This window comes from Oryzihumus sp., assembly GCF_054325275.1.
Genome location: NZ_JBTCWL010000015.1, coordinates 1 through 55,738, shown reverse-complemented (window position 1 = coordinate 55,738; position 55,738 = coordinate 1). Strand labels below are relative to the sequence as shown.

Annotated in this window: 53 protein-coding genes and 1 tRNA gene (1 of these 54 cut by a window edge); 36 read left to right on the top strand and 18 right to left on the bottom strand. The window is 72.5% G+C overall.

Annotated features, from left to right (window positions below; translation table 11 throughout):
• Nucleotides 1-989: the 5' end (the start) of a penicillin-binding protein gene (locus ACXVGS_RS05885; protein WP_458536734.1), read on the bottom strand. It extends 1,405 nt beyond the left edge of the window; only the first 989 of its 2,394 coding nucleotides appear in the window; its start codon is at nt 987-989; its stop codon lies beyond the left edge, outside the window.
• Nucleotides 990-1,160: 171 nt separating this feature from the next.
• Here ACXVGS_RS05885 and ACXVGS_RS05880 point away from each other — a divergent pair, with 171 nt between their 5' ends.
• A complete protein-coding gene (locus ACXVGS_RS05880; protein WP_141790522.1) occupies nt 1,161-1,484 on the top strand; it encodes a WhiB family transcriptional regulator in 324 nt (107 codons plus the stop codon).
• A gap of 168 nt (nt 1,485-1,652) precedes the next feature.
• Here ACXVGS_RS05880 and ACXVGS_RS05875 read toward each other — a convergent pair whose 3' ends face one another.
• From ACXVGS_RS05875 to ACXVGS_RS05865, 3 genes are read right to left on the bottom strand one after another with little or no spacing between them, the layout of a single operon-like run.
• The gene (locus tag ACXVGS_RS05875; RefSeq protein ID WP_458530334.1) at nt 1,653-2,813 is read right to left on the bottom strand and encodes an ArsA family ATPase; all 1,161 of its coding nucleotides are present in this window, start codon (nt 2,811-2,813) and stop codon (nt 1,653-1,655) included.
• On the bottom strand, nt 2,813-3,835 hold the full coding sequence (locus tag ACXVGS_RS05870; RefSeq protein ID WP_458531472.1) for an ArsA-related P-loop ATPase: 1,023 nt from the start codon (nt 3,833-3,835) through the stop codon (nt 2,813-2,815). The genes ACXVGS_RS05875 and ACXVGS_RS05870 overlap by 1 nt, the downstream gene beginning before the upstream one ends.
• Before the next feature lie 10 nt (nt 3,836-3,845).
• Nucleotides 3,846-4,640 carry an alpha/beta hydrolase family protein gene (locus ACXVGS_RS05865; RefSeq protein WP_458533714.1) on the bottom strand — a complete coding sequence of 265 codons (795 nt, stop codon included), beginning with the start codon at nt 4,638-4,640 and terminating at the stop codon, nt 3,846-3,848.
• Nucleotides 4,641-4,676: 36 nt separating this feature from the next.
• Between ACXVGS_RS05865 and ACXVGS_RS05860 the strand changes: the two genes are divergently transcribed.
• Both ACXVGS_RS05860 and ACXVGS_RS05855 read left to right on the top strand, forming a co-directional pair.
• Nucleotides 4,677-4,832 (top strand): DUF4177 domain-containing protein, encoded by a 156-nt coding sequence (locus tag ACXVGS_RS05860; RefSeq protein ID WP_141790440.1) that lies wholly within the window; start codon nt 4,677-4,679, stop codon nt 4,830-4,832.
• 1 nt (nt 4,833) lies between these two features.
• Nucleotides 4,834-5,307: a RidA family protein gene (locus ACXVGS_RS05855; protein WP_458531471.1), complete on the top strand. Its 474-nt coding sequence runs from the start codon at nt 4,834-4,836 to the stop codon at nt 5,305-5,307.
• Here ACXVGS_RS05855 and ACXVGS_RS05850 read toward each other — a convergent pair.
• Nucleotides 5,285-5,926, bottom strand: coding sequence for a MerR family transcriptional regulator (locus ACXVGS_RS05850; protein ID WP_458536733.1), 642 nt, complete (start codon nt 5,924-5,926; stop codon nt 5,285-5,287). The genes ACXVGS_RS05855 and ACXVGS_RS05850 overlap by 23 nt on opposite strands.
• A 62-nt stretch (nt 5,927-5,988) precedes the next feature.
• Here ACXVGS_RS05850 and ACXVGS_RS05845 point away from each other — a divergent pair, with 62 nt between their 5' ends.
• Nucleotides 5,989-6,828: an NUDIX hydrolase gene (locus tag ACXVGS_RS05845; protein ID WP_458530339.1), complete on the top strand. Its 840-nt coding sequence runs from the start codon at nt 5,989-5,991 to the stop codon at nt 6,826-6,828.
• Complete coding sequence (locus tag ACXVGS_RS05840; RefSeq protein WP_458530340.1) at nt 6,825-7,616, top strand: MBL fold metallo-hydrolase; 792 nt, start codon at nt 6,825-6,827, stop codon at nt 7,614-7,616. Before ACXVGS_RS05845 ends, ACXVGS_RS05840 begins: the two co-directional genes overlap by 4 nt.
• Nucleotides 7,617-7,622: 6 nt before the next feature.
• Here the strand turns inward: ACXVGS_RS05840 and ACXVGS_RS05835 are convergent, their stop codons facing one another.
• Nucleotides 7,623-8,300, bottom strand: a complete 678-nt coding sequence (locus ACXVGS_RS05835; protein WP_141790445.1) for a Crp/Fnr family transcriptional regulator — start codon at nt 8,298-8,300, stop codon at nt 7,623-7,625.
• A 68-nt stretch (nt 8,301-8,368) separates the two neighbouring features.
• Between ACXVGS_RS05835 and nth the strand changes: the two genes are divergently transcribed.
• Genes nth through ACXVGS_RS05820 form a run of 3 tightly spaced genes read left to right on the top strand, consistent with a single transcriptional unit; the run spans nt 8,369 to nt 10,991 of the window.
• Nucleotides 8,369-9,091 (top strand): endonuclease III, encoded by a 723-nt coding sequence (gene nth / locus ACXVGS_RS05830; protein WP_458536732.1) that lies wholly within the window; start codon nt 8,369-8,371, stop codon nt 9,089-9,091.
• Nucleotides 9,088-9,783 carry an NUDIX hydrolase gene (locus ACXVGS_RS05825; RefSeq protein WP_246092632.1) on the top strand — a complete coding sequence of 232 codons (696 nt, stop codon included), beginning with the start codon at nt 9,088-9,090 and terminating at the stop codon, nt 9,781-9,783. The genes nth and ACXVGS_RS05825 overlap by 4 nt, the downstream gene beginning before the upstream one ends.
• On the top strand, nt 9,780-10,991 hold the full coding sequence (locus ACXVGS_RS05820; protein ID WP_458530342.1) for a MarP family serine protease: 1,212 nt from the start codon (nt 9,780-9,782) through the stop codon (nt 10,989-10,991). Before ACXVGS_RS05825 ends, ACXVGS_RS05820 begins: the two co-directional genes overlap by 4 nt.
• A 19-nt stretch (nt 10,992-11,010) precedes the next feature.
• On the opposite strand, the gene ACXVGS_RS05815 is transcribed toward ACXVGS_RS05820, so the two are convergent.
• Genes ACXVGS_RS05815 through nhaA form a run of 3 tightly spaced genes read right to left on the bottom strand, consistent with a single transcriptional unit; the run spans nt 11,011 to nt 13,821 of the window.
• Complete coding sequence (locus ACXVGS_RS05815) at nt 11,011-11,943, bottom strand: alpha/beta fold hydrolase (protein ID WP_458533715.1); 933 nt, start codon at nt 11,941-11,943, stop codon at nt 11,011-11,013.
• A gap of 45 nt (nt 11,944-11,988) precedes the next feature.
• A complete protein-coding gene (locus tag ACXVGS_RS05810) occupies nt 11,989-12,432 on the bottom strand; it encodes a phage holin family protein (protein WP_458530344.1) in 444 nt (147 codons plus the stop codon).
• A 54-nt stretch (nt 12,433-12,486) separates the two neighbouring features.
• Nucleotides 12,487-13,821, bottom strand: coding sequence for a Na+/H+ antiporter NhaA (gene nhaA, locus ACXVGS_RS05805; protein WP_458530345.1), 1,335 nt, complete (start codon nt 13,819-13,821; stop codon nt 12,487-12,489).
• A gap of 97 nt (nt 13,822-13,918) precedes the next feature.
• On the opposite strand from nhaA, the gene ACXVGS_RS05800 reads away from it, so the two are divergent.
• On the top strand, nt 13,919-14,893 hold the full coding sequence (locus ACXVGS_RS05800) for a pirin family protein (protein WP_458530346.1): 975 nt from the start codon (nt 13,919-13,921) through the stop codon (nt 14,891-14,893).
• 101 nt (nt 14,894-14,994) lie between these two features.
• Entirely contained in the window at nt 14,995-15,834 is an 840-nt protein-coding gene (locus ACXVGS_RS05795; RefSeq protein WP_458530347.1) for a glycerophosphodiester phosphodiesterase family protein, read from the top strand.
• Here ACXVGS_RS05795 and acs read toward each other — a convergent pair.
• Nucleotides 15,814-17,778: an acetate--CoA ligase gene (gene acs / locus ACXVGS_RS05790; protein WP_458530348.1), complete on the bottom strand. Its 1,965-nt coding sequence runs from the start codon at nt 17,776-17,778 to the stop codon at nt 15,814-15,816. The genes ACXVGS_RS05795 and acs overlap by 21 nt on opposite strands.
• A gap of 153 nt (nt 17,779-17,931) precedes the next feature.
• Here acs and ACXVGS_RS05785 point away from each other — a divergent pair, with 153 nt between their 5' ends.
• A complete protein-coding gene (locus tag ACXVGS_RS05785; protein WP_458536731.1) occupies nt 17,932-18,864 on the top strand; it encodes a hypothetical protein in 933 nt (310 codons plus the stop codon).
• Nucleotides 18,865-18,937: 73 nt separating this feature from the next.
• Here ACXVGS_RS05785 and ACXVGS_RS05780 read toward each other — a convergent pair whose 3' ends face one another.
• Nucleotides 18,938-20,422, bottom strand: coding sequence for a S8 family peptidase (locus ACXVGS_RS05780; protein WP_458535003.1), 1,485 nt, complete (start codon nt 20,420-20,422; stop codon nt 18,938-18,940).
• A 269-nt stretch (nt 20,423-20,691) separates the two neighbouring features.
• Here ACXVGS_RS05780 and ACXVGS_RS05775 point away from each other — a divergent pair, with 269 nt between their 5' ends.
• The 8 genes from ACXVGS_RS05775 to ACXVGS_RS05740 all read left to right on the top strand — a co-directional run bounded on the left by ACXVGS_RS05775 (nt 20,692) and on the right by ACXVGS_RS05740 (nt 26,440).
• Nucleotides 20,692-21,534 carry a Fic family protein gene (locus ACXVGS_RS05775; protein ID WP_458536730.1) on the top strand — a complete coding sequence of 281 codons (843 nt, stop codon included), beginning with the start codon at nt 20,692-20,694 and terminating at the stop codon, nt 21,532-21,534.
• Between the two features lie 723 nt (nt 21,535-22,257).
• Nucleotides 22,258-22,986 carry a septum site-determining protein Ssd gene (gene ssd / locus ACXVGS_RS05770; protein WP_458527787.1) on the top strand — a complete coding sequence of 243 codons (729 nt, stop codon included), beginning with the start codon at nt 22,258-22,260 and terminating at the stop codon, nt 22,984-22,986.
• Nucleotides 22,983-24,149, top strand: coding sequence for a TadA family conjugal transfer-associated ATPase (locus ACXVGS_RS05765; RefSeq protein WP_458527786.1), 1,167 nt, complete (start codon nt 22,983-22,985; stop codon nt 24,147-24,149). The genes ssd and ACXVGS_RS05765 overlap by 4 nt, the downstream gene beginning before the upstream one ends.
• Nucleotides 24,146-24,895, top strand: a complete 750-nt coding sequence (locus ACXVGS_RS05760; protein ID WP_458527785.1) for a type II secretion system F family protein — start codon at nt 24,146-24,148, stop codon at nt 24,893-24,895. Before ACXVGS_RS05765 ends, ACXVGS_RS05760 begins: the two co-directional genes overlap by 4 nt.
• Nucleotides 24,892-25,443, top strand: coding sequence for a type II secretion system F family protein (locus tag ACXVGS_RS05755; protein ID WP_458536729.1), 552 nt, complete (start codon nt 24,892-24,894; stop codon nt 25,441-25,443). The genes ACXVGS_RS05760 and ACXVGS_RS05755 overlap by 4 nt, the downstream gene beginning before the upstream one ends.
• A 48-nt stretch (nt 25,444-25,491) precedes the next feature.
• Nucleotides 25,492-25,698 carry a DUF4244 domain-containing protein gene (locus ACXVGS_RS05750; RefSeq protein WP_458527783.1) on the top strand — a complete coding sequence of 69 codons (207 nt, stop codon included), beginning with the start codon at nt 25,492-25,494 and terminating at the stop codon, nt 25,696-25,698.
• On the top strand, nt 25,695-26,063 hold the full coding sequence (locus ACXVGS_RS05745) for a TadE family type IV pilus minor pilin (RefSeq protein ID WP_458536728.1): 369 nt from the start codon (nt 25,695-25,697) through the stop codon (nt 26,061-26,063). The genes ACXVGS_RS05750 and ACXVGS_RS05745 overlap by 4 nt, the downstream gene beginning before the upstream one ends.
• On the top strand, nt 26,060-26,440 hold the full coding sequence (locus ACXVGS_RS05740; RefSeq protein WP_458527781.1) for an Rv3654c family TadE-like protein: 381 nt from the start codon (nt 26,060-26,062) through the stop codon (nt 26,438-26,440). Before ACXVGS_RS05745 ends, ACXVGS_RS05740 begins: the two co-directional genes overlap by 4 nt.
• Before the next feature lie 40 nt (nt 26,441-26,480).
• Here the strand turns inward: ACXVGS_RS05740 and ACXVGS_RS05735 are convergent, their stop codons facing one another.
• Both ACXVGS_RS05735 and ACXVGS_RS05730 read right to left on the bottom strand, forming a co-directional pair.
• On the bottom strand, nt 26,481-26,915 hold the full coding sequence (locus ACXVGS_RS05735; protein WP_458527780.1) for a hypothetical protein: 435 nt from the start codon (nt 26,913-26,915) through the stop codon (nt 26,481-26,483).
• Between the two features lie 16 nt (nt 26,916-26,931).
• Nucleotides 26,932-29,319 (bottom strand): DEAD/DEAH box helicase, encoded by a 2,388-nt coding sequence (locus tag ACXVGS_RS05730; RefSeq protein ID WP_458536727.1) that lies wholly within the window; start codon nt 29,317-29,319, stop codon nt 26,932-26,934.
• 140 nt (nt 29,320-29,459) lie between these two features.
• On the opposite strand from ACXVGS_RS05730, the gene ACXVGS_RS05725 reads away from it, so the two are divergent.
• The gene (locus ACXVGS_RS05725) at nt 29,460-29,816 is read left to right on the top strand and encodes an STAS domain-containing protein (RefSeq protein ID WP_425465321.1); all 357 of its coding nucleotides are present in this window, start codon (nt 29,460-29,462) and stop codon (nt 29,814-29,816) included.
• Between the two features lie 249 nt (nt 29,817-30,065).
• Entirely contained in the window at nt 30,066-32,417 is a 2,352-nt protein-coding gene (locus ACXVGS_RS05720) for a sodium-translocating pyrophosphatase (RefSeq protein ID WP_458527778.1), read from the top strand.
• Between the two features lie 73 nt (nt 32,418-32,490).
• On the opposite strand, the gene ACXVGS_RS05715 is transcribed toward ACXVGS_RS05720, so the two are convergent.
• Nucleotides 32,491-32,979, bottom strand: a complete 489-nt coding sequence (locus ACXVGS_RS05715) for a DUF6328 family protein (RefSeq protein ID WP_458527777.1) — start codon at nt 32,977-32,979, stop codon at nt 32,491-32,493.
• 226 nt (nt 32,980-33,205) lie between these two features.
• On the opposite strand from ACXVGS_RS05715, the gene ACXVGS_RS05710 reads away from it, so the two are divergent.
• From ACXVGS_RS05710 to ACXVGS_RS05690, 5 genes are all read left to right on the top strand, one after another.
• Nucleotides 33,206-34,051 carry a sigma-70 family RNA polymerase sigma factor gene (locus tag ACXVGS_RS05710; RefSeq protein ID WP_458527776.1) on the top strand — a complete coding sequence of 282 codons (846 nt, stop codon included), beginning with the start codon at nt 33,206-33,208 and terminating at the stop codon, nt 34,049-34,051.
• 127 nt (nt 34,052-34,178) lie between these two features.
• The gene (locus ACXVGS_RS05705; protein ID WP_458527775.1) at nt 34,179-34,856 is read left to right on the top strand and encodes an ANTAR domain-containing protein; all 678 of its coding nucleotides are present in this window, start codon (nt 34,179-34,181) and stop codon (nt 34,854-34,856) included.
• A gap of 102 nt (nt 34,857-34,958) precedes the next feature.
• A complete protein-coding gene (locus tag ACXVGS_RS05700) occupies nt 34,959-35,975 on the top strand; it encodes a DNA topoisomerase IB (RefSeq protein ID WP_458536726.1) in 1,017 nt (338 codons plus the stop codon).
• Between the two features lie 88 nt (nt 35,976-36,063).
• Nucleotides 36,064-36,564, top strand: a complete 501-nt coding sequence (locus tag ACXVGS_RS05695) for a hemerythrin domain-containing protein (RefSeq protein ID WP_458527773.1) — start codon at nt 36,064-36,066, stop codon at nt 36,562-36,564.
• 119 nt (nt 36,565-36,683) lie between these two features.
• Complete coding sequence (locus tag ACXVGS_RS05690; protein ID WP_458536725.1) at nt 36,684-38,195, top strand: DUF7059 domain-containing protein; 1,512 nt, start codon at nt 36,684-36,686, stop codon at nt 38,193-38,195.
• 46 nt (nt 38,196-38,241) lie between these two features.
• Here the strand turns inward: ACXVGS_RS05690 and ACXVGS_RS05685 are convergent, their stop codons facing one another.
• Nucleotides 38,242-39,015, bottom strand: coding sequence for a dioxygenase family protein (locus ACXVGS_RS05685; protein WP_141790528.1), 774 nt, complete (start codon nt 39,013-39,015; stop codon nt 38,242-38,244).
• A gap of 240 nt (nt 39,016-39,255) precedes the next feature.
• Here ACXVGS_RS05685 and topA point away from each other — a divergent pair, with 240 nt between their 5' ends.
• From topA to ACXVGS_RS05650, 7 genes are all read left to right on the top strand, one after another.
• Nucleotides 39,256-42,012 carry a type I DNA topoisomerase gene (gene topA / locus ACXVGS_RS05680; protein WP_458536724.1) on the top strand — a complete coding sequence of 919 codons (2,757 nt, stop codon included), beginning with the start codon at nt 39,256-39,258 and terminating at the stop codon, nt 42,010-42,012.
• A gap of 118 nt (nt 42,013-42,130) precedes the next feature.
• Nucleotides 42,131-42,853, top strand: coding sequence for a SprT-like domain-containing protein (locus ACXVGS_RS05675; RefSeq protein ID WP_458527770.1), 723 nt, complete (start codon nt 42,131-42,133; stop codon nt 42,851-42,853).
• Between the two features lie 117 nt (nt 42,854-42,970).
• Nucleotides 42,971-43,768, top strand: a complete 798-nt coding sequence (locus tag ACXVGS_RS05670) for a MerR family transcriptional regulator (protein WP_458527769.1) — start codon at nt 42,971-42,973, stop codon at nt 43,766-43,768.
• Between the two features lie 35 nt (nt 43,769-43,803).
• Nucleotides 43,804-45,906 carry a dTMP kinase gene (gene tmk, locus ACXVGS_RS05665; RefSeq protein ID WP_458527768.1) on the top strand — a complete coding sequence of 701 codons (2,103 nt, stop codon included), beginning with the start codon at nt 43,804-43,806 and terminating at the stop codon, nt 45,904-45,906.
• Complete coding sequence (locus tag ACXVGS_RS05660) at nt 45,903-47,042, top strand: DNA polymerase III subunit delta' (RefSeq protein ID WP_141786781.1); 1,140 nt, start codon at nt 45,903-45,905, stop codon at nt 47,040-47,042. The genes tmk and ACXVGS_RS05660 overlap by 4 nt, the downstream gene beginning before the upstream one ends.
• A gap of 95 nt (nt 47,043-47,137) precedes the next feature.
• On the top strand, nt 47,138-48,682 hold the full coding sequence (locus tag ACXVGS_RS05655; protein WP_458533629.1) for an alpha/beta hydrolase: 1,545 nt from the start codon (nt 47,138-47,140) through the stop codon (nt 48,680-48,682).
• A gap of 93 nt (nt 48,683-48,775) precedes the next feature.
• A tRNA-Thr gene (locus ACXVGS_RS05650) sits at nt 48,776-48,852 on the top strand.
• A gap of 1,075 nt (nt 48,853-49,927) precedes the next feature.
• Here ACXVGS_RS05650 and ACXVGS_RS05645 read toward each other — a convergent pair.
• Both ACXVGS_RS05645 and ACXVGS_RS05640 read right to left on the bottom strand, forming a co-directional pair.
• Complete coding sequence (locus tag ACXVGS_RS05645; RefSeq protein ID WP_458527766.1) at nt 49,928-50,308, bottom strand: YciI family protein; 381 nt, start codon at nt 50,306-50,308, stop codon at nt 49,928-49,930.
• A gap of 163 nt (nt 50,309-50,471) precedes the next feature.
• The gene (locus ACXVGS_RS05640) at nt 50,472-51,557 is read right to left on the bottom strand and encodes a medium chain dehydrogenase/reductase family protein (protein ID WP_458531456.1); all 1,086 of its coding nucleotides are present in this window, start codon (nt 51,555-51,557) and stop codon (nt 50,472-50,474) included.
• A 203-nt stretch (nt 51,558-51,760) separates the two neighbouring features.
• Between ACXVGS_RS05640 and ACXVGS_RS05635 the strand changes: the two genes are divergently transcribed.
• On the top strand, nt 51,761-52,999 hold the full coding sequence (locus tag ACXVGS_RS05635) for a DUF4232 domain-containing protein (protein WP_458538171.1): 1,239 nt from the start codon (nt 51,761-51,763) through the stop codon (nt 52,997-52,999).
• A 36-nt stretch (nt 53,000-53,035) separates the two neighbouring features.
• Here ACXVGS_RS05635 and ACXVGS_RS05630 read toward each other — a convergent pair whose 3' ends face one another.
• Nucleotides 53,036-53,809: a methyltransferase gene (locus ACXVGS_RS05630; RefSeq protein ID WP_458527763.1), complete on the bottom strand. Its 774-nt coding sequence runs from the start codon at nt 53,807-53,809 to the stop codon at nt 53,036-53,038.
• A gap of 289 nt (nt 53,810-54,098) precedes the next feature.
• Between ACXVGS_RS05630 and ACXVGS_RS05625 the strand changes: the two genes are divergently transcribed.
• On the top strand, nt 54,099-54,803 hold the full coding sequence (locus tag ACXVGS_RS05625) for a hypothetical protein (RefSeq protein ID WP_458531454.1): 705 nt from the start codon (nt 54,099-54,101) through the stop codon (nt 54,801-54,803).
• A 210-nt stretch (nt 54,804-55,013) separates the two neighbouring features.
• A complete protein-coding gene (locus tag ACXVGS_RS05620; protein WP_458527761.1) occupies nt 55,014-55,646 on the top strand; it encodes a hypothetical protein in 633 nt (210 codons plus the stop codon).
• Nucleotides 55,647-55,738: the final 92 nt, after the last annotated feature.

Genomic DNA, 55,738 nt, shown 5'->3' with positions numbered 1-55,738 from the left:
GTCAGGCCGCCGGTGGTCAGGAGGTTCTTGCGCTCCTTGACGGTCCGGCCCAGCGCCGGCTGGTCCAGGAGCCAGTTGAGGGTGTACGAGCAGAAGTAGGGGTAGGGCGAGGCGGCGCACGAGCTCTGGCCCGGGGTGAGGTTGAGCTTGAGCTTCGTCGCGCGGGCGTCCTGCCACTGCTTGTCGTTGATCAGGCCGAGTTCATGCATGCGGTCCAGCACCACGTTGCGGCGCGCGATGGCGCGGTCGGGGTGGTGCACCGGGTCGGTGGAGGAGGGCAGCTGGACCAGGCCGGCCAGCAGGGCCGCCTGCGGCAGGTTGAGCTTGCTGGCGGGGATGCCGAAGTAGTGGTGCGACGCGGCCTCGACGCCGTAGGCCAGGTCGCCGTAGTAGACCAGGTTGAGGTAGCCCTCGAGGATCTGGTCCTTGGACAGCGTCTTCTCGAGGGTGACGGCGTACTTGAGCTCCTGCAGCTTGCGCCCGTAGCTCTTGGCCGTCGCGGCCTGGGCCGCCTCCTTGTCGTTGTTGCGCAGGGCGTTCTCCTGCAGCGTGATCTTGACGTACTGCTGCGTGAGGGTGGACGCGCCCTGGGTGCTGCCGCCGTTGGCGTTGGAGATGAACGCGCGGGCGATGCCGTGCAGGTCGACCCCGCCGTGCTCGTAGAAGCGGCTGTCCTCGATCGCCACCTGGGCCTGCCGCATGACCGGGGCCACCTTGGACAGCGGCACGATGATGCGGTTCTCGTCGGACGGGGTCACGATGAGCGACCCGTCGGCGGCGAGCACCCGCGACTGCTGCGACAGCGGCGTCTGCTTGAACTCTCCCGGCAGCGAGTCGAAGGCCTGCACCCCTGACCGGGCGGCGGCGCCGGTGGCGCCGGCAAGCGACATGACCAGCCCCGCTCCGAGCAGCCCCATGACCACCGAAGTGGCCACGAGGGCGCCGAGCAGGCTGGTGATGCTGGCGAGGTTGGTGGCGCGTCCCTGCATGCCGGCCAGCATACGTGCGGACCCCCTCCTGATCAGTGACTAGTCATTTTGGGGGTGTCCTGAACTATCCCTCCTAGTCATGGTCCTGACCTGTGCTTGCTCCCTATCGTCGAAGCATCGAGAACGGACGATCTGTCCGTTTTGAGAGCAGGGAGGCCAACCGTGACCGTCATGACTTCGCGCAGCACGAGCGCTGGAGCCGGTCGTCGCGTGTGGGTCGAGGACTGGGCTCAGCAGGGGGCTTGCGGCAAGGCCGATCCGGACGCGTTGTTCGTCCAGGGCGCCGCACAGCAGATCGCCAAGCAGATTTGCATGGGCTGCCCTGTCATCGCCGAGTGCCTCGCCGACGCGCTCGACAACCGCACCGAGTTCGGGGTGTGGGGTGGGATGACCGAGCGTGAGCGTCGCGCCCTGCTCAAGCGCCGCCCGAACGTGCCTTCCTGGCGGGCCGTCCTCGAGACCGCCCGTCTCAACGCCGACCGTCCGGCCTCCTGACCCACCGACCCCGCGCCGCCCCGGCTCGCCGCCGCGGGCGGCGCTGTCGTGTGTATCCCGCGCCGCTCGCCTGAGCGAGTGCCTCACCCGGGCGTGTCGCCCGCCTGAGCGCCCCGGTCTCCTGAGCGCCCCGGTCGCCCGGTCGCCCGGTCGCCCGAGTGCCCGGCGTCAGCCGCCGGCCAGCGAGTCGCCGACCGCCCGAAGCCCCTCGACGTCGTGGATGTCCTCGGCGGCCGCCGCCACCTGCACCACGGGGATGCCGGGGTGCCCGGCGCTGAACCGGCGGGCCAGCCCCTGGTGGCGGGTGGCGACCTCGGCCCGGGCGGCGTGCACCCGCAGCAGTCCCTCGGTGATCTTTGCCGACGGCGAGCCCTCCTCGGCGAGCTGCTCGGCCGCGGCGAGGGCGCGGCCGCTGGAGAGCCCGGGCGCCTCCACGGCATACATGCGGTTGATGACCACCCCGGTGAGCGGCATCTGCTCCTCGGCGAGGCGGTCGACGAAGAAGGAGGCCTCGCGCAGGGCGTCGCGCTCCGGCGCGGCGACCACGAGGAAGGCGGTGCCGCCCTCCTGGAGCAGGGAGTAGGTGGCCTCGGCGCGCTCGCGGAACCCGCCGAACATCGTGTCCAGGGCCGCCACGAAGGTCTGCACGTCGGTGAGCACCTGGGCGCCGAGGATCTTGTTCATCGTCTGGGTGACCACGCCGACCCCGGCGCTGAAGACCTTGAGGTAGGCCCGCCCGCCGGCCTTGGCCGGGGCGCTGAGCAGCCGGATGAACCGGCCGTCGAGGAACGAGCCGAGCCGCTTGGGTGCGTCGAGGAAGTCCAGCGCCGAGCGCGAGGGCGGGGTGTCGACGATGATCAGGTCCCAGCTGCCGTCCTTGTCGGCCCGGGCACGCAGCTGGCCGAGCTTCTCCATCGCCATGTACTCCTGCGTGCCGGCGAAGGAGCTGGAGACCGCCTGGTAGAACGGGTTGGCCAGGATCTGCTCGGCCTTCTCGGGGGTGGAGTGCAGCTGCACCACCTCGTCGAAGGTGCGCTTCATGTCGAGCATCATGGCGTCGAGGGAGCCGCCCGCGGAGTCGTCGATGCCCTTGACCGGGCGCGGGGTGTTGTCCAGCGAGGTCAGCCCCAGGGACTGGGCCAGCCGGCGGGCCGGGTCGATGGTCAGCACCACGACGTGCCGACCCTGCTCGGCGGCCCGCAGGCCCAGGGCGGCAGCGGTGGTCGTCTTGCCGACCCCGCCGGCGCCGCAGCACACGATGATCCGGGTGGCCGGGTCGGTCAGCAGCCGGTCCATGTCCAGGGGTACGGGCTTGTCCTTGGCCGCCATCACGCCATCCCCTGCGCGGCCAGCGCGTCGGCAAGCACCCGCACCCCGGCCGGCTCGACGCCCTCGGGCAGGGCCGGCAGCCGGTAGGTGGGCCGCTTCAAGGCCAGCACGCTCTGGGCCTCCTGCCGCTCCAGGGCGACCCGGGCGGCGTGGTCGGCGGCCTCGACGAGGAGACCGTCGACCAGGGCGTCGGTGACCTTGACCCCGGCGCGGGCCAGCTCGGCGGCGACCTCGTCGCGGGGCAGCCCGCCGTTGGCCGCCGGCACCAGCGCCTTCTCCGGCAGCGCCTCGTCGCGGACCTGGTTGATGACCACGCCCCCGACCGGCAGCCTGGCCGCGCGCAGGTCGTGCACCGCGTCGACCGTCTCCTGCACCGGCATCTCCTCCAGCAGGGTCACCACGTGCACCACGGTCTGCGGTGAGCGCAGCAGCGTGGTGATCGAGTCGGCCTGCGAGCGGATCGGGCCCACCCGCGCCAGGTCGGCGACCTCGTGGTTGACGTTGAGGAAGCGCACCACCCGGCCGGTCGGCGGGGCGTCGAGCACCACCGCGTCGTAGTGCGGCGGCTCCTTGTGGGCTCGGCCCCGGGGCTCGCGCCGGCGTCGGACCGCCTCGTAGACCTTGCCGATGAGCAGCACGTCGCGCACCCCAGGCGCGATCGTCGTGGCGAAGTCGATGGCGCCGAAGCGCTCGAGCACGCTCCCGGCCCGGCCCAGCTTGTAGAAGATCTGGAGGTACTCCAGCAGCGCCGCCTTGGCATCGACGGCCAGGCCGAAGACCTCACCGCCGTTCTCCGCGTGGGCGATCCGCGCCTCGGTGGCCGCCAGCGGGGCCACGTCGAAGGTCTGGCTGATGCCCTGCCGCCCCTCGACCTCGGCGAGCAGCACCCGCTGCCCCTGGTCCGCCAGCGCCAGCGCCAGCGCCGCGGCCACCGTCGTCTTGCCGGTGCCACCCTTGCCGGTGACGATGTGCAGCCGCACACCCTCCCAGTCGGTGTCCCGTGCGGACGCGTTGCCAGCCATGCCAGCGAGCCTAGCGAGCGCCGGCGAGCCCGCGTACGGCGTCCCGCACCTCGGCGAACGCCGGGTGCCCGGGGTCGATCAGCCCGAAGTGCTCACAGGCCGGTATGACGGTCAGCCGCACCTCCGCGTGCTGCTGCGGGCCGCCCGCGGGCTGGCGCATCCGCTGCTCGTAGGACCGGGACACCTCCACCGGCACGGTCTCGTCGTCGGCGCCGTGCAGCAGCACCACCGGGACCGCTGGGCTGAGCCGGGCCGGGTCGGCGGCGGCCCAGGTGGCGTCGGTGGCGGCGGCCGGCTCCCCGCCCATGAGGCTCTGGGCCGCGTCCTCGCCCAGGTGCAGCCGGGCGGTCAGCGCCAGGTCGACGCAGCCGGCCAGCGACACCACCCCGGCGATGCCGTGCGCCCAGGGCTGGCCGGCCGCCCACGCGACGAGGTGTCCCCCGGCGGAGTGGCCCACGAGGACGACCGGGGAGGGGAGCCCGGCGTCGGCCCGGACGGCCGCGACGGCCGCGGCGACGTCCTCGACGGTGCCCGGCCAGCCGCCACCCGGCATACCGACCCGGCGGTACTCCAGGACCGCCACGTGGAACCCGTCGTCGGCGAACGCCTGCGCCTCGCTGGCCGCGTGCGCCCGGTCGAACTCCGCCTGCCAGAAGCCGCCGTGGACCACGACGACGGTGGCACCGCGGGCCGTCCCGGAGGGCAGCCGGACGTCATACACCTGGGCCGGGTCGGGTCCGTAGGGCTCGGTGCGGGCCGGCGGGGGAGCGGTCCTGGACAGCACCGCGCGCGGGTCGTTGGTCACGGAAGGCATCGTGCCAGTGGCCGCTAGAGTGCGCCCATGCGCAAATGGGAGTACGCCACGGTGCCGTTGATCGTGCACGCCACCAAGCAGATCCTCGACCAGTGGGGCGAGGACGGCTGGGAGCTGGTGCAGGTCCTCACGGGCCCCGACGGCAATGGTCTGGTGGCTTACCTGAAGCGGGAGAAGGCCTGAGATGAGTGAAGTCGAGAAGCGCCTGGCCGAGCTGGGCCTGGACGTCCCCGACGTGCCCGCCCCGGTGGCGGCCTACGTCCCCGCGGTGCGCGACGGCAACTACATCTACACCTCCGGCCAGCTGCCGATGGTCTCCGGCCAGCTGGTCCAGACCGGCAAGGTCGGCGACGGCCACGGCCTGGTCCCGGCCGACGACGCCAAGAAGCTCGCCGAGATCTGCGCGCTCAACGCCATCGCCGCGGTGAAGTCCCAGGTCGGCGACCTCGACAAGGTCACCCGTGTGGTCAAGGTCGTCGGCTTCGTCGCCAGCGATCCCTCGTTCACCGGCCAGCCCGGCGTCGTCAACGGCGCCAGCGAGCTGCTCGGCAAGGCCTTCGGCGACGCCGGCGTCCACGCCCGCTCCGCCGTGGGCGTCGCGGTGCTCCCCCTCGACGCTCCCGTCGAGGTCGAGATCACCGTCGCAGTGCGTGACTGAGCGCCTCGCGGAACGCTGAGGTCGCCAGCTCCACCAGCAGCCGGAGCGCGTCCTCGTTGGCGAGGTCGATGACCGGGTCCTGCCGCTGGCCGTCCGCGAACTCGTGCGCGAGACGGCCGGCGGTGACCCCCAGCCCGCCCAGGCTGCCCGCCCTGGCGTCGTGCAGGTAGAGCGCGTTGACCAGGGCCACGAGCACGGCGTCGGCGTGGACGTTGCCCGCCTCGTCGCGGATCATCACGCCGAGCGTCACCAGCTCCTCGAGGCTGCCCGGGCGCTGCCGGTCCATCACCGAGATCATCATCGGGTCGATGGTGACGGCGCTGTCGAGCCGGCGGCCGCTCGCGGGGGTCTCGCGCTCGACTATCGCCCGCAGCAACCTGGCGATCTCGACCTGCACGAGGTCGCGGCTGGCCAGCGAGGAGATGAGCGCCAGCGGGAAGCCGTGGTCGACGAACGCCTTGACCATGCGCAGCTGGGCCATGTGGCGCTGGTCGTAGTAGCCGGTGCGGCCGCGCACGGTGGGGGCGTCGAGCAGGCCCTTGGTGCGGTAGAGGCGCAGCGTGCGCTCGGTCAGGCCCGTGGCCTCGGCCAGCTCCTCGATGGTGTACTCCCGCCCCATACGTCGATCGTGCCACCCGGGCGCCCCTGCCGGATGACGATTGCCGCCCTAGGATCGAGGGCGTGAGGCGAGACTTCCCGCTCGGCAGCGCCCCGGCGCTCGTCGAGCGTGCCCAGAACTGGCTCGGCCGTGACGCCGCGGCCCACGACCCGGTCGCCCCGCGTAGTGCCGCGACGGTGCTGCTCGTGCGGGACGGCCAGCACGGGGTCGAGGTGTTCATGCTGCGGCGGGTGGCGACGATGGAGTTCGCCCCGCGGATGATGGTCTTCCCCGGCGGTGGCGTCGACCCCCGTGACGCCGACCCGGCGCTGCCGTGGGCCGGGCCGTCCGCGCAGGAGTGGGGCCGCGTGCTCGGCGCCGACGAGACCACCGCCCGCGAGCTGGTCGCCGCGGCCGTGCGCGAGGTGTTCGAGGAGTGCGGGGTGCTGCTGGCCGGCCCCGACACCGACAGTGTGGTCGACGACGTCAGCGGCACGGACTGGCAGGCTGACCGGGCCGCCCTGCTCTCCCGCGAGGTGTCGCTGTCCGAGCTGCTCGTGCGGCGGGGGCTGGTGCTGCGCTCGGACCTCCTGCGCGCCCGGGCCCACTGGATCACCCCGGAGTTCGAGAGCCGGCGCTACGACACCCGCTTCTTCGCCGCCGAGCTGCCCGAGGGGCAGGTGCCCGACGACGCGACCAGCGAGGCCGACCACGCGGCGTGGGTCGACCCCGCCGAGCTGCTGCGCGACTACCACCGCGGCGAGGCGCTCATGCTCCCGCCGACCGTGGTCAACGTGGAGGAGGTCGCCGCCGCCCGCTCCGCCGACGAGTTCCTGCGCGAGGAGCTGCCGATCGCCCCAGTCATGCCGGTCCTGACGCCCACCGAGGAGGGCGTCATGTTGCGCTGCGAGCTGCCGGTATGACGGGCGGCTGGCAGGGCGGCCCGGTCACCCCCCGCGCCACGTGCGTGCTCGCCGGCAACCCCGGGCCGATGACGCTGGACGGCACCAACACCTGGGTGCTCTCCGAGCCGGGCTCGAACGGCTGCGCCGTGGTCGACCCCGGCCCGCTGGACGAGGCGCACCTGCGCCGGGTGCTGGACGTGGTGGCCGCCCGCGGGACCCGGGTCGAGCTGGTGCTGCTGACCCACCACCACCTCGACCACGCCGAGTCCGCCGCGCACTTCGCCGAGCTGACCGGTGCGCCGGTGCGCGCCCTGGGCGACGGGCTGGCTGACGGCGACCGCCTCCAGGTGGGTGGGCTCGAGCTGACCGTCGTGGCCACCCCCGGCCACACCGCCGACTCGCTGTCCTTCCTGCTGCCGGAGGACAACGCGCTGCTCACCGGCGACACCGTGCTCGGCCGGGGGACCACCGTGGTGAGCCACCCCGAGGGGCGGCTCGCGGCATACCTGGACTCGCTGGAGCGGATCGCGGCCATGACCAACTCGGGGCAGGTGGAGACGATCCTGCCCGGACACGGCCCGACGGTGCAGCACGCGGCGCAGGCGGTCTGGTACTACCTCGAGCACCGGCGTGAGCGGCTCGGCCAGGTGCGGGCGGCGCTGGCCGACGGGGCCGGCGACGCCGACGCCGTCGTTGCCCGGGTCTACGCCGACGTGCCGGAGGAGCTGCGGCCGGCAGCCCGGCTGAGCGTGCTCGCCCAGCTGGACTACCTGCGCGCGAAGGGCCTCAGCGGCCGCGGCGCCTGAGGCCGGTCAGCGCGCGCGGCGCTTGAGCCGCTCGACGTCGATGAGGATGACGGCACGGGCCTCGAGCTTGATCCAGCCGCGCGTCGCGAAGTCGGCCAGCGCCTTGTTGACCGTCTCGCGGGAGGCGCCGACGAGCTGGGCGAGCTCCTCCTGGGTGAGGTCGTGCGCGACGAGGATGCCCTCCTCGGCCGGGCGGCCGAAGCGGCTGGACAGGTCGAGCAGCGCCTTGGCGACGCGGCCGGGCACGTCGGTGAAGACCAGGTCGGCCAGGGTCTCGTTGGTGCGGCGCAGGCGGCGGGCCAGCGCGGCCAACAGGGTGGCGGCGACCTCGGGACGGTCAGTCAGGAAGGCCTGGAGGTTGTCGTGGCCGAGCCCGATGAGCTGGGTCTCGGCGACCGCGGTGGCCGTGGCGGTGCGCGGGCCGGGGTCGAACAGGCTCAGCTCGCCGAACATCTCGCCCGGGCCGAGGATCGCCAGGAGGTTCTCCCGGCCGTCACTGCTGGTGCGGCCGAGCTTGATCTTGCCCTCGCGGATCACGTAGAGGCGATCTCCCTGGTCACCCTCGTGGAAGAGGATGTCGCCGCGCTCGAGGCGCGAGGAGGTCATCGACTGCTGCAGGGCGGTCGCGGCCTCGTCATCGAGGGCTGCGAAAAGGGGCGCCTTCTTCACGACATCGTTGTCCACGGCCGACAGTGTGCCATGCGGGCCACCGCGGGGAAGCCCGCGTCACCGCGGCCCTCTAGGCTGGGTCCGTGTCCGTGAACCCCCGCGTCGAGACCCCCGTGGCCCTGACCAGACGGGCACGGAAGATCTACCGCGCCCTGCTGGAGCGCTACCCCTATGCCCACTGCGAGCTGGACTTCACCACCCCGCTCGAGCTGCTGGTCGCGACCGTGCTGTCGGCCCAGACCACCGATGTGCGGGTCAACCTGGTCACGCCGACCCTGTTCGCGAAGTACCGCTCGGCCGCCGACTACGCCGGGGCCGACCGGGCCGAGCTGGAGACGATGATCCAGTCGACCGGCTTCTACCGCGCCAAGACCGACGCGCTGATCAAGCTCGGCCAGGCCCTGGTCGAGCGGTTCGACGGCGAGGTGCCCGGCAGGCTGGAGTCCCTCGTGACCCTGCCGGGTGTGGGGCGCAAGACCGCCAACGTGGTGCTGGGCAACGCCTTCGGGGTGCCGGGCATCACCGTCGACACCCACTTCGCGCGGCTCTCGCGCCGGTTCGGCTGGACCGCCGAGGAGGACCCGGTCAAGATCGAGCACGCCGCTGGCGCGCTCATCCCGCGCAAGGACTGGACGATGCTGTCCCACGTCGTGATCTTCCACGGCCGGCGCACCTGCCACGCCCGCAAGCCCGCGTGCGGTGCCTGCCCGATCGCGCGCTGGTGCCCCTCCTACGGTGAGGGCGAGACCGACCCGGTCAAGGCCGCCAAGCTGCTGAAGTACGAGCTCGCCCCGGACGCCTCGTGACCGTTCCCGTCGCCGGCTCCCCGCGGCCGGCCTGGATGACCCACCTCGTCCGGACGCTGGCCGAGACCCCCGCCGAGCGCTTCAGCCGGTTCCTGCCCCCGGACGAGGGTGGACGTCAGTCCGCGGTGCTCATCCTGTTCGGCCCCTCGCCCTTCGGTGGCGAGGACGTGCTGCTCACCGAGCGGCACCACGGCATGCGCTCCCACGCCGGACAGGTGTCCTTCCCCGGCGGCTCGCTCGACCCCGACGACGAGGGCCCGGTGAGCGCGGCGCTGCGGGAGGCCCGCGAGGAGGTCGGCCTCGACCCCTCGGGAGTCGACGTGGTCGCCGAGCTGCCGGCGCTCTACCTGCCCCCGAGCGACTTCGTCGTGACCCCCGTCCTGGCGTGGTGGTCCGACCCGCACGACATCGACACGGTGAGCGACCTCGAGGTGGCCCGGGTGGTGCGTGCCCCGCTCGCTGAGCTCACCGACCCCGCCCGCCGCTTCACCGTCACCCACCCCAGCGGCTTCGTCGGGCCGGCGTTCGACGTCGACGGCCTGCTCGTGTGGGGGTTCACCGCCAACCTACTGGCCACGGTCCTCGAGCTCGCCGGGCTGGAGCAGGACTGGGACCGTGACCGGCGACGACCGCTGCCCGAGCGCTTCACCCGAGAGTGGCGGCGCCGAAACTCCGAGGAAAGCACGACGTGATCGGTTTCCTGCCCGTGGTCGACCTGGTGCTGGCGGTGGTGCTGGTCAGCTACGCCATCACCGGCTACCGCCAGGGCTTCGTCATCAGCGTCATGTCGCTGGTCGGCTTCCTCACCGGAGGGGCCGTCGGCATGTGGCTGCTGCCGCTGCTCATCCAGAACTGGGACGCCGTGGCCCGGGTCGCCGTGCTGCGCACCGGCCTGCTCGTCTTCGGCGTCTTCGTGCTGGCTTCGGTCGGTCAGGCCATCGCGGTCAACCTCGGCTCGCGGATGCGTTCCCAGGTGCACGGCGATCAGGCACGCAAGGTCGACTCGGTGCTCGGGTCGGTCGCCGTGCTCGTCGCCGTCTCGGTGCTGGTGTGGTTCATCGCGGGCGCCGTCCGCGGCGGTGCTCCGGCCCCCATCGCGCGCGCCATCGGCGAGTCCCGCATCCTGCGGGTCATCGACGGGGTCGTGCCGCCGCAGACCTCCAGGCTGTTCGCGGGGTTCCGAGGCGTGCTCGACCGCGAGGGCTTCCCTCGGGTGTTCGAGGGCGTCGGCGCCGAGCCGATCATCCCCATCGCCCCGCCGGACGACGGCGTCGCCAAGGGCCGGGCCATCTCCGAGGTGTCCGGCTCGATCGTCAAGATCACCGGTGTCGCTGAGGCGTGCAACCGCGGCCAGGAGGGCAGCGGCTTCGTCTACGCCCCCCAGCACGTGGTCACCAACGCCCACGTCGTCGCCGGCGTCGACGAGCCGCACGTGCGCATCGGCGGGTCGGGCCGCTCCTACGTCGCGCACATCGTGGTGCTCGACCCCAAGCGCGACCTCGCCGTCCTCGACGTGCCGGGCCTGCCGGCCGCCCCGCTGCGGACCGGCGCGGCACTCGGCCGGGGCGAGGGCGCTGCGGTCGCCGGCTTCCCCCTCGACGGGCCCTACCGCGTCGACGCCGCCCGCATCCGTGACGTGCTCAGCGCCCGCGGTGCCGACATCTACGGCGACCCCGGCACGGTGCGTCAGGTCTACTCGCTGTTCGCCCGGGTCGAGCCCGGCAACTCCGGCGGCCCGCTGCTCGACCCGTCGGGCAAGCTCGTGGGCGTGGTCTTCGCCAAGTCCCTCGACGACGACGTCACCGGCTACGCCCTGACCCTGGCCGAGGCCAAGCCGGTCTTCGACGCGGGCCGGACGGCCACGAAGACGGTCTCCAGCGGCGGGTGCGCGGCCGGCTGACGCAGGGGAGCAGCGGTGCTCAGGTGGCGGGGGTGCGCGGCGCCGCGGTGTGGGCCAGCCATCGCACCAGCAGCCGGTTGACCTCCTGCGGGGCCTCTTCGGGCAGGAAGTGCCCCGCGCCCTCGAGGAAGTGCTCCTCGAACGGTCCGCTGACGTGACGGCGTGACCCGGTGGCCGCGGACGCCACGACCGCGCCGTCGTCGACGCCGTGCAGGTGCAACACCGGCACCTCGACCGGGCGGCGCAGCCGCGCGGCGAACCGGCGCCCGTCCAGACGCAGCTGCGAGCGGACCACCCAGCGGTAGTACTCCGCCGCGGAGTGGGCCACGAACGGGATGGCCATCGCCTCGCCGTAGCGCGCGGCCTCCTCGTCGCCGGGCCAGGCGTTCTCGGGCGAGGACCAGTGCCGCAGCAGCCGCTCGACGTAGCCGGGGCCGCTGGTCATCTGCCGCTCCGGGACGAACGGGCGCTGAAGGCCGCCAAGGTAGGCGTTGGCGCGCATCTGACCCGGGTCGGTGAACGAGGCCCGGCGCAGCACCAGCGGGTGCGGCATGCCCAGCGCCGCGACGGCCCGTGTCACCGAGGGCTGCATGGTCGGCATGGACCAGGCGATCCACCCGCCCCAGCCGTGCCCGGCCACGACCGCCTCGGTCTCGCCGAGGGAGCGGATCACGCTGGCCACGTCGGCGGCCAGGGTGAAGGTGTCGTAGCCGCGCGGAGGCTTGTCCGAGCCGCCGTAGCCGCGCAGGTCCATCGCGGCCGCGCGGTAGCCGGCCTCGGCCAGCGCCGTCATCTGGTGCCGCCAGGCCCACCAGAACTGCGGGAACCCGTGCAGCAGCAGGACCAGCGGACCCTCGCCCATCTCCGCCACGTGGAACCGGGCGCCGTTGGCGGCGACGAGCCGGTGCTCCCACGGGCCGTCGACGAGCACGGTCGACGCGTCGTTGCTCATGGTGCGGTCAGGCCTTCGGGTGGGTCGGAGGAGGAACGGGGGACGTCAGTGGCCGGGCTTGATCGCGGCGATGGTGTCCTGGGTGGACTTGATGGTGCGCTCGGGCTTGCCCTGGATCTTCTGGAACGCCGACCTGGCGACCAGCACGCAGATGGCGCCGATGACCAGCAGCGCGACGGCGACGATGAGGAACGCCAGCCACGGCGACAGGCCGGCCGCGACCAGGCCGTAGGCCGCCGAGATGAGCAGCAGGATCAGCGCGAGGAAGGCGAACACCCCGGCGATGGCCACGAGCGCCCCGCCGGAGGCGGCCTTCTTGGCGTCGGCGGTGATCTCGGCCTTGGCGAGGTCGATCTCGCTCTTCACGATGGCGGACATGTCCTGGGTCGCGCTCGCGACGAGCTGGCCCAGCGTGCGCTCGGTGGCGCCGTTGCCGGTGGCCGCGGGACCGCTGCCGGTGGCGGTGGGGCCGTTGCTGGTGGCCGTCATCGATGTCACCTCCGTGGTCGGTGCCCTGGGGAGTCCCCCTGACACGCCACGACCCTATCGGCCCGGGGCTTCGTCGGCGCGGTCCGACGGGCTCGCGAAGACGTCGGGCACCCCGTCGTGGTCGGCGTCGACCTCCTCGGCCTCGCACAGCAGCCTGTAGTGCCGGTTGCGCAGGCGCAGCGCGACGGTGGCCACGAGGGCAGCGGCCAGCGACCCGGCCAGCACCGCCAGCTTGATGTGCTCGTCCCGGGGGGACCCCGGCCCGTAGGCGAGCTCGCCGATGAGCAGCGACACGGTGAAGCCGATCCCGGCCAGCAGGGACAGCCCGAAGACGTCGGCCCAGCCCAGGTCGCTGTCGAGCTCGGCCCGGGTGAACCTCGCGAACCCCCACGTGCCGCCGAACACCCCGAGCATCTTGCCCAGGACCAGCCCGACCACGACGCCGATGGCGGCCGGGTCACTCAGGGCCTCACCGAGCCCGCCGCCGACGACGGTCACCCCGGCGGCCATGAACGCGAACACCGGCACGGCGAACCCGGCCGAGAAGGGTCGCAGCCGGTGCTCGAACCGGTCCGCGAGGGTATGCCGGGCGGCCCCGTCCCGGGGGCCGGTCCGGACCGGGACGAGCAGCCCCATGACCACCCCGGCGACGGTGGCGTGGATGCCGCTGGCGTGCACCAGCGCCCACGCGAGGACCGCCACCGGCACCAGCAGCCACCACCGGTCAACTCGCCGGTGGACGAGGAAACCGAACAACGCCAACGGGACCAGCGCCAGCAGCAGGGCGGGCACGTTGAGGTGGTCGGTGTAGAAGAGGGCGATGATCGTGATGGCCACGAGGTCGTCGACGACGGCCAGGGTGAGCAGGAACGAGCGCAGCGCCGACGGCAGGTGGGTGTTGATCACCGCCAGGACCGCGAGGGCGAAGGCGATGTCGGTCGCGGTCGGCACCGCCCATCCGCGCAGCACGTCCCCGCCGACAGGGCCGACCGCCCGGGACGTGAGCGTGAAGAGCACCGCGGGCAGGGCGACGCCGCACAGCGCGGCCGCGATCGGCAGGGCCGCCTTGGCCGGGTCGGCGAGGTCGCCGACGACGAACTCGCGCTTGAGCTCGACCCCCGCGACGAAGAAGAACACCGCGAGCAGCCCGTCGGAGGCCCACTGCGCCAGGGTTAGGTCGAGGTGCAGGGACGCCGGGCCGACGCGCAGGTCCCGCAGCGCGGCATACGCCTCGCTCCACGGGCTGTTGGCCCAGACGATGGCGACCACCGCGGCGACGAGCAGCAGGATGCCGCCGACCGTCTCGGTGCGCAGGGCGCCGGTGACGCGCTGCACCTCGGGCCACGTCGAGCGGCGCAGGAGCCGGGGGCGGAGCGGGGGTGTGGTCACGGTGTGGCCTTCCGCATCAGGGGTCGGTGATCAATGCCGACCAGGCTTCCCGGCGCACCGCAGCCAGTTTATCGGTGGCGGGCATACCGTTGCTGTCATGAGCAACGTGGCCACCGCCGACCTGTATGCCGGGTGCCCCGACCGGGAGTCCAGCCCCGGCCTCGTGCTCCAGCGCTACGACGCCATCCACGCCATGATCAGCCCCCGCAACGAGGTGCTGCGGCTGCTGCCGCACCGGGAGCGGCGCATGGTCGGGGCGTGGTGCTTCGCCGACATCTACGGCCCCACCGACGTGCGCGGACAGGAGGGCATGTCGGTGCCGCCGCACCCGCACATGGGGCTGCAGACGGTCAGCTGGCTGGTCCGCGGCACCGTGCTGCACCGCGACAGCCTCGGCACCACCGCCCTGGTCGAGCCCGGGCGGGTGGCGGTGATGACCGCCGGGCACGGCATCGCCCACTCCGAGAACTCCCCGCCCGACCACGGCCCGGTGCTGCACGGTGCCCAGCTGTGGGTCGCCCTGCCCGAGCACGCCCGGCACGACGGGCGCGCGTTCACCCTGCACGAGCCGGCGCCGGTGCTCGAGGTCGACGGCCTGCGCGCCCAGGTGTTCATCGGCGCGCTGGGTGACGTGGTCGCCCCGGCGCAGGGCGTGACCCCGCTGCTCGGCGCGGAGCTGGAGCCGGCCGCCCCGGGGCGGCGGGCCGGGCGCCTGCCGCTGGACCCGGCATACGAGCACATGCTCATCCCGCTCGCGGGGGAGGCCCGGGTCGGGCGGGCGGTCGTCGAGGCCGGACAGGCGCTCTACCTCGGGCTGCAGCGGGACGAGCTCGACCTGGCGCTGTCGGCGGACGCGCGGGTGCTGCTGCTCGGCGGCGTGCCGTTCGAGGAGGAGATCGTCATGTGGTGGAACCTCGTGGGCCGCACCCACGAGGAGATCGAGCAGGCCCGCCGGCAGTGGAACGGCCACGAGGACCGCTTCGGCGAGGTGTCGCACTACCCCGGGCCGGAGCGGCTCGCCGCGCCGGAGCTGCCGCACGTGCGGCTGCGCCCCCGCGGCCGGGTGTCCTGACGGCGCCGCACCGGTGGCCGGAGGCTGAAGCCTGCGTGAACCTCCTTGCGCCGCAACCGTCCTGACGCCTGGAGGACACCTGCGCCGGTCACCGTGGAGGCATGTCCTACGGCGCAGAGACAGGCCCGCTGGCGATCGCGCACCGCGGGGGAGGGGGCCTGGCCCCGGAGAACACGCTTGCGGCGTTCGCCCGGGCGACCGCGCTGGGCGTGCGCTACCTGGAGACCGACCTGCGGCCGACCTCCGACGGGGCACTGGTCTGCTTCCACGACGAGACCCTGGACCGGGTGACCGCGGCCCGGGGCCGGGTGGCCAGCCGAACGGTGCGCGGCGTCCGCTCGCTGCGGGTGGCCGGGGTGGAGCAGGTGCCGACCCTGGTCGAGGCGCTGGAGGCCTTCCCCGAGGCGCGGTTCACCGTCGACCTCAAGGACGCCGCGGCGATCGCCCCGCTGGTGCAGGTCTTGCGCCGGCCCGGCGTGGCCGAGCGGGTCTGCGTCGCCGGCGCGTGGGACGGCTGGCTCGGGTTCGTCCAGCGCGAGGTGCCGGCGGTGAGCACGGCCCTGGGCTGGCGCTCGCTGGCCGCACTGGTCGCCTGCGCCCGGGCGGGGGTGCGCCCACCGCGCGCCGTGGCGACCGGGGCGTTCGCCCACGTGCCGGTGCGCCTCGGCCTGGTGCCGGTCTTCGTCGCGCGGCTGGTCCAGATGGCCCACGACATCGGGGTGCGGGTGGTGGTGTGGACGGTCGACGACCCGGCCGCCATGGGCCGCTTCCTCGATGTGGGCGTGGACGGGGTGATCACCGACCGGCCCGACCTGCTGCGGGAGGTCCTCATCGCGCGCGGCCAGTGGGCCCCGATGCCCCAGACACAGGTATGCCGCGTGCGGACGCCCGCACGCGGCATACCTGAGGGTGCTGCCGGGTCAGTCCTCGGAGGAGCCTGAGGAGAGGCCGGTCTTGATCAGGTCCATGACCGTCGAGTCGGCCAGCGTCGTGACGTCGCCGACCTCGCGGTTCTCGGCCACGTCGCGCAGCAGGCGGCGCATGATCTTGCCCGAGCGGGTCTTGGGCAGCTCGGCCACCACCATGATCTGGCGCGGCTTGGCGATCGGGCCGATCTCCTTGGCCACGTGGTTGCGCAGCTCCTGCACCGTGGCCTCGCCCTCGTCGCGGGCGTCGCTGCGCAGGATGACGAACGCGCAGACCGCCTGGCCGGTGGTCTCGTCGGTGGCGCCCACGACCGCGGCCTCGGCGACGCTGGGGTGGGACACCAGCGCAGACTCGATCTCGGCGGTGGACAGGCGGTGGCCCGAGACGTTCATGACGTCGTCGACGCGGCCGAGCAGCCAGATGTTGCCGTTGGCGTCGTACTTCGCGCCGTCGCCGGCGAAGTAGTACTTGTCGCCGAACCGGCTCCAGTAGGTCTCCTTGTAGCGCTCCTGGTCGCCCCAGATGCCGCGCAGCATCGACGGCCACGGCTTGGTGAGCACGAGGTAGCCGACGGCCTCGGGGTCGTGCAGCGGCTTGCCCTCGTCGTCGAGGATCTCGGCGCTGATGCCGGGGATCGGGCGCTGGGCCGAGCCGGGCTCGAGGTCGGTGACGCCGGGCAGCGGGCTGATCATGATCGCGCCGGTCTCGGTCTGCCACCACGTGTCGACGATGGGGGCGCGGTCACCGCCGATGTGCTTGCGGTACCAGAGCCACGCCTCGGGGTTGATCGGCTCGCCGACGGAGCCGAGCAGCCGCAGCGAGGACAGGTCGTACTCCGCGGGGATGTCCTCGCCCCACTTCATGAACGTGCGGATCGCGGTGGGCGCGGTGTAGAGGATGGAGACGCCGTACTTCTGCACGATCTCCCACCAGCGGCCCTGGTGCGGAGTGTCGGGGGTGCCCTCGTAGAGGACCTGCGTCGCGCCGTTGGCCAGCGGGCCGTAGACGATGTAGGAGTGGCCGGTCACCCAGCCCACGTCGGCGGTGCACCAGTAGACGTCGGTCTCGGGGTGGACGTCGTGCACGACCGCGTTGGTGTAGGCCGTCTGGGCCAGGTAGCCGCCGCTGGTGTGGAAGATGCCCTTGGGCTTCCCGGTGGTGCCGCTGGTGTAGAGGATGAACAACGGGTGCTCGCTGTCGTGCGGCTGCGCCTCGTGCTGGTCGCTGGCGCTGTCGACGACGTCGTGCCACCACACGTCGCGCGCGTCGTCCCAGGCGACCTCGCCCTCGGTGCGCCTGACGACGAGGACCTTCTCGACCGGGGAGTCGCCGCTGCTGACGGCCTCGTCCACGGCCGGCTTGAGCGGTGCCGGCCTGCCGCGCCGGAACTGCCCGTCGGTGGTGACCACGACCCGGGCCTGCGCGTCGGCGATGCGGGTGCGCAGGGCGTCGGCGGAGAACCCGCCGAAGACGACCGAGTGGGGTGCGCCGATGCGGGCGCAGGCCAGCATGGTGAAGACCGTCTCGGGGATCATCGGCATGTAGATCGCGACGCGGTCGCCCTTGCGCACGCCGAGGGACTCCAGGGCGTTGGCCGTCCTGCACACCTCGCGCAGCAGCTCGGCGTAGGTGATCGTGCGCGTGTCGCCGCCCTCTCCCTCGAAGTGGATCGCGACGCGGTCGCCGTTTCCGGCCTCGACGTGCCGGTCGACGCAGTTGCGGGCCACGTTGAGCTGCCCGCCGACGAACCACTTCGCGAACGGCGCGTCGCTCCAGTCCAGCGTGGTGTCGAACTCCTTGTCCCAGGTCACGTAGCGGTGGGCCTGCTCGGCCCAGAACGCCTCGTGGTCGGCGGCCTGGTCATAGAGGGAGGCGTCACCGTTGGCCTGCGCCGTGAACTCCGGGGTCGGGCTGAACGTGCGGCTCTGCGTCGGGGTCGATGGCGTCGGGTCGGTCACGGGGTCCTCCTGGGGATCAAGGCGCGTACGACGACACTCAACCCCGTTGCGCGTGAGGCTTCAACCGATGTCGCCGCGTGGCGCGTGGGGCTGGTGCGTCGCCCGGAGCATCGCGCGGTGCTGGCCGATCGCGCTGACCGGTACCCTCCCGCCATGACGGAGGGGACAAAGGGGACGGCCGCGACGCTGGTGGGACAGGTGCGCGAGCAGTTCTCGTGGCTGCCGCGGGTGCTCCTGGTCGCGGCGGTGCTCGTGCTGGCCTGGGGGTGGTGGGCGCTGGCGTTCCTGGCCTCGACGCGCTCGTCCCTGACCGGCAACACCGAGGTCTGGCCGCCGCACCTGCCGGTGCTGCTGGCCCAGTTCAGCCTCGCGGTGTTCGGTCCGGTCGGCGCCTCGATCGTGGTCATGGTCGTGTTGCGCCGGGCCGGGCTCGCGCTCCTCTCGGTGCTCCTGGGCTACGGCGCCGCGCTCTGGTTCACCCTGCGGGGCGCCGCCCCGGGCCTTGTCGCCGCTGACCCGACCGAACGCAAGATCATGCTCGTCACCGTCGGGCTGGCCGCGATCCTCGGCCTGGCGCTAGGGGTCGTCGCCACCCGCGGGCCGCAACGCCTGGGCTTCGTCGGGGTGCTGGCGCTCGCCCCGGTCACCAGCCTGCTGGTGACGCTGTTGCACCTGGGGGACGCCGGCACCTGGCTCGGCCGGGTGCTCGTGGCGGCGCTGCTGGTGCTCATCGCGTGGCGCCGGTGGACCGGCGTGCTGCTGTGGCCGCTGTTCGTGCTCTGGTTCTGGCTGGTCGAGGTCGCCCAGCAGACGCTGCGCTACGGCACCGAGACCCTGCGCCACCCGGGCGGCCACGGCGTCAGCCTGCAGATGGTGCTGGATGCCATGACCGACTTCCTGCGCAACGCGTGGGAAGTGCTGGCGTCCAACGCCTGGAGCTTCCTGTGGCCGGCGATCCTGCTCGCCACCGTGGCCCTCGCCTGGCGGCGCGTGTGGCCCGGCGTGATGGACCGGGCGGCCGGGCTGCCGCTGCCCGCGCGCAAGCCGGCGCCGGGCCAGGGCGAGCCGGCCTCCGGAGGCGACTGACCGGCATACCGCAGACATGACGCGGGCCGCGTCCCCACGAGGGGACGCGGCCCGCAGCCGTATGCCGGGTGGTTCAGCCCGCGTGCGCGGTCACCGCGTCGAGGGCGTCGGCGATGCCCTCGCCGTAGAACGCGTTGTCGTCGGTGCTGCCGGTGCAGCGGGTGTCCGTCGGGCATGCGTGGTCGTCGGCCTCGCCGCGCAGCATCGCGATGAGCTGGGCAGGGGTGGCCTCGGGGTGGGTGGTCTTCAGCAGCGCGAGGACCCCCGCCACGTGCGGGGAGGCCATCGAGGTGCCGCTGAGCAGGGCGTAGCCGCCACCGGGCCAGGTGGACAGGATCCGCGAGCCGGGGGCGGCGACGTCGATGACGCCCTCACCGAAGTTGGAGTAGCTCGCCTTGTCCGTCGTCTGGGTGAGGGCGGACACCGTGGCGACGCCGGGCAGCTCGGTGGGGATGTCGTGGCAGCCGTTGTTGATCGTCCGGGCCACCGGCGTGCTGTCGTCGGGGCTGGTGGTGTCGGTCGTCTTGTGGGCCAGGTCGTAGTTGCTGTTGCCCGCGGCGGCGGCGCTGACCACGCCCTGCTTCTCCGACCACGCGACGGCCCGGCGGACCGCTTCCATCGCGGCGGCCTGGTCGGGCTGGTCGTCGCAGTAGAACTGGAACGGGTCCACGTAGTAGCTGTTGTTGGTCACGTCCATGTGCTTCAGGCCGGCCCACATGAAGCCGCAGACGGCGTACTCGGGGTAGATGTAGCCGTCGTCGCTGACCACCTTGACCGAGGCGAGGCGCACGTTCGGCGCGACCCCGACGATGCCGATCCCGTTGCGGGCGGCGGCGATGGTGCCGGCCACGTGGGTGCCGTGGCCGCTGGTCGTGGGCAGCCAGCTGCTCGGGGTGGTGTCCGGCTTGCCGGCGTCGATGCAGCTGGCCGAGTCGGCGGCGTCGATGTTGGCCTTGAGGTCGGGGTGGCTGGCGTCGATGCCGCTGTCGAGCACGCCGACAAGGACGCGGCGGGAGCCGTCGGTGACCTGGTGGGCCCGGTCGGCCTTGATCATCGCCATGTCCCACTGCTCGGACTCGCGCGGGTCGGTCGCCAGGCCGGCGTCCTGGGCGTCGCCGGTGCTCATCTGGCCGGCCGACGCGTGCCGGGCCGCGGGTGCGCTGCTGCCGGGCGTGCCCTCCTTGACAGCGACGGTCCGGGTGGCGCCGACCGACTCCACGGCGTGGCCCTCGGCCAGGCGCACGACGTCGGCGCGGAACGCCGAGCGCGTGGAGTGGGCGACGACGACGCCGATCTCGGGCCAGGACTGGACCACGGTGCCGCCCGCGGCCCGCACGGCCCGCTCGACCAGCCGGGTCTGGCCGGGGTTGGCGTGCTTCGCGTTGAGCAGGTAGCTCATGAGCATGCCGTCAGGGGTGGCGATCGGCACGGGCGTCGAGGTGGGCTGGTCGGCGGCGGGCGAGGCCTGGGCCAGGCCGGCTCCGAGCAGGGACGTCGTCAGCGCGAGCGCCGCGGTGGCGGCCAGCGTCGCGGGGCGACGGGACAAGCGAGGTGACATGGGCGCTCCGGTCATCGTGGGGCTGGGTCGGGCCCGCATCCGGTATGTCCGCAAGGCCCGTTTCGGACCCTAGGTCGCCCGGGATGCGCAGGGGTGCCCACACATCGCTTCCTGACCAAGTCTTGAATGTCGGCTTTGCGCAAGACGAGGCCACTGACCGTCGCCGTTCCGGTCGGGTCGGCGACTCTGACGTGCGCAAAGCCGGTGTCCAGCCCGGCCCGCCCGGTCCCGACGGCCAGCCGTTCCGGCTGCTCTCTAGGCTGCTGACCGTGCCCGGACCTGCCGACTCCCTCGCCGCGCTCGCCGCCCTGCCCGGGGTGGACGAGGCCACCACCGCCGCCCGTGAGGCGTGCACCGAGCTGCGCTGGCACCAGGCGCTGCGCCGGCGGATCCCCGAGGCGGCGGCCGAATCCCGCGTCCGCGGTGCGCGGGCCAGTGCCGCCCTGGAGGGCGCCGAGGTCGACGTCGCCGTGGTGCGCGACCTGATGCGCGGTGCGTTGGCGTGGCCGACCGAGCCCGACCCGCTGGAGCAGGTGCTGCGCGGCGTGGTCCAGGCCACCGCCGAGACCGAGCACGTGCGCGGGCTGGTGGGGTCCGCGCCGCTGCAGGCGCTGGCCCGGCTGCACGTCGCGGCCGCCGCCGGCCTGGTCGCCCCCGAGCAGCTGGGCCGCCCCCGCCAGCCGGGGGAGGGCTGTGCCGAGCTGGTCGACCTCGGGGCCGCGCCGGACGCCGAGGTGGTCTCGGCCCGGCTGGCCGGGCTGGTCGAGCTGCTCACCGCCCTCGACTCGGCCCCGGCCGTCATCGTGGCGGCGCTCGTGCACGCCGAGATCGCCACGGTGCGGCCGTTCGTGCGGGGCAACGCCGTGGTGGCCCGGGCGCTGGAGCGGGCGCTGGTCCAGGCAAGTGGCCAGGACCCGACCGGTGTGGCGGTGCCCGAGGCCGGGCACGGCGCGCAGGGCGGAGCGGCCTACCTGGGCGCGCTCACGGCATACGGCACCGGCAGCCGCGAGGGGGTCGCGCTGTGGCTCAAGCACTGCGCCCAGGCGGTCGTCACCGGGGCGCGTGAGGGACAGCGGGTCGCCGACGCGGTGCTGGCCGGCCGACTGGGCTGACGCCACGCCCGCCGGGGAACTGCCTGCAAAGTCAAGTCTTTCGTTTGGCAGCGGGGACGAGTAGACAGGTCCTGAGCCGACGGGCGGGAGCCCGACGACCACCGCGAAAGGCGCGGGCACCCACGCGCGGGCAGTCCACTGGTGGACCGATCGTGGCGGGCTTGTCCCACTGCGACAAACGTGTGCACGCCTGGTAACCCGTGGCGTTCGCGGTCGATGGCACCTCGTTCGCGAGGTGCCATCACCTTTTCCTGTGACTTTTGGGGCAAGGGTTTGCGCTCGGGCCCTGAGTGCCCCACTATGGAACGTGCGCGCTCCCCTTAAGGGTCGAGCGCGCCAACGCACCAGCTCCTCCCCCCCGGAGCTTGGCGCGTTGACGGCCCCCGTTGTCCCCCCGACGGGGGCCGTCCCCTTTCTCCAGCCAGTTTCCTGGCGTCCGGAGGCACGTCAGGGCCGTTGACGGCGCCCTATCTGTTCTCCCCCCGACGGGGGCCGTCCCCTTTCTCCAGCCAGTTCCGTTCGGGTTATTGCCTATCCGAACACCTCCCAGCCCGCGTTGTGGTGCCGATTTCGCCCAGGAACGCGGGCCGAGACGTGTCCGGTGCGAGCTGCGGGTATGCCGTGAGCGGCCTTTGTCCACAAGCCCCCTCGCGTTCGTCCCACTGTCCACAGGCCCGTGGCGCCACCTGTCCTCACCGATCGCCCCGCCCGAGGCTGGGCGACATGACAGCAGCTCACGTGATCGGCGTCGTCGGCGGTTCCGGCGGGGTCGGCGCCACCGTCCTCGCCGCCGCGCTCGCCACCCGGGCCGCAGCCACCGGCCGCACCGTCGCCTGTGTCGACGGCGACGTGCTCGGTGGGGGCCTCGACGTCACCTTCGGCCTCGAGCAGGAGCCGGGTCTGCGCTGGCCCGACCTTGCCGCCGCGCTCGGCCGGGTCGATGGCCCCGAGCTGCTCCGCCGGCTGCCGGCCACCGACGGGGTGGCAGTCCTGTCCTTCGACCGCTCCAGACCGGGCGAGCCGGCCGACGAGGCGCGCGAGGAGGTGCTGCGCGCGCTGAGGTCCTGCATCGACGTCGTCGTGCTCGACCTGCCCCGTGCCGATGCGCCCTTCGGGCAGTCCCTGGCCGCCCTGGCCGACTCGCTGGTCCTGGTGTCCGGCGACGGGGTGCAGGCCCTGGCCGCCACCAGCGCCGCCGCGGGGTTCCTGAGCCAAGCGCATGACCAGCTGTGGCTGTGCGTGCGCTGCGCCGGGCACGACGACGGGGTCGCCGAGTCGCTCGCGGTCGCCGTCGACCTGCCGCTGCTCGCCACGGTGCGGCACGACCCACGCCTCGATGCGGACCTGCTGCACGGCATCCCCCCGGGGTCCCGCTCGCGCGGCCCGCTGGCCCGGGCCGCCGAGAGGGTGCTGGCCGCGCTGCTGCTGCCGGCCGAGCGGCGGGCCTCGTGACCGTCATCGACCCCGTCTGGGAGCAGATCAGCCAGGGCCGACCGCCGTCGGCGGCAGCCGTGGCCGATGTGCTCGCACCGGCACGGGTGACGCTGGGGGAGCGCGGGCTCGAACGTGCCCGGGACGACCTCGCCGCGAAGGTGCTTGGCACGGGCCCGTTGGAGCCGCTGCTGGCCGACTCCCGGGTCACCGATGTCCTGGTCAACGCCGCCTCTGGGGTGTGGGTCGAGCGCGACGGGCTCCTGGCCCGGGTAGGTGTCGACGTCGGGTCGGAGGCGCAGGTGCGCCGGCTCGCCGTCCGCCTTGCCGGTCTGGCCGGGCGACGGCTGGACGAGACCTGTCCATGGGTTGACGGGCTCCTGCCGGGGGGAGTGAGGCTCCACGCCGTGCTGCCCCCACTGGCGGCTGACGGCACGCACATCAGCCTGCGGGTGCCGCGCCGGGTCGCCCCGACCCTGACCGGGCTCGGCGAGCTGGGGACGTTCGGACCGGGTTGGTTGCCCGTCCTGCGTGCCTTGGTCCGCCGGCGCCGCGCGTTCGTCGTCACCGGTGGCACCGGCAGCGGCAAGACCACGCTCCTCGGGGCACTGCTCGGTGAGGTCGACGGGGGTGAGCGGCTCGTGGTCGTCGAGGACGTGCGCGAGCTGGCCGTCGACCACCCTCACGTCGTCCGCCTCCAGGCCCGGGCGGCCAACGTCGAGGGCCGCGGCGAAGTCACGCTCACCGCGCTGGTCCGGCAGTCCCTGCGGATGCGTCCCGACCGGGTCGTGGTCGGGGAGGTGCGTGGTGGAGAGGTGCGTGAGCTACTCACGGCGCTCAACACCGGACACGAGGGCGGCTGCGGCACCCTGCACGCCAACGCGTGCACCGACGTCGTCGCCCGGTTCGAGGCGCTCGGCGCGCTGGCCGGCATGAGCCCTGCCGCGGTGCACGCCCAGCTGCTCAGCGCGATCCAGGTCGTGCTGCACGTCAGCCGGCCGGATGGGCAGCGTCGCCTGGAGACGATCGGCGTCCTGCAGTGCGCCGAGGGCCGTGCTCCTGTGGTGGTTCCCGCTCTCGAGCGTGGGGCGGACGGGGAGCCGCGACGCTCGGAGGGCTGGCCCCGGCTGGCCGCTACGTGCGGGTTGTCCGACGACGGCGACGGACTCGGGGTGCTTCGGTGAACGCGCTGATCGCGCTCGCCCTGTGCATGGCCGTGCTGCTTGCCGGTCGGCCACCCGCGCCGACGCTCTCGGTGCTGACCTCGCGCGCTGGGGCGCCCGCCAACGATGCGGCCCGGCGGCTGACCGGGCGGGTCCGTGCCCTCCGGCACCGGAGGGCGGCGTGGCGGGACCGGGCGGTCGCCCGCACGGTCCTCGCCCTGGTCGACACCGTGGCGCCGGCGCTGGAGGCGGGGCTACCACCGGCAGCGGCGTTCGTGCTCGCCGCCGACTCGGTCGCGCCCCCGCAGGAGCCACGCCCTGGGTCCGCCACGGCTTGGGTCCGGGCGGCCGGCCGGGCCGTCGCCGAGGGCGCACCGGTGTCGTCGGTACTGCGCCGCGGCGATGACACCCTGGGCTCACGGGAGCTGGGAGTGCTGGCCGCCGCGTGGTCGCTCAGCGAGGAGACCGGCGGCCCGCTGGCCGATGCTGTCCGGACCGCGGGAGTGGTCGTGCGCGGCTCGATGGCCCAGCGCGAGCGCATGCTGGCCGCTGTCGCCGGGGCGCGCTCGACGATGAACATCCTGACGGTGCTGCCGATCGGTGGCCCGCTGATCGCCCTGGCCGTGGGGCTGGACCCGTCGAGGCTCTACCTCGGGTCCCCGCTCAACCAGGCCTGCCTCGTGATGGGCGTCGTACTGGCCGTGGCCGGACGGGCCTGGGTGCGCCGGCTCGTCGCCGGCGCCGTCCGCGGGCCGGTGCTCTCGTGACGGCGCTCGCAGCGGTGCTGGTGACCCTGGCCGTCCTGCTCGTCTCGGTGCCTGCGCCGACTCTGCCGCTGCGGACCGCGCTGCCAGAGCAGGCCCTCCGGCCCGCTCCGCCGCTGACGATGCCCGACGTGGCCGACACCCTCGACCTGCTGGCCCTGGCGCTGCGCGGGGGTGCGGGCATCGTCCAGGCCATCGATGCCGTGGCGGACCGGGTCGGCCCGCCCGCATCGGACCAGCTGCGCCAGGTCTCGGCGGCGCTGCGGTGGGGAGTGGAGGACTCCCGCGCCTGGTCGGCGGTCCCGGCCGCGTGGCAGCCGGCAGCCAGGGCGCTGCACATGGCTGCGACGGCCGGTGCCGCGCCGGCCGACCTGATGCACATGGCCGCCGGTGACCTGCGACGGGCCGAGGCTGCGCGGCTGGAGGTCGCGGCCTCCCGGCTCGGGGCACGGGTGGTGTTGCCGCTCGGCCTGGCGTTCCTGCCGGCGTTCGCCCTCACGACGGTCGCCCCGGTCGTCCTCGCCCTCACCCACCAGGTCCTGGGCCCGTGAGGCCCGGTTCACGCCGGATCCCGGCACTCACCACGAAGGAGAACACGCATGACACCTGCACTTACCCGCACCTACCGGGCCGTTCGCCGCAGGGTCCCCCTGACCGGCCAGGCCGGCATGACGACCGCAGAGTACGCCGTGGGGACCCTGGCCGCGTGCGCCTTCGCGGCCGTGCTCATCGCCGTCGTGCGCTCGGGGGCGATCAAGACGGCTCTCTCGCACCTGATCACCACCGCATTAGCGATCGCCTCGTGAGGTCCCGGCAGCGACGACAGGCGGGCATGGTCACGGCCGAGCTGGCGGTGGTCCTGCCTGTCGTCGTTGCCGTGCTCGCGCTGTCCCTGTGGGCGTTCGGGCTCGCGGTCGACCAGGTGCGGTGCGTCGACGCCGCCCGTGCGGGTGCCCGCGCGGCGGCACGAGGAGACCCGGTCGACGCAGTGTCCTCGCAGGTCCGGCGCGACGCGCCGGCTGGTGCCGCCGTGGCGATCTCGGCCGGAGGTAGGGACGTGACGGTGTCGGTCACCGCGCCGGTGCGCCGCCTCGGAGGGCTGGTGCCGGTCTGGTGGCGCCCGACCGCCGCCGCCACGGCCTCGCGCGAGGTCGAGGGTGGTCAGCCGTGACCGTCGCGGGCCGGCGGCAAGGGCCCGGGTGCGGCGAGCGCGGGTCCGCCACCGTGCTGGCGCTGGGACTCTGCCTCGCTCTGGGGCTGCTCACCCTCGCCGGCTGCGCGTTGCAGTCGGCCGTCGTCGCCAGCCACCGGGCGCGGGCGGCGGCCGACCTCTCCGCCCTGGCCGCGGCCCAGCAGTGGCTGGACGGGGCTCCTGCCGACCTGGCCTGCGCCGAGGCGAGACGGGTCGCCGGGGCCAATGGGGCGACAGTGCAGGCCTGCGCACCGGTGGCCGACTCGGTCACCGTCATCGTGGTGGTGCCGGCCGGACGACTGGGACCCGCCCTGGCCACGGCACGGGCTGGCCCCGTTCCGGGAACCGCCGGCTGACTGCCCGACCGGTCAGCCGGGTCGGCGGGTCAGGCGAGAGTCAGTCAACGTGGCGGTCGGCCCGACGCTCCGCCCGGGTCTCCTCGGGCAGGACCGTCGTCTGGCCAGCGGCGTCGTCGACAGGGCGGGTCGCGTCGTGGTGGGCCGGGCGCAGCGGGGTGGTCTCCGCGGCCTCGGCGGCCCGCGCGCGGGCTGCCTCCTCCTCGGCAGCGGTCGCGGCCTGCTCCTTGCGGAGCTGGCGCAGCTCCATCCGGCGGGCGGCCTTGCGGCGCAGGCTCGAGACCACCAGCCACAGACCCAGGACCAGGAGCAGCAACGCGGCCGCGCCGGCGAGGAACATCGCCAGCGGCGTCACCGAGACGTCGACGCCGGCAGCGCTGAGGTGGATGCTCGCCGAACTGGACCCGACGGCGGCGGCGGCGAACGCCACGGCGCCGAGGGCGACGACGATGAGGATCAGGCCGAGCAGGATCATGGGTGGGCCTCCAATGTCAGGGTCCGGGATCCGTGGCTGTGACCCTAGCCCCCTCCAGCCCTGCGGTCCCCTCGGCGGCCAGCACGACCTCGAGCAGGGCGACCGCCCGGGCCTTGTCCAGGGGCTCGTTCCCGTTGCCGCACTTGGGTGACTGCACGCACGAGGGGCATCCCGTGGCGCACTCGCAGGCGGCGATCGCGTCGCGGGTCGCCGACAGCCACGTGCGCACCGCGTGGAAGCCCCGCTCGGCGAAGCCCGCCCCACCAGGGTGCCCGTCGTAGACCATGATGGTCGGCAGGCCGGTGTCCGGGTGCAGCGCGGTCGAGACGCCGCCGATGTCCCACCGGTCCGAGGTCGCGACCAGGGGCAGCATCCCGATCGCGGCGTGCTCGGCGGCGTGGGCCGCCCCGGGGATGTCCGCCAGCTCGAGGCCCGCGACCGCGAGCAGCTCCTCCGGCATGGTCCACCACACCGCCTTGGTGTGCAGGGCCCGCTCGGGCAGCTCCAGGGGGTGCTCCCCGAGGACCTCGCCGGAGGGGAGCCGGCGCAGGAACGCCGTCACCTGGGTGCGCACCTCGACCGACCCGAAGTGCACCTGCACCTCGCCCCAGTCGGTCTGCTGCTCCACCGCGCCGATGTCGAAGGTGCTGACCGAGCGTGCCTGCGTCGACCAGCCGGGGTCGCCCTCGACCACGAGCGCCACCGACTCTGCCAGGTCCAGGTCGGTCACCACGAAGGTCCGCCCCTGGTGCACGTAGACCGCGCCGGTGTGGACGCTGGAGTGTGCCGCCGTGCCGTCGACGGTGCCCAGCACCCGGCCGCTGCCCCGCTCCACGATCCGCACCACCGGCTCGCCCGTGCCGCGCAGGCTGACGTGGTCGGCGGCACGGTCCGAACGGGCCCAGAACCACCCGGTGGGCCGCCGCCGCAGCACCCCCCGGGAGACGAGCGTGTCCACCAGCGGGCGCATGCCCGGGCCGAACACCTCGACGTCGGCGTCGGTCAGGGGCAGCTCGGCCGCGGCGGCGGCCAGGTGGGGGGCCAGCACGTAGGGGTTGTCCGGGTCGAGCACCGCCGCCTCCACCGGCCGCTCGAACAGCGCCTCGGGGTGGTGCACCAGGTAGGTGTCGAGCGGGTCGTCGCCGGCCACCATCACCGCCAGCGAGCAGGACCCGGACCGCCCCGCCCGCCCGGCCTGCTGCCACAGCGAGGCACGGGTGCCCGGCCAGCCGGCGAGGAGCACCGCGTCGAGGCCGCTGACGTCGATGCCCAGCTCGAGGGCGTTCGTGGCCGCGAGCCCCAGCAGCCGTCCGCCGCGCAGCGACCGCTCCAGCTCCCGCCGCTCCTCGGGCAGGTAGCCACCCCGGTATGCCGCCACCGCACCTTCCAGCCGGGGGTCCACCTCCGCGAGGGCGCGCCGGGCGCTCGCGGACACGGTCTCGACCCCGACCCGCGACCGGGCGAACGCCACCGTCTGCACGCCGGCGCTGACCAGGTCGGCCAGCAGGTCGGCGGTCTCGGCGACGGCGCTGCGCCGGTGCGGTGCCTCGTGCTCCCCGCCGCCGGGCACCAGCCCCGGCTCCCACAGTCCGAAGGTCATCGACTCCCGCGGTGAGCCGTCCTGCACGACCGGGCGCACCGGCATACCGATGAGGCGGGCGGCCTGGCCGGCCGGGTCGGCCACGGTCGCGGAGGCGAGGATGAACGTCGGGGACGCGCCGTAGCGGGCGCACACCCGCCGCAGCCGGCGCAGCAGGGCGGCCAGGTGCGAGCCGAACACGCCGCGGTAGACGTGGCACTCGTCGATGACGACGTAGCGCAGCGCCCGCAGGAACGGCGCCCACCGCTGGTGGCCGGGCAGCAGCGAGTGGTGCATCAGGTCGGGGTTGGTCAGGACGTACTGCGCGTGGTCACGGATCCAGCGCCGCTCCTCCGGCGGGGTGTCACCGTCGTAGGTCGCCGCCCGCACCCCCGGCACGGCCAGGGCCTGCAGCCGGGCCAGCTGGTCGGCCGCCAGGGCCTTGGTGGGGGACAGGTAGAGCGCCGTCGCGCCCCGGCCCGATGCCGTGGACGCGCCGTCGACGACGGCGGAGAGCACCGGCAGCAGGTAGCCCAGGCTCTTGCCCGAGGCGGTGCCGGTCGAGATGACCACGTGCGCCCCGGCGCGGGCCGCGTCCGCGGCCTCCCGCTGGTGCGCCCACAGCGAGGTGATGCCGGACGAGGCGAACGCCGACCACACCGGCGGGGCCACCCACTCCGGCCAGGGGGCGAGCTGCTCCTGGCGGGCCGGCACCGTGTGGACATGGACCAGCCGCTCGCGCCGGCGGCCCCCGGCGAGCTGCTCGAGAGTGGCCACGGGGTCGAACCGCGCATCGGCCACAGGGGGGAGGACGTGCTCGGTCATCGCCACTACGGTATGACGCGTGGCGGACACCCGACGCCACGACCGCCCCACCGCCTGGCCAACTTGCTGTCGCAGGAGCGCCACGGCGCTAGTCTTGGCGCACCTGTGAGCCGCAGAATCATGTGGGTCACCACCGCGCAGTGAGGAGCACGCTCGTGGACCTGTCGATCTCCAGTGCAGAACGCGGGGGCGTGACCGTGGTGCATGTGGGCGGCGAGATCGACGTCTACACCGCGCCGACGCTTCGTGAGCGCCTTGACGAGCAGATCAAGGCCGGCCACACCCACCTGGTCGTCGACCTCAGCGGCGTGACCTTCATGGACAGCACCGGGCTCGGTGTCCTCGTCGGCCGGCTGAAGTCGGTGCGGGCCCAGGATGGCTCGCTGCGGCTGGTCTGCTCGGCCGAGCGGATCCTCAAGGTGTTCGCGATCACCGGTCTGGACAAGGTCTTCCAGATCTTCGGGTCGGTCGACGACGCCGTCGGTGCGCACGCCTGACCAGGCCCCACCGCACGCCTGACCCGAGCCTTCACCGCACCACCTTCGCCGCCCCACGCCGCGTGGACCTTGGTCCCCACGTCGGGCGGCACTCGCGCATACCCTGACCGGACACGTGACGCCGGTCACAGCCTTTCAGGTTGGGTGTGATGTGGGTCACGGGTACGCTCCACCGCGTCAGCCCCCGTGCTCAGGTGGGCTGACGTCGTTTGCAGGCGAGTTCCGCTGTTCCCTGTCAAGGAGGATGGAATGCCCGGCCTCATCCGAGCCGCCGACGCGACAACTCTGTCGCTCTCCGGCACGAACCTCACCCTCGTGATCGTCGTCGCTGCCATTGCGGTGGTGGCGCTGGTCATGGGTGTGTTCTTCCGGCAGCAGGTCCTCGCCGCCGATCCCGGCACCGAGAACATGCAGACCATCGGCGGCGCCGTGGAGGAGGGCGCCCAGGCCTACCTGGCCCGGCAGTTCAAGACCCTTTCTGCCTTCGTGGTCATCGTCTTCGTCCTGTTGCTGGCGCTGCCGGCCGACTCCGCCGGGGTGCGTTGGGGCCGTTCGGGCTTCTTCGTCCTCGGCGCCGTGTTCTCGGCCGCGATCGGCTACCTGGGCATGAGCCTGGCGGTCAAGGCCAACGTCCGCGTCGCCTCGGCGGCCCGCGACGGCCACCGTGACGAGGGCATGCGGATCGCCTTCCGCACCGGCGGTGTCGTCGGCATGGCCACGGTCGGGCTGGGCCTGCTCGGCGCGTCCACGGTGGTGCTGCTCTACAAGGGTGACGCCCCCCGGGTGCTCGAGGGCTTCGGCTTCGGCGCCGCGCTGCTCGCGATGTTCATGCGTGTCGGCGGCGGCATCTTCACCAAGGCCGCCGACGTCGGCGCGGACCTGGTCGGCAAGGTCGAGGCCGGCATCCCCGAGGACGACCCGCGCAACGCGGCGACGATCGCCGACAACGTGGGCGACAACGTCGGCGACTGCGCCGGCATGGCGGCCGACCTGTTCGAGTCGTATGCCGTGACGTTGGTCGCCGCGCTCATCCTCGGCAAGGCCGCCTTCGGCGCGCACGGCCTGGTCTTCCCGTTGATCGTCCCGGCGATCGGCGCGCTCACTGCGGTGCTCGGCGTGTTCGTCACCAGGGCGCGTGCGGGGGAGAGTGGCCTGGTCGCGATCAACCGCGGCTTCTACATCTCCGCGTTCGTCTCGGCCGTGCTCTCGGCGATTGCCGCGTTCCTCTACCTGCCCTCCTCCTTCTCGGCGCTGGCCGGGGTGCCGCAGGAGGTCGCCCAGATCAACGGCGACCCGCGCCTGGTGGCCACCCTGGCGGTCTGGCTGGGCATCGCCCTGGCCGCGATCATCCTGTGGCTCACCGGCTACTTCACCGGCACCGACAAGCGACCCACCCGCGACGTCGCCCGCACCTCTCTCACCGGCGCCGCCACGGTCGTCCTGGCCGGCATCGGCGTCGGCTTCGAGTCGGCGGTCTACACCGCCGTCATCATCGGGTCCGCGATGTACTGCGCGTTCCTGCTCGGGGCCGGCTCGGTCGTCCTGTCGCTGTTCCTCATCGCCGTCGCCGGCACCGGGCTGCTGACCACGGTCGGCGTCATCGTGGCCATGGACACCTTCGGCCCGGTCAGCGACAACGCCCAGGGCATCGCCGAGATGTCCGGTGACGTCGACGGTGAGGGCGCGCAGATCCTCACCGAGCTCGACGCGGTCGGCAACACCACCAAGGCGATCACCAAGGGCATCGCCATCGCCACGGCGGTGCTCGCCGCCACGGCTCTGTTCGGCAGCTATTCCGACGCGGCCAAGACCGCGATCCTCACCGCGGCGCAGACGCTCAAGGTGGAGCCGTCGGTCTCGACCAAGGTGTCGCTGCTGGACTACCAGGTGATCACCCCGTCCAACCTGTTCGGGCTGATCCTCGGTGCCTCCGTGGTGTTCATGTTCTCCGGCCTGGCGATCAACGCGGTGACCCGCGCCGCCGGGGCGATCGTCTTCGAGGTGCGCCGCCAGTTCCGCGAGCACCCCGGGATCATGGCCGGCACCGAGAAGCCGGAGTACGGCCGTGTCGTCGACATCTGCACCAAGGACTCGCTGCGCGAGCTGGCCACCCCCGGCCTGTTGGCCGCGATGGCCCCGGTGGCGGTCGGCTTCGGCCTGGGCATCGGCCCGCTGGCGGGCTACCTCGCCGGGGCGATCGGCACCGGCGTGCTCATGGCCGTGTTCCTCGCCAACTCCGGTGGCTCGTGGGACAACGCCAAGAAGATCGTCGAGGACGGCAACTACGGCGGCAAGGGCAGCGAGGCCCACGCGGCCACCGTCATCGGCGACACCGTCGGTGACCCGTTCAAGGACACCGCCGGCCCGGCGATCAACCCGCTGATCAAGGTGATGAACCTCGTCTCGGTGCTCATCGCCCCGGCCATCGTCCAGCTGACCATCGGCTCCAGCGCCAACCCGGTCCTGCGCTACGGCATCGCCGTGGTGGCGCTGCTCATCGCGGTCGGGGCGATCGCCGTCTCGAAGCGTCGCGACATCGCGATCGGCGACGACAGCAATGACGGCGCCGCCGCGGAGGAGCCCGCCAACGCGGCGGTCTGAGCCACCCGGCATACCGGTATCCGCGGCCGGTCACCTCCCCGAGGTGACCGGCCGCGGTGCGTCCGGAAGCGGCTCAGGCCGAGTCGTTGGCCCGGGCGAGGACCGCCCTGGGCAGCACGAACCACACCAGCAGGAAGAGCAGCAGCATCGCGGCGCCCACCACGATGCCGGCGGCGCGGCCGACGACCACGTCGAAGACCAGCAGGATGACGCTGCCCACCGTCAGCCCCAGCGTGGTCAGGCCGGCCTTGGCGAGGCGGTTGGAGGTCTCCACGAGCACCCGCTTCTTGTGCTGGCGGAACAGCAGCCGGTGGGAGCTGACCGGGGCGATCAGCAGCGCGATGGAGATCACCCCGAGCACCACGGCGGTCAGGTAGGTGGCCCTCTGCACCGCGTCGAGGTGGGTGAACCGGGCCTGGAACGGCAGGGTCAGCAGGAAGCCGGTGAGCACCTGCACGCCGGTCTGTGCCACCCGCAGCTCCTGGAGCAGCTCGTCCCAGTTGCGGTCGGCGCGCTGCGTCGGTGTCTCGCCGGGGCGGGCGTCATCTGAGGAGCCGGTCATGGCGGGAGCCTGCCATGACCTGCTTCTGTTTAGGCCCGGATCGGTGGGGGTAACGATCCCTCGCCGGGGTGCTGTGCCTTTTCTGTGCGGCACCCCGGACCAGAACGGGGTTGTCCGACGTGCCCCGGTCTGGCGGGGTTGTGCCCTGCGCCCCATCCGTGTTCTAGTGACCGCGACAGGTCCAGAAGCGGCGCCATGTCTCCACGTTCGGATGAACGGGCGTCACATGACATCGCAAGCCGAGGCGCCGCCGCCTGCTGCCGAGGATCCCCCGACCAGGGATGACGGTCCCACCCGCAACGACCAGACACTGGAGCTGCTCGAGCAGGCAGGCCGGGCCACGTGCCCCGAGGAGCGCAGCCGCCTGCTCGACGAGGCGTTCCTGCTCAACATCGGCACCGCCGAGAACATCGCCTCGCGCTACCGGGGGCGAGGGGTGGACTGGGAGGACCTGCTCCAGGTCGCCTACGTCGGGCTGGTCAAGGCCGTGCGCGGCTTCCGGCCGAGCGAGGGATCCAGCTTCGCGGCCTATGCCAACCCCACCATCTCCGGGGAGATCAAGCGCCACTTCCGCGACTTCGCGTGGACCGTGCGCCCACCGCGGCGCATCCAGGAGCTGCAGGGCGCCGTGCACGGGGTGGAGCCCGAGCTGGTCCAGGCCCTGGGGCGCCCGGCCTCCCCCTCCGACCTCGCCCGCGCCCTGGCCGTCGACCTGTTCGAGCTGCGGGAGGCCCTCACCGTCGACGGGTGCTTCGCGCCGCTGTCGCTCGACGCGCCCGCCCGCACCGAGGCCGGCGCCACCCTCGGCGAGCTTGTGCCCGACGAGACGGACCCGTTCGAACGGATCGACCGGTTGCGGACCCTCGTCCCCGTGATGACCGCCCTGACGCCGCGGGAGCGGAAGATCCTGGTCATGAGGTTCGTCCGCGGCTGTACGCAGGCCGAGATCGGTGCCGAGCTCGGGGTCAGCCAGATGCAGGTCTCCCGGCTGCTGCGGGACCTGCTCGAGCGGCTGCGCGAGGCGCTGGCGTCCCCGGACGGGGAGGACGAGGACGCCCTCGTCATCGACTGAAAAGGGACGCTTCGGACACATTCGCCCGCGGCCTTGAGCGCGGCACACCGGCTGGTGCATGGTGTCGTTCCAAGGCTCAGCACTCCCTGGCCGCCCCCCTTATGCCCCACACCTTCAGGAGGTCGACGTGGACCCGTCGTTCGCGGCGGACTTCGCCGAGATGGCACGGCACATGCACCAGGGCGAGGACGTCGGGCAGACCGTCGAGGCGGTCGCCCAGTTCGCCAAGGAGGCGCTGGCGTGTGACTGCGCCGGCGTGATGCTCGTGCACGGCGGCAAGCAGGTCGAGACCGCCGCCACCACGGACCCCCTCGTCATCAAGGCAGACCGGCAGCAGATGGAGTGCGGGCAGGGCCCGTGCCTGGAGTCGATCTGGGACCACGAGACGTTCGTCATCCACGACACCGAGACCGAGACGCGCTGGGCGGACTGGTGCCGCCAGGTGTCCGGCCTGGGCGTGCGCAGCGTGCTCAGCCTGCGGCTGTTCACCCACAACAACACCATGGGCGCGCTCAACCTGTATGCCGTGGAGCCGGGCCGCTTCGACGACGAGGACATCGCCGTGGCCACGATCTTCGCCGGTCACGCGTCCGTGGCGCTGGCGTCGGCCCGCAACGAGTCGAGCCTGCGCAAGGCCATCGACGCCCGGCACCTGATCGGGCAGGCGCAGGGCATCCTCATGGAGCGGTTCAACCTCGACGCCGACCAGGCGTTCGCCATCCTGCGGCGCTACTCCCAGGACAAGAACATGAAGCTGCGGGCGGTCGCCGAGCACATGGTCGAGTCCCGCCAGCTGCCCGCGTGAGGTCCGGCCAGCTGCCCGCCTGAAGGTGCCCCGGCATGTCTCGTGGTGACCCCTGCGGCGGGTCACCGTGCGCGCAGGCGCCCATCGGGGTACCACTCGGGCATGCGCCTGCGCCGTAGCAAGCCCGACGGGCCCGGCATCCGCCGCCTGCGTCGGGGTCGGGGGTTCTCCTACGTCGACGCCTCCGGGCAGGCGGTGGACCCGCAGACCCGCGAACGCATCTCCTCGCTGGCCATCCCGCCGGCGTGGCGCGACGTGTGGATCAGCCCGTGGCCGCATGGGCACATCCAGGCCGTCGGCACCGACGACGCGGGCCGGCGGCAGTACCTCTACCACGAGGCCTGGCACGAGAGCCGCAACGAGGCAAAGCACCTGCGCGTGCTCACCCTCGCCCGCGGCATCCACACGGTGCGGGAGGCGGTCGAGGCCGACCTCACGGCCCGGGCGCTGGGGCGCGACCGGGTGCTCGGGGTGGCGCTGCGGATGCTCAACTACGGCGTGTTCCGCACCGGCGGGGAGGCCTACGTGCAGGAGCACGGCACCCACGGCGTGGCCACGCTGCTGCGCGAGCACGTGTGCCTGCGCCGCGGCGAGGTCGTCTTCGAGTACACCGCCAAGGGCGGTCTGGCGCGCTCGGTCAGCCTGCGCGACGACAAGCTGGCGGCAGCCATCCGGGCCCTTCGGCGGGCGCGTTGTGACAGCGACCGGCTGCTGGTCTACCGAGACGGCCGGGAGTGGCGGGAGGTGCACGCCGACGACGTCAACGCCCGGTTCAAGCAGCTGGCCGGCGAGGACTACACCGTCAAGGACCTGCGCACGTGGCGGGCGACCGTGGTGGCGGCGGTCGCCCTGGCCCAGGCCGGTCCGGCGGGCAGCAAGGCGCCCCGGGCCCGCGCCGAGCGGGCGGCCATGGAGCTCGTCGCCGAGGAGCTCGGCAACACCCCGGCGGTCGCGCGCCGTTCCTATGTGGACCCGCGGGTGGTGGAGCACTTCGGCGCCGGTCGCACGATCGCCGCGGCCCTCCAGCGGCTGGGAGGCGACGACCTGATGGTGCCCGAGGTGCGCCAGGGGGTGGAGCGGGCCGTGGTGCGGCTGCTGGCCAGCCAGCCGCGCGGCTGACCCGACCGCGGTTTGTCCCGCAGTGCGCCGGGTAAGACAGTAGTGGGCGAGGCCGCCCGCGTTTTCCATCCACCCCCACGGAGGTCCCATGTCGACTGACGCGATCGTGCTGCTCAAGGACGACCACAAGGAAGTGCGCCGGCTGTTCCGCGACTTCGAGGAGGCGGGGGACAACGCCAATGTGCGCAAGGGGCAGATCGTCAGGAAGATCATCGAGCTGCTCACCGTGCACACCTACATCGAGAACGAGGTCATGTATCCCGAGGTCCGCGCGCTGCTGCCGGAGGTCGAGGACGACGTGCTCGAGTCCTACGAGGAGCACCACGTGGCCGACGTGCTGTGCATGGAGCTGTGGTCCATGGAGCCCGACGACGAGCGGTTCGACGCCAAGACGACCGTCCTCATCGAGTCGGTTCGCCACCACATGGATGAGGAGGAGCAGGAGTGGTTCCCCACGGTGCGTGAGGGGCTCGGTCGCAACCAGCTCCAGGAGATCGGGGCGAAGATGATCGAGCTGAAGAAGTCGGCCCCCCGCAAGCCCTCCCAGCCGAGCGCGCTGAAGAAGGCCATCGACGCCCTCATCTCCTGACCGGGGAGGCGAGCCCGCGTTTGACCGCCGACCTACCGGGTACGTGCCTGCCGGCGGCGGGCTGCCCCCATCCCGCCCGGAAACGGGGGCGGTCCGTCGTCCCGCCCTAGGCTGGCGCCATGACCCCCAGCCCGGCTCCTCCCGTCCCGCTGCCCGACCTCGTCCCGTCGCTGCGGGCCGACCTCGCCGCGGCCGGCTTCACCGTCGACGGCATCGCGGCGGCGCTGGGCCCGGTGGCCAACGACGCGCTCGGCCGGGAGCAGATGCTGCCGGCCGACCTGGCCACCCGGGACGCGGGCACGCCGCTGGCCACCCTGGTGCGCCTGTTCACCCTCGGCAGGCCCGTGCCGGCCGAGGCCGTCTCCGCTGCGCTGCCGACGCTGGGTCTCGAGGGGCTGGAGCGCCTGGGCCTCGTGACCGTGGGCGAGGGCCGGGTCCGCGCCACGTGCGACCTGCACCCGCACGCCGACGAGAGGCACAGCTGGTGGGTGGCCTCGGACCTGTCGGAGATGGCGACCGGTGCCGCGCTGGCCCCGGACCACGTGCTGGGCATCGGCGGCGCATCGACCACCCTGGCGGCGTGGACGCCGCGCCCGCAGGTCGACCGGGCGCTCGACATGGGCACGGGCTGCGGCGTCCAGGCCCTGCACCTGTCCGGGCACGCCGGCTCGACCGTCGCGACCGACCTGTCCCGGCGCGCGCTGGACTTCGCCGCGTTCAACGCGGCCGTCAACGGCCTCGAGCTCGACCTGCGCTGCGGCAGCCTGTTCGAACCCGTTGCCGGGCAACGCTTCCAGCTCATCGTCAGCAACCCGCCGTTCGTCATCACCCCGCGCGTCTCGGACGTCCCGCTGTTCGAGTACCGCGACGGGGGGCTCGCCGGGGACGCCCTGGTCGAGGCCGTGGTGCGCACCATCGGCGAGCACCTCGAGCCCGGCGGCATCGGGCAGTTCCTCGGCAACTGGGAGGTCGCCGAGGGCGCCGACTGGCGCGACCGCGTCCGCGGCTGGTTGGAGGGCACGGGCCTGGACGCGTGGGTCATCCAGCGTGACGTGCAGGACCCCGCGCAGTACGCCGAGCTCTGGGCCCGTGACGGCGGCAACGTGCCGGGCACGCCCGAGCACGACGCCATGTATGCCGCGTGGCTGGCCGACTTCGCGTCCCGCGGCGTCGGGTCGGTCGGCTTCGGGGTGGTGACGGTGCAGCGGCCGGCGACGGCGCGCGATACCTGGGTGGAGCTGGTGGAGGAGTCCGGGCCGGTGTCCTCCCCGATGGGCCCGGCGATCCTCGCGGGCGTGCGCGCCCGCACCTGGCTGGCCGAGCACGGCGACGCCGGGGTGCTGGCGACGGCGTGGCGGTGTGCCGAGGACGTCACCGAGGAGCGGCACTCCCGGCCCGGCGCCGAGGACCCCAGCGTGATCGTCATCCGGCAGGGCAGCGGGCTGCGCCGGGGCGTGCGGGTCGACACCGTCATGGCCGCGTTCGTCAGCGTCTGCGACGGCGACCTCACGGCGGGTCAGGCGCTCGAGGCCATCGCGGCGCTGCTCGAGCAGGACGCCGGCGAGGTGCGTGCGGCCGCGCTGCCGGTGGTCCGCGGGCTGGTCGCCGACGGCTTCCTGATCCCCGCCTGACCCGCAGCCCGGCGGTCGGGACGCTCGTCGTCCGGCGTCGGCGCGGCTAGTTGAGCTGCCAGGAGCGCTTGGACAGGCCGTACCAGAATCCCTCGATGACCGAGCGGTTGTCCGGCGTGCCTGCCTCGAACGCGGCCCCCAACGACACGAACAGCGGCGCGAAGTGCTCGGTGCGCGGGTGGGCGCGCCGGGCCGCCGGGGCCTTGTGCAGGAAGTCCATCAGCGCGTCGACGTCGCCGGTAGCCATGACCTCGCGGGCCCAGGCGTCGAACTCGGTCGACCATGACGGCGCCGGGGAGTCGGAGGGCAGGCGCGGGTTGAACTCCGACAGGTTGTGGGTGGTGAACCCCGACCCGACGATCAGCGTGCCGGAGTCGCGCAGCGGCTTGAGCTTGCGCCCGATCTCGAAGAGCTTCTGCGGGTCCAGCGTCGGCATCGACATCTGCAGCACCGGGATGTCGGCCTCGGGGTACATCTCCACGAGCGGCACGTAGGCGCCGTGGTCCAGCCCCCGCCGGGTGTCCTGGTGCACCGGGGTGGCGGGGGAGTGCAGCAGCTTGGTCACGTCGGCGGCCAGCTCCGGCGCGCCGGGCGCGTCGTAGGTCACCTCGTAGTAGCGCTGCGGGAAGCCCCAGAAGTCATAGACGAGAGGCACCTTCGTCGTCGCGGACAGCGCCAGCGGGGCCTCCTCCCAGTGCGCCGAGACCATGAGGACGCTGGTGGGCCGCGGCAGCCCGGCCGACCACCCGGCGAGCTCGCGCGTCCAGGTGGTGTCGTCGGCCAGCGGCGGCGCTCCGTGGCTGAGGTAGAGCACCGGCATACGGCTGTCAGGGGTGGTCTCGGTCACGGCACCAGCATACGCCGAGCAAAGTTTAATGTTCAACTAACCGCCGGTTTCAGGCACGGACGGTGGTCCCCGCAGGTCAGGACCCAAGTCCCCTTTCGGCCCCGCTTGGTACGTGGTGCCCGATTTCATGCCTTACCGTCTGAGACGCATGGCCCCGTCCGAGCAGCGACGAATCCGCTGCACGTGGTCGTGTGGAACGGAAGTGGGGTACCCATGAGCACCAGCACAGGCCGCCGCCTGGTCATCGTCGAGTCGCCTGCCAAGGCCAAGACGATCGCCGGCTACCTGGGCAAGGACTACGACGTCGAGGCCTCGGTCGGGCACATCCGTGACCTGCCCAACCCCAGCGAGCTCCCGGCGGAGATGAAGAAGGGCCCCTACGGCAAGTTCGCCGTCGACGTCGACAACGGCTTCGAGGCCTACTACGTGGTCGACCCGGACAAGAAGAAGAAGGTCGCCGAGCTCAAGCGCCTGCTCAAGGACGCCGACGAGCTCCTGCTGGCCACGGATGAGGACCGCGAGGGCGAGGCCATCGCCTGGCACCTGCTCGAGGTGCTCAAGCCCAAGGTCCCGGTCAAGCGCATGGTGTTCCACGAGATCACCAAGGAGGCGATCCAGCGCGCCGCCACCGAGACCCGCGACCTGGACACCCGCCTCGTCGACGCCCAGGAGACCCGGCGCATCCTCGACCGCCTCTATGGCTACGAGGTCTCCCCGGTGCTGTGGCGCAAGGTCCGCCAGGGCCTGTCCGCCGGCCGCGTGCAGTCCGTCGCGACCCGCATGGTGGTCGAGCGTGAGCGCGAGCGGATGGCCTTCCGCAAGGCGTCCTACTGGGACGTCGAGGGCGACTTTGCCCCGCAGGGCTCGGCCGGGCAGGCCTTCACCGCGCGGTTGAGCGCGGTCGACGCCAAGCGCGTCGCCACCGGGCGCGACTTCGACGACGCCGGCCAGCTCAGGGGCGGCAACGTCGTCCACCTCGACGAGGCCACCGCCCACGCCATCGCCGAGGGCGTGCGCGCCGCCGCCGTGAGCGTCACCGACGTGCAGGAGAAGCCCTACACCCGCCGGCCGTCCGCGCCGTTCACGACCTCGACGCTCCAGCAGGAGGCCAGCCGCAAGCTGCGCCTGTCCAGCAAGAACGCCATGCGCGTGGCCCAGCGGCTCTACGAGAACGGCTACATCACCTACATGCGTACGGACAGCACGACGCTGTCCGAGGCCGCCCTCACCGCGGCGCGCAGCCAGGCCCGCGACCTGTATGGCGCGGAGTACGTCCCGGACTCACCGCGCCGCTACGAGAAGAAGGTCAAGAACGCCCAGGAGGCGCACGAGGCGATCCGCCCCGCGGGTGACCGCTTCCGCACCCCGGCCCAGGTCGCCGGTGAGCTGCGCGGCGAGGAGTACGCGCTCTACGAGCTCATCTGGAAGCGCACCGTCGCCTCGCAGATGGCCGACGCCCGCGGCTCCACTGCCACGGTCAAGCTCGGCGCCACCCTGGCCGACGGCCGCAGCGTCGAGTTCTCGGCCAGCGGCACCGTCATCACCTTCCGCGGCTTCCTCGCCGCCTACGAGGAGGGCCGCGACGACGAGGCCGTGGCCAGGGCCGAGCGCGCCGACGAGGAGCGCCGCCTGCCCAAGCTCAGCACGGGCGTCTCGCTCGAGGTGCTGCGTGCGGAGGCCGACGGCCACGAGACGAGCCCGCCCGCGCGATACACCGAGGCCACCCTCGTGAAGGCCTTGGAGGTGACGGGGATCGGGCGCCCGTCGACCTCCGCGGCGACGGTGGGCACGATCCAGGACCGCGGCTACGTGCGCACCCGTGGCTCGGCCCTGATTCCGACCTGGCTGGCGTTCGCGGTGACCCGGCTGCTGGAGGAGCACTTCCCCAAGCTGGTCGACTACGACTTCACCGCCGCCATGGAGGAGGACCTCGACCGCATCGCCAACGGCGACGAGGGCCGCGTGGCCTGGCTCAAGCGGTTCTACTTCGGCGACGAGGCGACCAGCATCGAGGGGCTGCGCGCCCTCGTGGACGACCTCGGCGAGATCGACGCCCGCGGCATCTCCACCATCGAGATCGGCGACGGCATCGTCGTGCGGGTGGGCCGCTACGGCCCCTACGTCGAGGAGACCGTGCCGGCCGGCGTCGACGCCGCGACCGGCGAGGTTGCCGAGGGGACGAGCGGGGAGTCCCGCCGGGCCACCATCAACGACGACGTCGCCCCCGACGAGATGACCCCGGAGAAGGCCCGCGAGCTGCTCGAGGCGGCCGCCGACGACGGCCGCGTGCTCGGCCAGGACCCCGAGACCGGCCGCGACATCGTGGCCAAGGCCGGCCGCTACGGCCCCTACGTCACCGAGGTGCTGCCGGAGGACCTGGCGAACCTCAAGGGCAAGAGCAAGATCAAGCCCCGCACCGCCAGCCTGTTCAAGGACATGGACCTGGCGACCCTCGACCTCGAGACCGCGCTGAAGCTGCTCAGCCTGCCCCGGGTCGTCGGCAAGGACCCCGAGTCCGGCGAGGAGATCACGGCCCAGAACGGTCGCTACGGGCCCTACCTGAAGAAGGGCACCGACTCCCGCTCGCTGCAGGCCGAGGCCCAGCTCTTCACGATCACCGAGGAGGAGGCGCTGGCGATCTACGCCCAGCCCAAGCAGCGCGGGCGCGCCGCCGCGGCGCCGCTGAAGGAGCTCGGTGACGACCCGGTGAGCGGCAAGCCGATGCTGGTCAAGGACGGCCGGTTCGGTCCCTACGTCACCGACGGCGAGACCAACGCGACGCTGCGCAAGGACGACGACCCCGAGTCGATCACGCCCGAGCGCGGTGCCGAGCTGCTCGCCGAGAAGCGCGCCAAGGGCCCGACCACCCGCAAGCGGGCGGCCAAGAAGACCGCGGCGAAGAAGACCACGGCCAAGAAGACGACCGCGCGCAAGACCACCGCGAAGAAGGCCGCGGCCAAGAAGGCCTGACCTGCCCGTATCCCGTGCCGTCACCTCCGCCGCCCTTCGCACCACCGGGGCGGCGGAGGTGTGTCGGCACCGCGCCCTAGCCTCATCGCCACATCGCACACCTGTTCGAATCGGAGGGATGATGGAGCTCGAGGGGGCGCGCCGCATGGCCACGGCGCTGATGGCCGAGCACGGGCTGGTCGGCTGGCGGCTGGTCCTGGACAACGCCAAGACCCGGGCCGGGGTCTGCCGGCCCGCCCGGCGCGAGATCGGGCTGAGCCGGGCGATCACCGCGCTGCACACCGAGGCGGAGGTCCGCGACACCGTGCTGCACGAGATCGCTCATGCGCTCGTGGGCGCCCACCACGGCCACGACGCGGTCTGGCGGGCCAAGGCCCTGGAGATCGGCTCCTCCGGTCGGCGGTGCGTCGACACCGCCTCCGCCCGGCCGCCCGCGCCGTGGACCGGCACCTGCCCGGCCGGGCACACGACGACCCGCCACCGTCGCCCGACCCGGGTGGTGACCTGCGGACAGTGCTCGCGCAGCTTCGACCCGCGCCACGTCATCACGTGGCGCCTCCGCGGCGAGGTCGTGCCGATGGACCCGGCCTACGACCGCGAGCTCGCCCGGTTGCGCCGGCGCACGGCCGCCGAGCCCGTCGCCGCGCGGGGCGGCCGCCCGGAGCCGACAGTCGCGGCCGAGCTGGTCGCCCTGCCGGTGGGCACCGTGGTGCGGGTCGGCGGCAGCGGCCGCTACGCCGGGACGACCGGCGTGGTCGAGAAGCGCGCCCGCACCCGCTACCACGTGCGCACCCGGCTGGGGCTGCTCACCGTGCCCTTCGCCATGGCCGAGCCGGTCTGACCCGCCCGCTCTGACCTGCCGCGCCCGCGGGCCACGCGGGTGTGGAAGGTGAGGACACGGCATACCGGGGGAAAGGGTGTTGACCCTCACGTGACGTGAGGGCCCATAGTCGGTGCCATGACCGGGACGACGCGGGTGGGTGAGTCCCTGACCGTGGGCCAGGTGGCCGAGCGGTTCGGGGTGACGGTGCGCACGCTGCACCACTACGACGAGATCGGGCTGCTGTCGCCGGGTGAGCGCTCGGCGGCCGGCTACCGGCTCTACACCCAGGACGACCTCGTGTGCCTGCAGCACATCGTGGTCTACCGACGGCTCGGGTTCGCCCTGGAGGAGGTCGCCCTCCTGCTGGAGCACCCCGAGACGGTGGAGGCCCACCTGCGGCGTCAACGCGCAGCGGTCATGTCCCGGCTCGACGAGATGCGCGATCTCGTGACAGCCATCGACCGAGCACTGGAGAGGGAGATGAACCAGCAACCCGCCACCACCGAGGACATGAAGGAGCTCTTCGGGGACGGCTTCTACGAGAACCAGGCCGAGGCGCAGGAACGGTGGGGTGACACCGACGCCTGGAAGCAGTCGGCGCAGCGCACCAAGGGCTGGACCAAGGCCGACTGGGCCGAGGTCAAGGCCGAGACCGACGCGCTGCACGCCGCGTTCGTCGCGGCCATGGACGCCGGCGAGCCGCCGACCAGCGAGGCGGCCATGGACGCCGCCGAGCAGCACCGGCTGCACATCGTCCGGCGCTTCTACGACTGCTCCCACGCGTTCCACACCGGCCTGGCCGACATGTACGTCAGCGACCCGCGCTTCACGGCGACCTACGACGAGATCCGCCCGGGCATGTCGTTCTACGTGCGCGACGCGATCTACGCCAACGCCGAGCGGGCCGCCGCGCAGGGGCCGCCGCAGGGTTAGGCCGTCGCGGGGGTGCTCTGGCCTAGGCTCACCGTGTGAGCCAGCCAGAGCACTCCCCACCGGCGGGCCTCGCCGGCGACGTGCGCGGCGTGCTCGCCATCACCGCGTTCCGCCGGCTCTGGTCCACCTTCGCGCTGTCCAGCTTCGGGGACTGGCTGGGCATCCTGGCCACGACGTCCCTGGCCGGCACCCTGGCCACCAGCCCGGCCGCGGAGTACCTCGCGGTCTCGGGAATCTTCATCCTGCGGCTCGCGCCGGCCATCGTCTTCGGGCCGCTGGCCGGGGCCCTGGCCGACCGGTTCAACCGCCGGACCGTGATGATCGTCGGCGACGGGCTGCGGTTCCTGCTGATCTGCACCATCCCGCTCGTCGGGACACTGTGGTGGCTCTACGTCGCGACGTTGCTCATCGAGTGCGTCGGCCTGTTCTGGGCGCCCGCCAAGGAGGCGGCGATGCCCAACTTCGTGCCCCGCGACAAGCTCGAGACCGCCAACCAGCTCAGCCTCGTCGCCGACTACGGCACCGCCCCCGTCGCCGCGCTGCTGTTCTCCGGCCTGGCCCTGGTCAACACCCCCCTGCACGCGGTCATGCCGGGGCTCGACGCCTCCGGGGACTACCTCGCGCTCTGGGTCGACGCCCTGACGTTCCTCGTGAGCGCGGTCGTCGTCTGGACGATCACCTTCCCGCCGGTGGCGCACGAGGTCAGCGCCCGGACCGAGACGCTGTGGCGCACCATCGTCGACGGCTGGCAGTTCGTCGTGCGCACCCCGCTGGTGCGCGGCCTGGTCGCCGGGATGCTCGGCGCCTTCGCCGCCGGCGGCCTGGTCATCGGCCTGGCCCAGCGCTTCGTCAAGGACCTCGGCGCCGGCGCCGCCGGCTACGGCGTGCTCTTCGCCATGGTCTTCCTCGGGATGGCACTGGGCATGGCGCTCGGGCCACGGTTCCTGGCCGGCTTCTCCCGGCGGCGCCTCTTCGGCCTGTCGCTGACCGTCGCCGGCGCGGTGATGGTGGTGCTGTCCCTGATCCCCAACATCGTCATCGTCGCCCTCGTGACCGTGGTCCTCGGCGCCGCCGGCGGCGTCTCGTGGGTCTGCGGCTACACCCTGCTCGGCCTGGAGGTCGAGGACGAGGTCCGCGGCCGCACCTTCGCCTTCGTCCAGTCCCTCGTGCGGGTCGTCCTCGTCGGCGTCCTGGCGGCGGCGCCCCTGCTCGCCGCGGGCTTCGACAGCGTGTTCAACCTGCCCTTCACCATCAACATCGGCACCGTCAGCCTCACCTACACCGGCGCCATGGTCACGTTCTTCGTGGCCGGCATCGCCACGATCATCACCGGCGTCCTCGCCTACCGGCAGATGGACGACCGCAAGGGAGTCCCGCTCTTGAGCGACCTCAGCGACGCGCTGCGCAGCAACACCCACCACGACAACGGGCACGAGGCCGGCCCGCACCCCGTCCCCGGTATGCCGGGTGCCACGGTCCCGTTCGCGGCCCCCGGAGGTGAGCACCCGGCATACGACGGGCTGCCCGGGGTGTTCATCGCGCTCGAGGGTGGTGACGGGGCCGGCAAGTCGACCCAGGGCGCGCTGCTCAAGCAGTGGCTGGAGTCGCTGGGCCGGCACGTGGTCGTCACCCGGGAGCCGGGGGGCACGGACGCCGGGCGGGCGATCCGCGAGATCGTCCTGCACGGCTCGCACATCTCCCCGCGGGCCGAGGCGCTGCTCTACGCCGCCGACCGGGCGCACCACGTGGAGTCCGTCGTCATCCCGGCGCTGCGCCGCGGCGACGTGGTCATCACCGACCGCTACATCGACTCCTCCGTGGCCTACCAGGGCGCCGGGCGCGACCTCGGCACCGACGAAGTGCTGCAGCTGTCCCGCTGGGCCACCTGCGGGCTCGTGCCGACCCTGACCGTCCTGCTCGACGTGACCCCCGAGGTGGGCCGGCAGCGGCGCGGCGACGTGCACGACCGGCTCGAGTCCGAGCCCGACGACTTCCACGCCCGGGTGCGCGAGCACTACCTGCAGCTGGCCGCAGCCGACCCCGGGCGCTACCTCGTCATCGACGCCGCGCTGCCGCCGGAGGAGATCCACCGCCGGGTGCGCGAGCGTCTGACCCCACTGGTAGAAGTGGCCCCATGAGCGTCTGGGAGCAGGTCGTCGGGCAGGACACCGCCGTCGAGACGCTGAGCCGTGCGATCAGCGACCCCGGCGCGATGACCCACGCGTGGCTGCTCACCGGTCCGCCCGGTTCCGGGCGCTCGGTGGCGGCGCGGGCGTTCGCCGGCGCGCTGCAGTGCCCCCAGGGTGGCTGCGGCACCTGCCGGGAGTGCCGCACGGCGGTCGAGGGCACCCACTCCGACGTCGACATCATCGCCACCGAGGGCCTGACGCTGACGGTGGCGCTGGCGCGAGACCTCGTCCAGCTGGCGGCGCTGCGGCCGTCGGTCGGACGCTGGCGCGTCATCATCATCGAGGACGCCGACCGGCTCCACGAGCGGGCCGCCGACGCCTTGCTGAAGTCCCTGGAGGAGCCGGTCGCGCGCACCGTGTGGGTGCTGTGCGCGCCGTCCCTGGAGGACGTCATCATCACCATCCGGAGCCGCTCCCGGCACGTGCGCCTGCGCACCCCTCCGGTGGACGCCGTGGCCGAGCTGCTCATGCGGCGTGACGGCGTCGATGAGCCGATGGCCCTGTATGCCGCGCGGGCGGCCCAGAGCCACGTGGGGGTGGCCCGGCGCCTGGCGCATGACGAGGGCGCGCGCATCCGGCGACGCAACGTCATCCAGCTCGCCGGCCAGATCCGCACCGTGGGCGACGCGATCGGGGCCGCGGCCGACCTGGCCAAGATCGCCGACGAGGAGTCCGGTGCCGCATCCACCGAGCGGGACGCTGCCGAGAAGGCCCGGCTGATGGAGCTGCTGGGTGCCGACCCGGCTGCCCGCACCCAGCCGCCGCACGTGCGCTCGCAGATCGCGGCACTGGAGAAGGAGCAGAAGACCAGGGCGACCCGGCACACGCGTGACGTCGTCGACCGGTCGCTGGTCGACCTGCTGTCGGTCTACCGCGACGCGCTCATCGTGAGGTGCGGCACCCCGGTGGCCCTGGTCAACCAGGACATGGGCGACCACGTGCAGCGGCTGGCCCAGGCGATGACCTCCGAGCAGCTGCTGGGGGCGATGGACGCGATCGGCGTGGCCCGGGAGCGGATCGGCGCCAACGTGCCGCCGCTGCTGGCGCTGGAGGCCATGGCCATCTCGCTGCAGCTCCCGCGCTGACCTGCAGCTATTTCCCTCGGTGGACCGCGTGTCCAGGGGGTGGGCTTTCGGGATAGCGTCGAGGCCGTGAGCACCGAGACGAGGGAGTGGCAGACGTGAGGATCACGGGGGCGATCGGGGCCGCGCTGGCGGTGGTGCTGACGACGTCGGCGTGTTCGGTGATTCCGTTCGCCAGCCAGAGCGACGACAAGGGGTCGGCCCCGAGCACCTCGACGTCGGCGTCGCCGCAGCCACCGCCCAAGGGTGAGGAGTCGCTGGCGAAGTTCTACGGCCAGCACCTGTCGTGGCGCAGCTGCGCCGACTTCCAGTGCGCCAAGCTGACGGTGCCCATCGACTACTCCAAGCCCGACGGCGACACGATCAAGATCGCCGTGCTGAAGGTCCCCGCGCGGGGCACCTCCAAGGGCGCCCTGGTGGTCAACCCGGGTGGGCCCGGCGGGTCCGGGGTCCAGTACGCCGCGGCCGCCGACAACATCGTCAGCCCCGCCGTGCGCCGCTCCTACGACGTGGTCGGCTTCGACCCGCGCGGGGTGGGCTCCTCCTCGCCGGTCAGCTGCCTCGACGACAAGGAGCTCGACGCCTTCCTCGGCGCCGACCCGACCCCGGACGACAAGGCCGAGGAGCAGCAGTTCGTCCAGGGCGCCAAGGACTTCGCGGCCAAGTGCGCCCAGAACGGCGGCCCCCTGCTGGGCCACGTCTCCACGATCGAGGCGGCCAAGGACATGGACGTCCTGCGGGCCGCGTTGGGGCAGAAGAAGCTCAACTACCTCGGCAAGTCCTACGGCACCTTCCTCGGTGCTACCTACGCCGACCTGTTCCCCACCCTGGTGGGCCGGTTCGTCCTCGACGGTGTCGTGGCGCCCGACCTGACCTCCAGCGAGGTCAACGCCGGCCAGGCCGCGGGCTTCGAGACGGCCACGCGGGCCTACGTCAAGGACTGCGTCGACCAGGGCGGCTGCCCGCTGGGCAGCTCGGTGGACGCCGGGGTCAAACGGCTGCAGAACTTCCTCAAGCAGATGGACGCCAAACCGCTGCCGATCCGGGACGCCGACGTCAAGCAGCTCACCGAGGGCTGGGCCTCGCTCGGCATCGCCGCGGCGATGTACGACCAGGGGTCGTGGAGCCAGCTGACCGACGCCCTCAGCTCGGCCTTCGACGGTGACGGCAACCCGCTGATGCGGCTGGCCAACTCCTACGCCGACCGCAACAGCGACGGGTCCTACAACGGCAACCTGATGCAGGTCATCTACGCCGTCAACTGCCTGGATCGCAAGGACAGCTCCGACATCACGCACTACGAGGACGAGGCCCGCAAGGACTCGGTCCAGGCGCCGACCTGGGGTGCGTTCCTGGCGTGGAGCTCGGTGCCGTGCGGCTTCTGGCCGGTCAAGGCCAACAACGCGCCGAAGAAGATCACCGCCGCCGGCAGCGGCCCGATCGTCGTGGTCGGCACCACCCGTGACCCCGCCACCCCCTACGCCTGGTCCCAGCGGCTGGCCGGGGAGCTGGCCAACGGCCACTTGGTGACGTTCAACGGTGACGGCCACACGGCATACATGCGGGCGAACTCCTGCCTCGACAACTCGGTCGACGCCTACCTGATCAAGGGCACCGTGCCCCGGGCGGGGCTGCGCTGCTGAGCCGGTGACGGGGGCGCGAGCGAGGTGAGCGGCCCGGTTCGGAGAATCGCCGGATCATCCGTATACTCGTCGCTCGTGCCCCTTGGGTCACATGCCGCCTTAGCTCAGTCGGCCAGAGCGATTCACTCGTAATGAATAGGTCAAGGGTTCGATTCCCTTAGGCGGCTCCACCACAGAAACGCCCTCCCCGCGAGGGCGTTTCTGCAGTTCAGAGGCCATACGGCCAGGTCCGGCCAGAACAGTCAGCGCCGCGACGAGGACGGCCCAGGTGCCTCCGGTTTGGCCGGATGTTCGCCGTACGACGATCCCGCCACCCCGTCTTTGCTGCTCACCTTCGCCGCGCACACCCGGCCGGGCCACGCCCTGCGCGCTTCGCCGGTGGGACCCGCCGCGTTAGCCGCCGGACGTCTGAAGGAACACCCCGGTGGGGCAGGGAGTGCTGTGCAGCGGTTCCGGGCTCCGCAGGTCGCGCCCTAGCACCGGCGGGTAATGGCCGGCCACGTGAGTCGCGTCGCCCGGCTGGGCGGTGACAATGCTGCCGGCCTTGTAGATCCGTCCAAACGCAATGAGACGCGGCGGATCCGAAGAGGCTGGCGCCCGGGCACGTTACGGCAACACCCCAACCAATGTCGCGCGCCGACGCTACCGTTCGCTTGTCGGGCCATCGTGACACCGCCCAGGGGGAAGAATGACGCAGCAGTTGAACAGTTCCGCGCCGGGCGAGGGGGAGAAGCCCGGTCCGAGACGTACTTCCCGTGTCCTCCCGGCGCTGCGATGGCTGAGGGACCGGTTCCGAGACAGTCCAGCGCCGCGCCGGATGCCGTTGGGGATCGTGATGCGTGACAACGACGGCAACATCATCCGGATCATCTCCGGCCAGGACGGGCGGTGAGTCACAGAACTGCGCGCCGGCACGCGAGGACGTGGGTGCTCATCACGGTCCTGTTCGGACACAAGGTCGTCCGAAGCTTCTGACCCGCGCGCCACCCGTGGGCCGATTTGGCCGAACGTCCCGTAGAACCCGCCGACGCCATGACCGCGAAGCCGTTGCGATCACACGGTTCGCGCCGCTGACGCCACGGCCGAAGGTGGCTGGCGGTGCCTTAGTGCTGAATAGGTCAAGGGCTCGATACCCTGAGGCGGTTTCACCCCAGAAGCGCCCTCTTCGCGAGGGCGCTTGTGCTGTTCATGGGCGGTGTCTACAACCCAGCCGGAAGGGCTGCGCGAGGGACCTGGGTGTGGCGCTCACCTCTGCCCGGAGCTGGTACGCCGGGCGTGCCCAGGACCCCGGAACCGGTGCACCTCCTGCGGCCAGTCGAGAGCGGTCGCGAGCCGGCCGGCCCAGTAGCGTGCCGTCTCGTCGTCGGGCACCTCCACGACGCAGAAGCCGCCGAGGTGCTCCTTGGTCTCGACGTACGGGCCGTCGCTGAAGACCGGCTTGCCGTCGACCGCCTCGACACTGCACACCGCGGTGGACCGGTCGAGCCCGCCGTTGGTGAAGATCAGGACGTCGTCGGCCTGCATCTCCTCGAGCACGGCCCGGGCTGCTGTGCCCTTCTCGCGCAGCTCCTCCGCCGTGTGCTCGCGCACCCACTCGTCGTTGAAGGTGATCAGGTACTCCGTCATGGTCGTTTCCTCTCAGTCCCGGACGAGGGCCCTCCCGGGCTCCTCGTGTGCGGCGTCCGGCCGCCCACGCACATTCCACGAACGACGGCGCCGTGATACGACACCATCCCGGAAACTTCTGTCCACGGCAGCCTGACCGGGTGTCCGAAGGTGCCCCCTGCGGCTATGGCACCAGGACGATCTTGCCCCTGGCCGCTGACTCCGCGAGCAGCTCGTGCGCGCGACGCGCCTCGGACAGCGGCAGGCGCTCGGCCACGACCGGGTGGACCTTGTCCGCACGGAGGAGCTCAAGTAGCACGGTCAGGTCCTCCCGGAACCACTCGGGGTTGCGGGGACCGCCACCCACCAGCCGCGCCGGACGGCGTCCGGCCACCGGCAACCATTGCCGGCTGTCGCGCAACCTCTGGATCCGGTAGGCCATCACCCGCCGCCGAGGATCGAGCAGCCCCCACAGCGAGACGGCCGCGGTCGTCCCGTACCACTCGGCCCAGCCCGCGGCCCACCGTCGCCAGCTCGTCCGCCCCCGCTCGAGCATGGCGTAGTGGCCGTATACGACCAGCCGCCCGCCCGGCCGCAGGGCGCGAAAGGAACGCAGCGACGTCGGGCCGCCGATACCGTCGAGCACCACGTCCACCCCGTCGCCGGTCAGCTCCCGCACCCGTGCCACGAAGTCCTCGTTGCGGTAGTCGATGGCCACGGCGCCGAGCCGCTCCACGGCGGCACAGTCCACCGCGGCCGCGGTGCCATAGAGGCGTAGCCCGGCCAGTGCTCCGAGCTCGAGGACTGCGACACCGACCCGACCGGCCGCGCCGTGGACGAGCAAGGACTCGCCGCTGCGCACCTTCGCCAGGCGGTGCAGCATCTGGTAGGCGGTCCCGTAGGTCAGGACGAGGCTCACGGCCTCAGCCGGGTCCAGGTCCGCGGGAACCTCGACCACCTCCGACTCCGGCACACAGACGTATTCCGCGTAGGCGCCGTAGGCGGTCAGCGCGGCGACCCGGTCGCCCGTCCGCAGCCTCCTGCAGCCCGGGCCGAGCTCGTCGACGACACCGACCAGCTCATAACCCGGCGTGAACGGCGGCCTCGGCACGCCCAGATAGGTACCGGCGCGCAGCTGCGCGTCAGTCAGGGACACACCCGCGGCCAGGACCCTGACAGACACCTCGCCCGGGCCGGGTCGTGGCTTGTCGTCGTTCACCACCCGCAAGACCTCGGGCCCGCCGAAGCGCTCAACCACGACTCGCCTCATCGCTCTGACACCTCCCAGCGGCTGGGCAGGTGTCTCGGCCGGGGACTTCGGCCGAGGCCTCCGCCGACTGCTGCTACGCCACCTGCCTACTCCTCGGCGTGCCGCGCCCCACAGGGCGAACGTCCCAAGCCCCGGCCCGGCAGAGCTCGGACGACGTTCCCGGTGGCGGGCAATCTCACGGTCCGGCGTGAAGAAGACAACCGATGACGAGGCTCGGGCGTCTCAAGGGAGCACCTACTGGGGGGAGTCCACGCGTGCCGAGTTCGGGGAAGACCGCAGTGCTGTCGGCTCTGGTCGTCGGCCTGCTGCTTGGTGCGGTGAGTGGCTGCGGGGCTCAGCACGTTCCGACCCCATCGCAGGTTGCGACCACATCCCTGCCCGCCAGTCGTCCCCCGGTTGGCCCCGTCGCGACGTCATCGTCCGGTCCGGACAAGCCCTGCGGCGTCGACCAGCTGCACGTATCGGCTGAGTGGGCGCCCGGGGCCAAGGTCTATGGCACCGACCCCACGCATCGACACTCCGCCGGCGAGCTCGCCGGCCGGGTCATGGCGGTCAACCATGGGGCCGCGTGCGTGATGACAGGCCACCCTCGGATCCGCCTCCTCACCGCAGGAGGCCAGCTGCTTCCGGTGCTCACCGTGGTGGGTGCGTTCTGTCAGCTGGCGTGTGGCGCCCCCGCCGAGCTGCACCTGCAGACCGGTGCGACCGCGGTCGCCGGCCTGTCCTGGGAGCCGTCCTACTGTGGGCCGGACCCCGGGCCAGGCATTCGTCTGGGCGTGACCCTGCGTGGCAGCGTCGAGGCGCGAGTGCCGGTGCGCAACCTCGGGGGAGCCGCCAGACCGGTCTACGCGCCGTCCTGCATGTCGGCGCTCCCGCCCGGCCGGCTGTCGGTGGAGCGCTTCGGTCTCCAGGGGCAGGAGGAGAAACCTGCCGCCACGAGCCCGCCGGTGGCGCTGCCCCACAGCTCGGGCCGTGCGTGTGTGACCTCGATGCTGAAGCTTGGTCGCGGTGAAGCGGTCTCGGCGATGACGGGCGAGCACGCACTGATCTTCCGCCTGACCAATGGGGGCACACAGCCCTGCAGCGTTTCCGGCTACCCCGCCGTGACCCTCCTGGACGGACACGGCGCGGCGATGCCGTTCCGCTACACCCACGGACAGTCCCAGTACGTCACCCACGCCAGACCGGAGTCCCTGCTGCTGCCGCCGACCGCGTCCGCCTACTTCCTCGTCGCCAAGTACCGCTGCGACGTGGGGAGCGCGGGCGACGCGGTGACGATCCGGGTCTCGCTGGGAACGAATGCCGCCACACTGATCGGCCGCGCCGCCGGGCCCGTCGAGGGGGTGTTGTCGTACTGCCTCGGAGGTCCTGCCGACCCGGGACAGGTTGTGGACATCTCGCCGATCGAGGCCACTCCCGGTGCGACCCTGGGCAGACCGTAGATCCTCGACAACGGACGACGGGCCGCCGGCGTCCGCCTAGGAGCTGGCGGTCCCGATGAGGTGGAACACGCGGCTGAGCTGTCGGTACGGGTCGCGGAGGCTGGCCTGCAGCTCCACCTCCGCGACGGCCTCGACGTCGGTGCCCGCGACCGGCAGGTCCATCCAGTCCGAGAACAGCCAGACTCCGTACCACGCCCGGGGTTCGACTCCACCACGGTGCAGCAGCTCCGAGAGGTGTTCGACGGTGTCGCCACGGGTCGACGCGCCCAGCACGCCGATCTCGCTGGTGGCGTCGAACCCGGCCAGGGCATCGGCCCAACGGTGCTCGAGCGCCGGCCGCACGGCCATTGTCCCGGCGTTGAGCGCCATGATGGAGACCACCCCACCGGGCTCGACACAACGGCACAGGACCTCGAGCAGGGGCTCCGGCGCGGAGAGGTACATCAGGACGCCGTGGCAGAGCACGGCGGAGAACTGCCGGCCACCGGTGGCCTCGACCGCCGCCTCGCCTGCGGCTCGGACCAGCCGGATGCGCGACCTGACGTCGTCGGGCTCCTGTGCCATCCGGTCCTCGGCCCTGGCCAACATCGCCGTCGACGGATCCAGGATCGTGACGTCGTAGTCCAGCCGGGCCAGGGGTAGCGACTGGTGGCCCGCACCTCCTCCCACGTCCAGCACCGAGGCCGGCGGGGGCGGCAGGTGGCGCAGCAGCTGCTGGTGCAGGACATAGGTGCGCACCTGCCCCTTGACGGTGGCGTAGGCGCCATCGACGAACGGATCCGCCAACGCCCTCCATGCATCGTCGACCACGCAACGATGCTCTCAGCCTCGGGACCGGTTTCCGCTACCGAACAGCACGTCCTCAGGCCCAGACGCCCACCGCTGCCCCCTTGGTGTCCGCCGAGCGGGTGCTGCCGGATCCTTGTCGACCACGTGTTCTGGGACGGCGCGGTCGACATCGATCCGGAAGACCTGGTCGTGTGGGTGCGCTCCTGTCTGGCGCACCCGACAACCGGCTGCCCACCTGGTACTTCCCCGTCGAGGTCCCCGCATACCCGAACGTAGGATCCGCCCAGATTTCATCGTGGGGGGACGGTCCATGCGAGTTCGCGCAGTCACGGCGCTGGCCGTGGTCATGGTTCTGGCAGCCTGCACCGGTCAGCCACCGCCTCTGAGCGACCGCGCGACCCGTGCGGCGCTCGGCGCATCTGTCCCGTCGTCGCCGTCCACGTCCTCGACCCCGTCCCCGACCATGACGTCCCTGGAACAAGAGGCGCCCTGGGCCACGAACGAGGTGATGCTTTCGGAGTCACGGATGAGGAAAGCCGGGTTCCGGATGGTCCAGCAGCGGCTGTACAGCACGCCACGGGGATGGTTCGTGCAGTGCGGTCCGGCCCCGGCCATGAACGAACGTGCCGTGGGCGTCACCAGCGAGAAGTGGTATCTCAAGTCCGCGGCGTTGGTCGGCCAGTCTGCTGTCGCGTACCAACCTCCGGGCGCTACCAACGCCATGCGCCTGATCAAGAGGCGGTACAAGGCTTGCAGCACCTTCACTGACGGAGTCGTGACCTACCGCCACATCAGCACCTTGGCTCTTCCCAAGGTGCAGGGGATCGATGACCAGGTCGCCTGGTGCCAGGACGCCGACAAGCACGCCGCATGCGCCGCCGAGTTCCGGCGAGGCGACATGATTATCGAGCTCTGGGCGACGTCGTGGGACCGGACTGCCAGCCGTGTGCTTCTCCAGGACGCGGCGCGCGCCCTCCAGGATCAGTTGCACGCGGGCAGGCCGAAGACCACCTGAGCTGGCCAGGTATGGGGGTGTCAGCGCCGCACCCGCGTGGCGCAACGACCTGCCGCGGCAAGCCGCCTTTGCCTGAGAAGGCGCTCCGCCACTCGACGGTTTCCTGGCGGTTCCGGTGCTGTCACCTTGCGGCAAGGGGTTCGCTGTGGGGGGCCAGGACCCGCAGCCGAACGATGTGGCTTGGGAGGTTGATGACCATGAAGAGAGTCGATGGAGGAAGTCATGGCCTTGTCGAGGACCCGTGTGGTGCTCTTGCTGGCGGGTATGGCCGTCCTGGCTGGTGGAACTGCTGAAGCCGCGAGCGGTGGCACATTCATCCTGGGGCGTGCCAATGCCGCAACCACAACCACCACCCTGAGCAACCCCTATGGAACGGCACTTTCCCTCGGTTCCCCCGCCGGCAGACCACCGCTTCTGGTTGGCACCAACACCACTAAGGTGCCGTCACTGGATGCCGACCTCGTTGACGGTCTCGATTCCAGCGTCTTCCAGCGCCGCGTCTCCGGAGCCTGCCAGGTGGGGTCGTCGGTCGTGTCCGTGTCGGCAACCGGTGCGGTCGTCTGTCGGGCCACCTCGGCGTCCTCGATGGTCGTGACGGGGCAGGTGAGCAACCTCGGTGGAGGGGCGTACTGCCCGGCAGGCTGGGTCCTGGGCGGGGGAGGTTTCGAGCAGCCGTACGTCAGCGACGAGTCACGACGAGACCTCCTGCGGGCGAGCCGCCCGTCGCAGGGGAGCGGCCTTTCCTACAACGGATGGGTCGCCACCTTCGACCCTCGGGCCGTGAACAGCTTCCAGGTGAACCAGCCCACGACTGTCTATGCGGTTTGTCTCAAGGTGGGTTAGCGCCTGCGGTGGCGGGCGTCGGCCCTCCCTGCCGATGGAAGGCCGCTGTGCGGACGCCGGAACCGCATATCGGACGATGGTCACGTTCCGGA

Coding starts and splice junctions, on each gene's coding strand:
- ACXVGS_RS05850 (WP_458536733.1), bottom strand. CDS start 5,926: ATGGGGCGGGAGTACACCATCGAGGAGCTGGCCGAGGCCACGGGCCTG.
- ACXVGS_RS05640 (WP_458531456.1), bottom strand. CDS start 51,557: ATGAGGCGAGTCGTGGTTGAGCGCTTCGGCGGGCCCGAGGTCTTGCGG.
- ACXVGS_RS05785 (WP_458536731.1), top strand. CDS start 17,932: ATGACGGAGGGGACAAAGGGGACGGCCGCGACGCTGGTGGGACAGGTG.
- ACXVGS_RS05855 (WP_458531471.1), top strand. CDS start 4,834: ATGAGTGAAGTCGAGAAGCGCCTGGCCGAGCTGGGCCTGGACGTCCCC.
- ACXVGS_RS05810 (WP_458530344.1), bottom strand. CDS start 12,432: ATGACGGCCACCAGCAACGGCCCCACCGCCACCGGCAGCGGTCCCGCG.
- ACXVGS_RS05690 (WP_458536725.1), top strand. CDS start 36,684: ATGACCCCCAGCCCGGCTCCTCCCGTCCCGCTGCCCGACCTCGTCCCG.
- ACXVGS_RS05620 (WP_458527761.1), top strand. CDS start 55,014: ATGGAGGAAGTCATGGCCTTGTCGAGGACCCGTGTGGTGCTCTTGCTG.
- ACXVGS_RS05635 (WP_458538171.1), top strand. CDS start 51,761: ATGACGAGGCTCGGGCGTCTCAAGGGAGCACCTACTGGGGGGAGTCCA.
- ACXVGS_RS05720 (WP_458527778.1), top strand. CDS start 30,066: ATGCCCGGCCTCATCCGAGCCGCCGACGCGACAACTCTGTCGCTCTCC.
- ACXVGS_RS05780 (WP_458535003.1), bottom strand. CDS start 20,422: ATGTCACCTCGCTTGTCCCGTCGCCCCGCGACGCTGGCCGCCACCGCG.
- ACXVGS_RS05880 (WP_141790522.1), top strand. CDS start 1,161: ATGACTTCGCGCAGCACGAGCGCTGGAGCCGGTCGTCGCGTGTGGGTC.
- ACXVGS_RS05695 (WP_458527773.1), top strand. CDS start 36,064: ATGTCGACTGACGCGATCGTGCTGCTCAAGGACGACCACAAGGAAGTG.
- ssd (WP_458527787.1), top strand. CDS start 22,258: ATGACAGCAGCTCACGTGATCGGCGTCGTCGGCGGTTCCGGCGGGGTC.
- ACXVGS_RS05625 (WP_458531454.1), top strand. CDS start 54,099: ATGCGAGTTCGCGCAGTCACGGCGCTGGCCGTGGTCATGGTTCTGGCA.
- ACXVGS_RS05710 (WP_458527776.1), top strand. CDS start 33,206: ATGACATCGCAAGCCGAGGCGCCGCCGCCTGCTGCCGAGGATCCCCCG.
- ACXVGS_RS05700 (WP_458536726.1), top strand. CDS start 34,959: ATGCGCCTGCGCCGTAGCAAGCCCGACGGGCCCGGCATCCGCCGCCTG.
- ACXVGS_RS05645 (WP_458527766.1), bottom strand. CDS start 50,308: ATGACGGAGTACCTGATCACCTTCAACGACGAGTGGGTGCGCGAGCAC.
- ACXVGS_RS05735 (WP_458527780.1), bottom strand. CDS start 26,915: ATGATCCTGCTCGGCCTGATCCTCATCGTCGTCGCCCTCGGCGCCGTG.
- ACXVGS_RS05660 (WP_141786781.1), top strand. CDS start 45,903: ATGAGCGTCTGGGAGCAGGTCGTCGGGCAGGACACCGCCGTCGAGACG.
- ACXVGS_RS05875 (WP_458530334.1), bottom strand. CDS start 2,813: ATGGCGGCCAAGGACAAGCCCGTACCCCTGGACATGGACCGGCTGCTG.
- ACXVGS_RS05815 (WP_458533715.1), bottom strand. CDS start 11,943: ATGAGCAACGACGCGTCGACCGTGCTCGTCGACGGCCCGTGGGAGCAC.
- ACXVGS_RS05840 (WP_458530340.1), top strand. CDS start 6,825: ATGACGGGCGGCTGGCAGGGCGGCCCGGTCACCCCCCGCGCCACGTGC.
- ACXVGS_RS05675 (WP_458527770.1), top strand. CDS start 42,131: ATGATGGAGCTCGAGGGGGCGCGCCGCATGGCCACGGCGCTGATGGCC.
- ACXVGS_RS05750 (WP_458527783.1), top strand. CDS start 25,492: ATGACACCTGCACTTACCCGCACCTACCGGGCCGTTCGCCGCAGGGTC.
- ACXVGS_RS05860 (WP_141790440.1), top strand. CDS start 4,677: ATGCGCAAATGGGAGTACGCCACGGTGCCGTTGATCGTGCACGCCACC.
- ACXVGS_RS05685 (WP_141790528.1), bottom strand. CDS start 39,015: ATGCCGGTGCTCTACCTCAGCCACGGAGCGCCGCCGCTGGCCGACGAC.
- ACXVGS_RS05870 (WP_458531472.1), bottom strand. CDS start 3,835: ATGGCTGGCAACGCGTCCGCACGGGACACCGACTGGGAGGGTGTGCGG.
- ACXVGS_RS05730 (WP_458536727.1), bottom strand. CDS start 29,319: ATGACCGAGCACGTCCTCCCCCCTGTGGCCGATGCGCGGTTCGACCCC.
- ACXVGS_RS05800 (WP_458530346.1), top strand. CDS start 13,919: ATGAGCAACGTGGCCACCGCCGACCTGTATGCCGGGTGCCCCGACCGG.
- topA (WP_458536724.1), top strand. CDS start 39,256: ATGAGCACCAGCACAGGCCGCCGCCTGGTCATCGTCGAGTCGCCTGCC.
- ACXVGS_RS05670 (WP_458527769.1), top strand. CDS start 42,971: ATGACCGGGACGACGCGGGTGGGTGAGTCCCTGACCGTGGGCCAGGTG.
- ACXVGS_RS05795 (WP_458530347.1), top strand. CDS start 14,995: ATGTCCTACGGCGCAGAGACAGGCCCGCTGGCGATCGCGCACCGCGGG.
- ACXVGS_RS05715 (WP_458527777.1), bottom strand. CDS start 32,979: ATGACCGGCTCCTCAGATGACGCCCGCCCCGGCGAGACACCGACGCAG.